Source organism: Streptacidiphilus albus JL83, from assembly GCF_000744705.1.
Classification (GTDB): Bacteria; Actinomycetota; Actinomycetes; order Streptomycetales; family Streptomycetaceae; genus Streptacidiphilus; species Streptacidiphilus albus.
In genome coordinates, this window is the sequence record NZ_JQML01000001.1 from 8573383 (window position 1) to 8628834 (window position 55452).

The 55452-nt window shown below is 74.0% G+C and carries 55 protein-coding genes (2 of these 55 cut by a window edge); 28 read left to right on the top strand and 27 right to left on the bottom strand.

What is annotated here, in order from left to right; translation table 11 throughout:
* A protein-coding gene (locus BS75_RS51730) for a glycoside hydrolase family 6 protein (RefSeq protein ID WP_034091377.1) crosses the window boundary here: on the bottom strand, positions 1–255 show its 5' end (the start). Its footprint begins 1746 nt before the window's first position; the window shows 255 of its 2001 coding nt (coding positions 1–255); it begins with the start codon at positions 253–255; its stop codon lies off the left edge, out of view.
* 272 nt (positions 256–527) lie between these two features.
* Here BS75_RS51730 and BS75_RS49660 point away from each other — a divergent pair, with 272 nt between their 5' ends.
* The 4 genes from BS75_RS49660 to BS75_RS37275 all read left to right on the top strand — a co-directional run bounded on the left by BS75_RS49660 (position 528) and on the right by BS75_RS37275 (position 3890).
* Entirely contained in the window at positions 528–1208 is a 681-nt protein-coding gene (locus BS75_RS49660) for an ArsR/SmtB family transcription factor (RefSeq protein WP_052070185.1), read from the top strand.
* Positions 1201–2172, top strand: a complete 972-nt coding sequence (locus tag BS75_RS37265) for an MBL fold metallo-hydrolase (RefSeq protein WP_063771484.1) — start codon at positions 1201–1203, stop codon at positions 2170–2172. Before BS75_RS49660 ends, BS75_RS37265 begins: the two co-directional genes overlap by 8 nt.
* A gap of 148 nt (positions 2173–2320) precedes the next feature.
* Positions 2321–3310 carry an NAD-dependent epimerase/dehydratase family protein gene (locus BS75_RS37270; RefSeq protein WP_034091378.1) on the top strand — a complete coding sequence of 330 codons (990 nt, stop codon included), beginning with the start codon at positions 2321–2323 and terminating at the stop codon, positions 3308–3310.
* Between the two features lie 76 nt (positions 3311–3386).
* Positions 3387–3890, top strand: a complete 504-nt coding sequence (locus BS75_RS37275) for a YybH family protein (RefSeq protein WP_034091379.1) — start codon at positions 3387–3389, stop codon at positions 3888–3890.
* A 59-nt stretch (positions 3891–3949) separates the two neighbouring features.
* On the opposite strand, the gene BS75_RS37280 is transcribed toward BS75_RS37275, so the two are convergent.
* Positions 3950–4489 (bottom strand): hypothetical protein, encoded by a 540-nt coding sequence (locus tag BS75_RS37280; protein ID WP_034091380.1) that lies wholly within the window; start codon positions 4487–4489, stop codon positions 3950–3952.
* Positions 4490–4715: 226 nt separating this feature from the next.
* Here BS75_RS37280 and BS75_RS37285 point away from each other — a divergent pair, with 226 nt between their 5' ends.
* Entirely contained in the window at positions 4716–5630 is a 915-nt protein-coding gene (locus BS75_RS37285) for an aldo/keto reductase (RefSeq protein WP_034091381.1), read from the top strand.
* A 7-nt stretch (positions 5631–5637) separates the two neighbouring features.
* On the opposite strand, the gene BS75_RS37290 is transcribed toward BS75_RS37285, so the two are convergent.
* Both BS75_RS37290 and BS75_RS37295 read right to left on the bottom strand, forming a co-directional pair.
* Entirely contained in the window at positions 5638–7131 is a 1494-nt protein-coding gene (locus BS75_RS37290; protein ID WP_034091382.1) for an APC family permease, read from the bottom strand.
* Positions 7132–7191: 60 nt separating this feature from the next.
* Complete coding sequence (locus BS75_RS37295; RefSeq protein WP_231608005.1) at positions 7192–8394, bottom strand: amidohydrolase family protein; 1203 nt, start codon at positions 8392–8394, stop codon at positions 7192–7194.
* Positions 8395–8574: 180 nt separating this feature from the next.
* On the opposite strand from BS75_RS37295, the gene BS75_RS37300 reads away from it, so the two are divergent.
* Together BS75_RS37300 and BS75_RS37305 are read left to right on the top strand one after the other, a co-directional pair.
* Positions 8575–9276: a GntR family transcriptional regulator gene (locus BS75_RS37300; protein ID WP_034091384.1), complete on the top strand. Its 702-nt coding sequence runs from the start codon at positions 8575–8577 to the stop codon at positions 9274–9276.
* A 276-nt stretch (positions 9277–9552) separates the two neighbouring features.
* Positions 9553–10419, top strand: coding sequence for an SDR family oxidoreductase (locus BS75_RS37305; RefSeq protein WP_042437847.1), 867 nt, complete (start codon positions 9553–9555; stop codon positions 10417–10419).
* A gap of 69 nt (positions 10420–10488) precedes the next feature.
* On the opposite strand, the gene BS75_RS37310 is transcribed toward BS75_RS37305, so the two are convergent.
* Positions 10489–11643 (bottom strand): FAD-dependent oxidoreductase, encoded by a 1155-nt coding sequence (locus tag BS75_RS37310; RefSeq protein ID WP_034091385.1) that lies wholly within the window; start codon positions 11641–11643, stop codon positions 10489–10491.
* Positions 11644–11759: 116 nt separating this feature from the next.
* Here BS75_RS37310 and BS75_RS37315 point away from each other — a divergent pair, with 116 nt between their 5' ends.
* From BS75_RS37315 to BS75_RS37325, 3 genes are all read left to right on the top strand, one after another.
* Positions 11760–12419 (top strand): class I SAM-dependent DNA methyltransferase, encoded by a 660-nt coding sequence (locus tag BS75_RS37315; protein WP_034091386.1) that lies wholly within the window; start codon positions 11760–11762, stop codon positions 12417–12419.
* 82 nt (positions 12420–12501) lie between these two features.
* A complete protein-coding gene (locus BS75_RS37320) occupies positions 12502–13566 on the top strand; it encodes an MBL fold metallo-hydrolase (protein WP_197091995.1) in 1065 nt (354 codons plus the stop codon).
* 181 nt (positions 13567–13747) lie between these two features.
* Complete coding sequence (locus BS75_RS37325; RefSeq protein ID WP_034091387.1) at positions 13748–15097, top strand: acyltransferase; 1350 nt, start codon at positions 13748–13750, stop codon at positions 15095–15097.
* Between the two features lie 82 nt (positions 15098–15179).
* Here BS75_RS37325 and BS75_RS37330 read toward each other — a convergent pair whose 3' ends face one another.
* The 12 genes from BS75_RS37330 to BS75_RS37385 all read right to left on the bottom strand — a co-directional run bounded on the left by BS75_RS37330 (position 15180) and on the right by BS75_RS37385 (position 26912).
* Complete coding sequence (locus BS75_RS37330; protein WP_034091388.1) at positions 15180–15971, bottom strand: DUF3050 domain-containing protein; 792 nt, start codon at positions 15969–15971, stop codon at positions 15180–15182.
* Between the two features lie 53 nt (positions 15972–16024).
* Entirely contained in the window at positions 16025–17017 is a 993-nt protein-coding gene (locus tag BS75_RS37335; RefSeq protein WP_231608006.1) for an alpha-ketoacid dehydrogenase subunit beta, read from the bottom strand.
* Positions 16990–17982 carry a thiamine pyrophosphate-dependent dehydrogenase E1 component subunit alpha gene (locus BS75_RS37340; protein WP_231608007.1) on the bottom strand — a complete coding sequence of 331 codons (993 nt, stop codon included), beginning with the start codon at positions 17980–17982 and terminating at the stop codon, positions 16990–16992. Before BS75_RS37340 ends, BS75_RS37335 begins: the two co-directional genes overlap by 28 nt.
* A complete protein-coding gene (locus BS75_RS37345; RefSeq protein ID WP_034091389.1) occupies positions 17979–18893 on the bottom strand; it encodes a phytanoyl-CoA dioxygenase family protein in 915 nt (304 codons plus the stop codon). Before BS75_RS37345 ends, BS75_RS37340 begins: the two co-directional genes overlap by 4 nt.
* A gap of 48 nt (positions 18894–18941) precedes the next feature.
* A complete protein-coding gene (gene hppD / locus BS75_RS37350; protein ID WP_034091390.1) occupies positions 18942–19994 on the bottom strand; it encodes a 4-hydroxyphenylpyruvate dioxygenase in 1053 nt (350 codons plus the stop codon).
* On the bottom strand, positions 19991–21289 hold the full coding sequence (locus BS75_RS37355) for a beta-ketoacyl-[acyl-carrier-protein] synthase family protein (protein ID WP_034091391.1): 1299 nt from the start codon (positions 21287–21289) through the stop codon (positions 19991–19993). Before BS75_RS37355 ends, hppD begins: the two co-directional genes overlap by 4 nt.
* On the bottom strand, positions 21286–22947 hold the full coding sequence (locus BS75_RS37360; RefSeq protein WP_034091392.1) for a class I adenylate-forming enzyme family protein: 1662 nt from the start codon (positions 22945–22947) through the stop codon (positions 21286–21288). Before BS75_RS37360 ends, BS75_RS37355 begins: the two co-directional genes overlap by 4 nt.
* A 168-nt stretch (positions 22948–23115) precedes the next feature.
* Positions 23116–23646, bottom strand: coding sequence for a hypothetical protein (locus BS75_RS37365; protein ID WP_034091393.1), 531 nt, complete (start codon positions 23644–23646; stop codon positions 23116–23118).
* A complete protein-coding gene (locus BS75_RS37370; protein ID WP_042437845.1) occupies positions 23643–24755 on the bottom strand; it encodes a beta-ketoacyl-[acyl-carrier-protein] synthase family protein in 1113 nt (370 codons plus the stop codon). The genes BS75_RS37365 and BS75_RS37370 overlap by 4 nt, the downstream gene beginning before the upstream one ends.
* Positions 24752–25030 (bottom strand): acyl carrier protein, encoded by a 279-nt coding sequence (locus BS75_RS37375; protein ID WP_231608008.1) that lies wholly within the window; start codon positions 25028–25030, stop codon positions 24752–24754. The genes BS75_RS37370 and BS75_RS37375 overlap by 4 nt, the downstream gene beginning before the upstream one ends.
* On the bottom strand, positions 25027–25302 hold the full coding sequence (locus BS75_RS37380) for an acyl carrier protein (protein WP_034091395.1): 276 nt from the start codon (positions 25300–25302) through the stop codon (positions 25027–25029). Before BS75_RS37380 ends, BS75_RS37375 begins: the two co-directional genes overlap by 4 nt.
* A 173-nt stretch (positions 25303–25475) precedes the next feature.
* Complete coding sequence (locus tag BS75_RS37385; RefSeq protein WP_408022575.1) at positions 25476–26912, bottom strand: class I adenylate-forming enzyme family protein; 1437 nt, start codon at positions 26910–26912, stop codon at positions 25476–25478.
* A 175-nt stretch (positions 26913–27087) separates the two neighbouring features.
* Between BS75_RS37385 and BS75_RS47315 the strand changes: the two genes are divergently transcribed.
* From BS75_RS47315 to BS75_RS37395, 3 genes are all read left to right on the top strand, one after another.
* Positions 27088–27504 (top strand): alpha-hydroxy-acid oxidizing protein, encoded by a 417-nt coding sequence (locus BS75_RS47315; protein ID WP_081983008.1) that lies wholly within the window; start codon positions 27088–27090, stop codon positions 27502–27504.
* On the top strand, positions 27443–28222 hold the full coding sequence (locus BS75_RS37390) for a class I SAM-dependent methyltransferase (RefSeq protein ID WP_034091397.1): 780 nt from the start codon (positions 27443–27445) through the stop codon (positions 28220–28222). The genes BS75_RS47315 and BS75_RS37390 overlap by 62 nt, the downstream gene beginning before the upstream one ends.
* A gap of 176 nt (positions 28223–28398) precedes the next feature.
* Positions 28399–29766, top strand: coding sequence for an aminotransferase-like domain-containing protein (locus tag BS75_RS37395; protein ID WP_034091398.1), 1368 nt, complete (start codon positions 28399–28401; stop codon positions 29764–29766).
* A gap of 79 nt (positions 29767–29845) precedes the next feature.
* Here BS75_RS37395 and BS75_RS37400 read toward each other — a convergent pair whose 3' ends face one another.
* The 4 genes from BS75_RS37400 to BS75_RS37415 all read right to left on the bottom strand — a co-directional run bounded on the left by BS75_RS37400 (position 29846) and on the right by BS75_RS37415 (position 33332).
* Positions 29846–30610, bottom strand: a complete 765-nt coding sequence (locus BS75_RS37400) for an ABC transporter permease (RefSeq protein ID WP_034091399.1) — start codon at positions 30608–30610, stop codon at positions 29846–29848.
* Between the two features lie 109 nt (positions 30611–30719).
* Positions 30720–31703, bottom strand: a complete 984-nt coding sequence (locus tag BS75_RS37405; RefSeq protein WP_034091400.1) for a daunorubicin resistance protein DrrA family ABC transporter ATP-binding protein — start codon at positions 31701–31703, stop codon at positions 30720–30722.
* Positions 31704–31797: 94 nt separating this feature from the next.
* Complete coding sequence (locus tag BS75_RS37410) at positions 31798–32985, bottom strand: glycosyltransferase (protein WP_034091401.1); 1188 nt, start codon at positions 32983–32985, stop codon at positions 31798–31800.
* Positions 32982–33332, bottom strand: a complete 351-nt coding sequence (locus BS75_RS37415; RefSeq protein ID WP_034091402.1) for a hypothetical protein — start codon at positions 33330–33332, stop codon at positions 32982–32984. The genes BS75_RS37410 and BS75_RS37415 overlap by 4 nt, the downstream gene beginning before the upstream one ends.
* 95 nt (positions 33333–33427) lie before the next feature.
* On the opposite strand from BS75_RS37415, the gene BS75_RS37420 reads away from it, so the two are divergent.
* From BS75_RS37420 to BS75_RS37445, 5 genes are all read left to right on the top strand, one after another.
* On the top strand, positions 33428–34360 hold the full coding sequence (locus BS75_RS37420) for a 3-oxoacyl-[acyl-carrier-protein] synthase III C-terminal domain-containing protein (protein WP_034091403.1): 933 nt from the start codon (positions 33428–33430) through the stop codon (positions 34358–34360).
* Between the two features lie 237 nt (positions 34361–34597).
* Positions 34598–34897: a phosphopantetheine-binding protein gene (locus BS75_RS37425; RefSeq protein ID WP_034091404.1), complete on the top strand. Its 300-nt coding sequence runs from the start codon at positions 34598–34600 to the stop codon at positions 34895–34897.
* A 3-nt stretch (positions 34898–34900) separates the two neighbouring features.
* Positions 34901–35731 carry a hypothetical protein gene (locus BS75_RS37430; protein WP_052070186.1) on the top strand — a complete coding sequence of 277 codons (831 nt, stop codon included), beginning with the start codon at positions 34901–34903 and terminating at the stop codon, positions 35729–35731.
* 229 nt (positions 35732–35960) lie between these two features.
* The gene (locus BS75_RS37440; protein WP_042437841.1) at positions 35961–36875 is read left to right on the top strand and encodes a class-II aminoacyl-tRNA synthetase family protein; all 915 of its coding nucleotides are present in this window, start codon (positions 35961–35963) and stop codon (positions 36873–36875) included.
* Positions 36876–36915: 40 nt separating this feature from the next.
* On the top strand, positions 36916–38688 hold the full coding sequence (locus tag BS75_RS37445; RefSeq protein ID WP_034091406.1) for a condensation domain-containing protein: 1773 nt from the start codon (positions 36916–36918) through the stop codon (positions 38686–38688).
* Here the strand turns inward: BS75_RS37445 and BS75_RS37450 are convergent.
* Together BS75_RS37450 and BS75_RS37455 are read right to left on the bottom strand one after the other, a co-directional pair.
* Positions 38660–39175, bottom strand: coding sequence for a nuclear transport factor 2 family protein (locus tag BS75_RS37450; protein ID WP_034091407.1), 516 nt, complete (start codon positions 39173–39175; stop codon positions 38660–38662). The genes BS75_RS37445 and BS75_RS37450 overlap by 29 nt on opposite strands.
* A 45-nt stretch (positions 39176–39220) precedes the next feature.
* Positions 39221–39913, bottom strand: coding sequence for a class I SAM-dependent methyltransferase (locus tag BS75_RS37455; protein ID WP_034091408.1), 693 nt, complete (start codon positions 39911–39913; stop codon positions 39221–39223).
* 89 nt (positions 39914–40002) lie between these two features.
* Here BS75_RS37455 and BS75_RS37460 point away from each other — a divergent pair, with 89 nt between their 5' ends.
* From BS75_RS37460 to hrpB, 4 genes are all read left to right on the top strand, one after another.
* The gene (locus BS75_RS37460) at positions 40003–40536 is read left to right on the top strand and encodes a hypothetical protein (RefSeq protein ID WP_034091409.1); all 534 of its coding nucleotides are present in this window, start codon (positions 40003–40005) and stop codon (positions 40534–40536) included.
* A gap of 81 nt (positions 40537–40617) precedes the next feature.
* Positions 40618–41655, top strand: coding sequence for an MDR family NADP-dependent oxidoreductase (locus BS75_RS37465; protein WP_034091410.1), 1038 nt, complete (start codon positions 40618–40620; stop codon positions 41653–41655).
* Positions 41656–41671: 16 nt separating this feature from the next.
* Positions 41672–42076 (top strand): MerR family transcriptional regulator, encoded by a 405-nt coding sequence (locus BS75_RS37470; RefSeq protein WP_034091411.1) that lies wholly within the window; start codon positions 41672–41674, stop codon positions 42074–42076.
* Positions 42077–42155: 79 nt separating this feature from the next.
* The gene (gene hrpB / locus BS75_RS37475) at positions 42156–44813 is read left to right on the top strand and encodes an ATP-dependent helicase HrpB (RefSeq protein WP_034091412.1); all 2658 of its coding nucleotides are present in this window, start codon (positions 42156–42158) and stop codon (positions 44811–44813) included.
* Positions 44814–44815: 2 nt separating this feature from the next.
* Here the strand turns inward: hrpB and BS75_RS37480 are convergent, their stop codons facing one another.
* Positions 44816–45466, bottom strand: a complete 651-nt coding sequence (locus BS75_RS37480) for a GNAT family N-acetyltransferase (RefSeq protein WP_034091413.1) — start codon at positions 45464–45466, stop codon at positions 44816–44818.
* A gap of 243 nt (positions 45467–45709) precedes the next feature.
* On the opposite strand from BS75_RS37480, the gene BS75_RS37485 reads away from it, so the two are divergent.
* The 4 genes from BS75_RS37485 to BS75_RS37500 are packed head-to-tail and all read left to right on the top strand — an operon-like array spanning position 45710 to position 49379.
* Positions 45710–46618 carry an ABC transporter ATP-binding protein gene (locus BS75_RS37485; protein ID WP_034091414.1) on the top strand — a complete coding sequence of 303 codons (909 nt, stop codon included), beginning with the start codon at positions 45710–45712 and terminating at the stop codon, positions 46616–46618.
* Positions 46615–47373, top strand: coding sequence for an ABC transporter permease (locus BS75_RS37490; RefSeq protein WP_197091996.1), 759 nt, complete (start codon positions 46615–46617; stop codon positions 47371–47373). Before BS75_RS37485 ends, BS75_RS37490 begins: the two co-directional genes overlap by 4 nt.
* 4 nt (positions 47374–47377) lie before the next feature.
* Complete coding sequence (locus tag BS75_RS37495; RefSeq protein ID WP_081983009.1) at positions 47378–48748, top strand: sensor histidine kinase; 1371 nt, start codon at positions 47378–47380, stop codon at positions 48746–48748.
* Entirely contained in the window at positions 48741–49379 is a 639-nt protein-coding gene (locus BS75_RS37500) for a response regulator (protein ID WP_034091415.1), read from the top strand. Before BS75_RS37495 ends, BS75_RS37500 begins: the two co-directional genes overlap by 8 nt.
* 13 nt (positions 49380–49392) lie before the next feature.
* Here BS75_RS37500 and BS75_RS37505 read toward each other — a convergent pair whose 3' ends face one another.
* On the bottom strand, positions 49393–50253 hold the full coding sequence (locus tag BS75_RS37505; RefSeq protein ID WP_174515051.1) for an ATP-grasp domain-containing protein: 861 nt from the start codon (positions 50251–50253) through the stop codon (positions 49393–49395).
* Between the two features lie 32 nt (positions 50254–50285).
* Positions 50286–51113: a helix-turn-helix domain-containing protein gene (locus tag BS75_RS37510; RefSeq protein ID WP_042437837.1), complete on the bottom strand. Its 828-nt coding sequence runs from the start codon at positions 51111–51113 to the stop codon at positions 50286–50288.
* 164 nt (positions 51114–51277) lie between these two features.
* On the opposite strand from BS75_RS37510, the gene BS75_RS37515 reads away from it, so the two are divergent.
* A complete protein-coding gene (locus BS75_RS37515) occupies positions 51278–52288 on the top strand; it encodes a zinc-dependent alcohol dehydrogenase family protein (protein ID WP_034091416.1) in 1011 nt (336 codons plus the stop codon).
* Between the two features lie 30 nt (positions 52289–52318).
* On the opposite strand, the gene BS75_RS37520 is transcribed toward BS75_RS37515, so the two are convergent.
* Positions 52319–54319 (bottom strand): DUF2264 domain-containing protein, encoded by a 2001-nt coding sequence (locus BS75_RS37520; protein WP_034091417.1) that lies wholly within the window; start codon positions 54317–54319, stop codon positions 52319–52321.
* Between the two features lie 328 nt (positions 54320–54647).
* Between BS75_RS37520 and BS75_RS51735 the strand changes: the two genes are divergently transcribed.
* On the top strand, positions 54648–55452 hold the 5' end (the start) of the coding sequence (locus BS75_RS51735) for a discoidin domain-containing protein (protein WP_197091997.1). The gene runs 1937 nt beyond the window's last position; 805 of the gene's 2742 nt are visible here — the first part of the coding sequence; its start codon is at positions 54648–54650; its stop codon lies off the right edge, out of view.

Below are 55452 nucleotides of genomic sequence, written 5' to 3' on the forward strand. Positions count from 1 at the left end.
CCAGATCGCGGTCTGGTAGCCGGCGACCTTGGCCTCGGCCGCCCCGGTGGTCCCGCCGTCGGCGGTGGCCTGGGCGTCGACCTCGCTGACGTAGTCGGGGTTGAGGTACGGCGTCGAACCGACGTAGGGGTTGGCGACGTGGACGATTGCCGCGTGGGCGGCCGGGGCCCCGAAGGCGACCGGGACGATCACGGCTGCGCCGAGCGCGGCCGCTGCCGCGGCGGTGCGGAGCTGGTGGACTCTCTGACGTAACACCTGGTGGTTCCTCTCGGGTGGGTGGGGTGGTCCGCGCCGTTCCTCCGCCGATTGGGAGCGCTCCCAATTCAGTCACGCCGAATGTCGCCCCGGCCGGGGCCTGGTGGTCGGTGCGGTTGCTGCGCTCCGCTGCCGGTTGGGCGCGGCGTTTGGGAGCGCTCCCGATAGTCATCCGATTCTGTGAACACGTCAATACTCCCGGCGCGGCCGGGGTGGAGAAAAAAGCCAAAGAACTCTTTGATATCTCTGCCGATCGGCGTAGTCTCAGTGTCGTGAAGATCAGTGATCCCCGGGCGATCAAGGCCCTGGCCCACCCGATCCGCCTCGACCTGCTGGAACTGGTGGGCCGCAGCGGACCGGTGACGGCCGCTCAGTGCGGACGCGCCCTCGGCGAGTCCCAGGCGAGTTGCTCGTTCCATCTGCGCCAGCTGGCCAAGTACGGCTTCGTTGCGGACGCCGGCCCCGGCCGGGACCGGCGGGAGCGGCTGTGGCGGATCACCGACATGCGGCTGCAACTGCCCTCCGGGCAGGGACCCGAGGGTGCGGTGGTCCGGCAGCTGAACCGGGTGATGGTGGAGCGGGAGCTCGCCAGGATCCTGGACTCCATCGAGCGGACCCCCGACGAGCCCGCCGACTGGCGCGAGGCCAGTTCGACGCTGTCGGCGACCATCCCGCTGACCGCCCAGGACCTCGCCGAGATCAAGGAGCGCTGGATCGAGGTGCTGGCGCCCTACATCGCCGCCGCCGAGGCGGCGGGCGGGCAACTGGCCCCCGGCCAGCGGCATGTCCGCTTCTTCTCGGTGGCCTCGCCGCTGCCCGAGCTGCGGACGGAGGGTGCGGAGGGTGCGGAGGGGGTCGATGGCGAGGAAAGCAGCAAGGACAGCGGTAAGGACAGTGCGGAATCGGCGCAGGCGAACGACGCCAACGATGGGAACGGTGGATCCGATGTCTGACAGCACCAGCACCAGCACGATCAGCACGACCGACGCGGCGATCGACTTCCTGACGGCGGCCCCGGTGGCCGGCTCGTTGGAGGTGCGGTGGATACACGGGGCGCCCAACCGGCGCGCTGCCACCGATCCGGCCATCCAGGTCCACGCCTACGACGAGCACACCGTCATCCTGCGGCAGAGCAAGGGGGTCAGCAGCGAGGCGCCGTTCATGTTCCTGCTCTTCGGCAACGACCGGGCGCTGCTGCTGGACACCGGGGCGACGGCCGACCCGCAGCGGTTCCCGCTGCGGGAGACCGTCGACGGCCTGATCGGGGACTGGCTGACCCGGCACCCCCGGGAGGGCTACGAGCTGGTCGTCGCCCACACCCACGGCCACAACGACCATGTGGCCGGGGACGCGCAGTTCGCAGACAGGCCGAGCACCACCGTGGTGGCGCGGGAGATCGCGGCGGTCCACGCCTTCTTCGGGCTCGCCGAACGGCCGGAACAGGGCGTCGACTTCGACCTCGGCGGCCGGGTGCTGCGGCTGCTGGCCACCCCCGGGCACCATGCGGCCTCGATCACCGTCTACGACCCGTGGACCGGGATCCTGTTCACCGGTGACACGGTGCTACCGGGCCGGCTCTACGTCCAGGACTTCCCAGCCTTCACTGCGACCATGGAGCGGCTGGTCTCCTTCGCCGGGACGCACCGGGTCACCCATGTGTTCGGCTGCCATGTCGAGATGACCGACCGGCCGGGGGCCGACTTCCCGCTCGGCGCCCCCTACCAGCCCGGCGAGACCGTACCGCAGATGACCGTGGAGCAGTTGGTCGCGGTGCGCGACGCCGCCCTGTCCGTCGCCGACAGGCCGGGGATCCACGGCTTCGACGACTTCATCATCTTCCACGGCATGGGCCTGGGGAACACGGCGAAGCTGATCGGCCGGGGGCTGGCGCACAGGCTCGGACTGATCCGGCTCTGAACCCCTTTGCCCGGAGCGCGCTAAGGAGCGCACTAAGGAGCGGACGAAGGAGTGCGCAGGGCCCTGCCGGTGAGTGCAGGGGCGGCCCGGATTCTGCTGTGAGCAGGCGGCGGCCACAACGTGCGCGTTGTGGGGCAGGATCGGCGACATGAAACTGCTGATCCTCGGAGGAACCGAGTTCGTCGGACGGGCTGTCGCCGTGTGCGCGATGCAACGCGGGTGGGAGGTGACCGTCTTCCATCGAGGTCGCCACGAGGCGCCGCCCGGGGTCGCCGTCCGGCACGGCGACCGGACGGCCGAGGGCGGACTCGCGGCCCTGGCCGAGGGGGAGTGGGACGCCGTCGTCGACACCTGGACCGGCGCGCCGAGCGCGGTCCGGGACGCGGCCCGGACCCTGACCGGCCGGGTGGGCCGGTACGTCTACGTCTCCAGCCGCTCGGTCTACGCCTACCCGGCCCCGGCCGGGCTGCCGGAGGACGGTCCACTGGCGGAGGGGGCGTCCCCGGACGACGGGAGCGCCGAGGACTACCAACTGGCCAAGCTGGGCGGAGAGCTGGCCGCGACTGCGGCCTTCGGCGAGCGGGCGCTGCTGGTGCGCGCCGGGTCGATCCTCGGACCGGAGGAGAACGTCGGCCGGCTGCCCTGGTGGCTGAACCGGATCGCGCGCGGCGGACCGGTACTGGCCCCCGGTCCGCGCACGCTGCCGCTGCAGTACATCGACGCCCGGGACCTGGCGGAGTGGATCCTCGACGCGGTCGTGGCCGGGCTCGGCGGCGCCTACAACCTGGTCGGCCCGGCCGGGCACACCACGATGGGCGAACTGCTGGAGACCTGCGTCCGGGTCACCGGTTCCGAGGCGGAGTTGCGCTGGACCGATCCGGAGACGATCCTCGCGGCCGACATCGAGCCGTGGAGCGACCTGCCGCTGTGGATCCCGCCGGGCGAGCTGTACGACACCATGCACGGCGGTGACGTGACCAAGGCGTTGGCTGCCGGACTGCGTTGCCGTCCGGTGGCCGAGACGGTCGCCGACACCTGGGCCTGGCTCCGGTCGCTGGACGGCGAGCCGCCGCAGCGAACCGACCGGCCCCCGGTCGGCCTTGACCCGGCGGTCGAGGCCAAGGTTCTGAACGGCTGAACCCGGAGGCCCCAACTCGCCTGTGACGGCCGGGAATGACGGGAATGACGGGAAAGGTCCGTTGCTTGGACGGGGCATGAGCGAACACGGCACGATCGAGAAGACGGACATCAGCTTCGGCCCCGCCTCCTGCAACCGGTCGGACGAGACCACCGACCCGTCGGCGCGCGGGGCCGAAGCCGCGTTGGAGACCTTCTACTACGCTCTCAACAACCAGGACCGCGAAGCCCTGCGGGCGGACTGGTCCGCCCACCCGCTGGCGCAGCTGAACAACCCGGTCGGCGGCATCCTGCGCGGTGGGGGCGCGATCGTCGCCCTCTACGAGAAGGTCTTCGCGGGCCGTCCGAACGTCCGGGTGGTCTTCGGCGACGTGGTCGCCTACCCGGGCACGGACCATGCTGTCTTCGCCGGTCGGGAGAGCGGGAGTTGGACCGACGCCGAGGGCAACGCGGTCCCGTTGGAGATCCGCACCAGCCGCTGCTTCCGCTACCAGGACGGCCGTTGGCAGCAGATCCACCACCACGGCAGCATCGACGACCCAGCCGCTCCCGCCGCCTACCAGCACCCGGTCAGAGGCTGAGCCGGATACGGCCGCCCCGCCCCCGAGGCCGACCTGCGGGGACGGGGCGGTTGCCGGGCCTACTGAAGGTGGCCGGGGGGAAGGAGCAACTGGACCCCTCCTGCCGGGGTGTGCTGCGCCTCCTGCATCCGGACGATCAGGTCGCGCTTGGCGGCGAAGCCCGGGTCGAACGTGTGCGGGGCCGGCAGCCGGACGTCGCCGCCGCCCACCTTGTGGAGGACGACCTGCCGGATGCCGGTCCTCCAGCTCCAGCCCGTCGACACGGCCTCGATGTCCGACCAGGTGAGGTAGGAACTCGGGCTCTGTCGGCTCCCGCTGACGGTCACGCCGTTCGCGGACAGGGTCACCGCCTGCCTGCTCGGCGGAACGAGCTGGGTGGCCGCGACCACGCAGGCGCTGCCCAGGAGCATCCACAGACTGTGCTGTTCCGTGGGGTCCGCCGGGGACACGAGGTCGATGGTCAATGCCAGGGACAGCAGCACCGCGTACATCACCAGCACCGGTGACGCGCGTTGCAGCCGGGTCACTCGAAAGCGGATCCGACCGACCCACGCCCCCGATTCGCCGACCTCGATGCCGACACCGTCCGTCCAGCTCATTGCTCTCCCCCGTTCGGACACCCGCTGTGCGGGGCCGGCATGTCCGGCCGCCGAAGGCCTGTCGAGTCGACGACTCGTACCTCGGTCGCTGTATCGCGCTGCTATGATAGACCCGTACAGACAAGCCTTCTCGGCGCGGACTTCGATCCGCCGGGGAGGCTTTTTGCATGTCCGGGGCCCGTCCGCCCCGGCCGAGTCCCCTGGTCCACCCTGTTGGAGGAGACCCATGTCCACGAGTTCCCGGACGAAGGCCGCTGCCGCTGCCGGTACGTGGCGGCTCGGCGACCGCACCGTCAACCGCGTCGGCTTCGGCGCGATGCGGCTGACCGGCACCGCGCCGTTCGACCTCGGCCTGCCGCGTGACCGCGAGCGGTCGATCGGACTGCTGCGGCGGGCGGTCGAGTCGGGGGTGAACCACATCGACACCGCCGCGTTCTACTTCTCGGCGACGCGCTCCGCCAATGAGCTGATCAACCGGGCCCTCGCGCCCTACCCGGAGGACCTGGTCATCGCCACCAAGGTCTGGCCGGGCCGCGACTCCTCGGGGGCGTGGTGGTGGGCCGCACCGGAGCAGCTGCGCGGCCAGGTGGAGGAGAACCTCCGCCAACTGGGCCGTGACCACCTGGACGTGGTCAACCTGCGGGTGCCGCCGTCCCGACGGAGCGGCTCGATCGCCGAGCACTTCGGGGCGCTGGCCGAGCTGCGCGACGCCGGGCTGATCCGCCACCTCGGCATCTCGAACGTCACCTCCGCGCAACTGGACGAGGCCCGGGCCATCGCCCCGGTGGTGTGCGTGCAGAACCCCTATGGGATCGGTGCTCCGGACGAGGACCGGGCGTTGCTGCGGTACTGCGGTGAACTCGGCCTCGCCTTCGTTCCGTTCTTCGCGATCGCCGGTTCCGGCCGCGAGGCGGGTCCGGGGTCCGGCGACAGCGGGGCGGTGGCCGCCGTCGCCGCTGCGCACGGCGTGTCCGTCGCCCAGGTCCGACTGGCCTGGACCCTGCAGCAGGGGCCGCACGTGCTGGCGATCCCCGGCACCGGTGATCCGGAGCACCTCGCGCAGAACCTGGCGGCCGGCTCGCTGCGGCTCCCGGCGGAGGAGACGGCCTGCCTCGACGCACCGGTGCCGGAGGGCCGATGACGGGTGGTCAGTCGCGTTCGGCGTCGGTGTTGGTGAGCTGCTCGTAGCGCTCCGGGTCGGCGCGCCGGATGCGGCGGGCGACCAGCAGGCCGATCACGAAGACCACCGGGAGCGGTAGTAGCAGACCGGTGTCGACGGCGTCGCTCGCACCGGTCAGCAGGCCGAAGCGCAGCGCGGCGTAGACGCTGAAGGCGCCGAGGCCGAGGAAGGACAGCAGCGGCGCCCAGACCACCCGCAGTGCGGACATGCCGCGACGGTCCTTGCGGAAGAAGGCGAAGACCGCCAGCGCGGCCAGCGCCTGCATCAGCATGATGCCCATGACGCCGGTGCCGTTGGGCCAGAGGAAGACCACCAGGTAGGGGTCGGCCTTGGCGAGCGCGCCGACCGCCACCACGGCGAGCGCCAGCAGGCTCTGCACCACCACGGCGGCGCTGGGCGATCCCGTCCTCGGCGAGACGCTCGCCAGCCTGCGCGGCAGCAGTCCCTCCCGGCCGAGGGCGTACATGTAGCGGGCGGCGGCGTTGTGGAAGGCCAGGGTCGCGGCGAAGGCGCTGGTGATGATCAGGACGTGCATGGTGTCGGCCAGCCAGGTGCCGACGAAGCGGTGGGCGGCGTCGAAGACCATGTCGGAGCCGTTCGGTCCGCCGGCGATCCGGACCGACTCGTCGATGCCGAAGCCGCCCATCATCACCCAGACCGCGAAGGCGTAGAAGAGGGCGAGGAAGCCCACGGCGATGAAGGTGGCGCGGGGCACGGTGCGGCGCGGGTCGCGGGCCTCCTCGGCGTAGATCGCGGTGGCCTCGAAGCCGGTGAAGGCGCCGATGGCCAGCAGGAACATCCCGGCCGCGCCACCGCCGCCGAGCGAGGTGGGGTCGAGCGCGGAGACGTCCATCGCGGCGGTTCCGCGATGGCCGAGCACGCCGGCGTCGAGCACCAGCAGCACCAGTACCTCCAGCACCAGGGCTGTCCCGAGGACCTTGGCGCTGAGCGTCACCTTCAGCCAGCCGAGGACGGCGACGCCGGCGATGCACACCAGGGTGCAGCCCCACCAGGGCACGGACACCCCGGTGAGGTCCTCCACCCCGCCGGCGGCGAAGACCCCGAAGCAGGCACAGAGGCCGATCTCGACCAGGTTGTAGGAGAGGACGGCGACATAGGCGGTGCCCACGCCGACGGCGCGGCCGAGGCCCCGGGCGACGTAGGCGTAGAACGCGCCGGCGTTGCGGACGTACAGGCTCATCGCGGTGAATCCGGCGGCGAACAGGGCCAGCAGGGCGCCGGAGACGAGGTAGCCGAGGGGGGTGCCGCGTCCGCCCATGGCGATGGCGGCGGGGGCCACCCCGGCCACGGCGGTGAGCGGCGCGGCGGCGGCGACCACGAAGAAGACCAGGTCGAAGGTGCCGATGGCACCGCCGGTGAGCGCGGTGCCGGAAGGCTCGGCGGCCGTGGGCGCGGGCTCGGAACCGCGCGCGGGCGGGTGGTCGGGGGTGAGGGTGCTCATGGGGGTCCTCTCGGCGGGCGGTGGCAGCGGGGGCGGGGGTGGGTGGTGCTGCGGGGGCGCTCAGGGGTGGTCGGCGGCGTGGACGACGCGTCCGGCGTGCAGCACGAGCAGCCGGGCGGGGTGGGCGGCGACGGCCTCGGGGACGCCGGCGGCGGCGACCGCGACCAGGTCGGCCCGGTCGCCGACGGACAGGCCGTAGCCGGTCAGGCCGAGCGCGCCGGCAGCCGCGCCGGTGGCCAGGTCCAGCGCCGTGTGCAGCTCCTGGTCGGTCATCAGGTCGTCGCGCAGGCCGATCGTCCCGGCGCGTTCGAGCATGTCGCCGTTGCCGTAGGGCCACCAGGCGTCGCGGATGTTGTCGGATCCGGCGAAGACCCGGACGCCGTGCTCGCGCAGTCGCAGTACCGGCGGCATCGGGCCGGCCGGACCGTTGGTCATGATCGAGACACCGGCCCCGGCCAGTGCCTGCGCGGTGCTGCCGAAGCCGTGGTCGTCGAGTTCGCCCAGGCAGTAGGCGTGGCTGACGGTGACCCGGCCGTCCAGCCCGAGGGCGGCGGTGCGGGCGGCCACGGCCCGCAGTTGGGCCGCACCGCTCTCGCCGGGGTCGTGCAGATGGAGGTCGACGCCGACCCCGTGGCGCTCGGCGAGGCCGAAGACCACGTCGAGCTGGCCGTCCGGGTCGCCGTCGAAGCCCTCCGGGTCGAGGCCGCCGATCAGGTCGGCGCCCGCGCGCAGGGCCTGGTCGAGCAGGTCGGGGACGCCGGGCGCGGTGACCACGCCGCCCTGGGGGAAGGCGACCAGCTGGAGGCCGAGCCGGTCGCGGAAGCGCTCGCGGACCTCCAGCAGGGCGTGCAGCCCGTCGAGCCCGACATCCGGGTCGATGTCCACGTGCGAGCGGGCATGGCCGGTGCCCTGGGTGATCAGCAGTTCGGCGAGGGCGGAGGCCCGTTCGACCACCGGCACGCCGATCTCGCGCCGCAGCCGACGCTCGGCGGCGACCCGCTCGCGGATGGTGCTGCCGGGCAGGTGGGGCTGCCAGGGAGCGCCGAGGAAGGTCTTGTCCAGGTGGACGTGGCCGTCCACCAGCGCGGGGAGCAGCAGTGCTCCGCCGAGGTCCACCGCCCGTCCGCCGACGGGGGGAGCGGTGGGGGCGGGGGCGGTGAGGGCGGTGATCCGCCCCTGGCGCAGGTGGACGTCGGCCCTGCGGCCGTCGGGGAGGGTGGCGTCGAGCAGCAGGTCGACGGGGGTGGAGCGGGGGAGTGGCACGGCTGGTCCTCGGGGTGGTGCGGGGTGGGGCATCGTCAGGCTATTTGGTATACCGAATACCAGGCAAGGGTTTCGGGGTCGCGAATTCGGAGTGGTGGAATCCGCCTCGGGCGGGTCTGGGATGATCGGGCAGGACCCGCCCGAGGACGGGTGGCGTGAGCAACGGCGAAGGGGTCGGCAGTGAGCACGAGGAAGCCGGACCCCGGCGCGGGCCCCACCATCGGGGCGGCCGACCGGTCGCTGCGGGACCAGGTCTACGAGGCGATCCGCGCACGGATCATCGACGGCGAGCTGGCACCGGGACGCCGACTGGTCGAGCGTGACCTGGCCGAGGAGTTCGGGGTCTCCCGGGTGCCGGTGCGCGAGGCCATGCAGCGGCTGGAGGTGGAGGGCTTCCTCACCAACCTGCCCCGGCGCGGCGCCATCGTCTCCCGGGTCGACCGGGAGGAGGCCGAGCACTTCTTCGACGTCCGCGAGTACCTGGAGGCGCTGGCCGCCGGGCTGGCGGCCCGTCGCGCCGACCCGGACGGGCTGCGCCGGCTGCGCGAACTGCTGGACGCCGCGCAGCGGGCGGACGCGCAGGGGCGGACCGAGGAGAGCGCGACGCTGAACGCCGACTTCCACCGCGAGATCGTCGCGATGTCGGGCAACCCGCTGCTCCGCGACCTGATGGAGCCGCTGGACGGCCGACTGCACCGGCTGTTCCGGCTCACCTCCGTGCCCGGGGACGCGCCGACCATGTGCGGGGAGCACGAGCAGCTCTTCCGGATGATCAGCGCCGGCGACGAGCAGGGCGCCGCCGAACTGATGCGCCGCCATGTCGCGAGCACCCGTGCGGCGGCGCTGCTGGTGCTCGACTCGCTGCCGTCCGAGGGAGCCTGAGGGATCGCCGGTCGGCCGACCGGCGGAGCTCCGGGGCGCGAGCCGGGCAGCGCCCCGGCGGTACCGGTCGTTGCCGGGCCGAGGACGCCTCGCACCGCGAGGAGCCGGGGCGCAGCATGGTGAGCGGGGCCACCGAGTCCTCCGCCTCGGCCTGCGTCGACGGATGTCACATTCCATCGCCCTGTCCGGTCCTGGTTACGACGGACGGAACCCCGTCGATGTGACAACGAGACATTGCTCCGCCGGGCCCCGGGGCCCGAGCGGTGAGGAGGAACCATGTCAGCGCCCATCGTCCTGGTCACCGGGGGGACCGGCACGCTCGGTCGGCATGTCGTCGAGCGGCTGCACCGGGCCGGCTGCGAGGTGCGGGTGCTCAGCCGCAGTCGGCACGAGGACCGCGAGGGGGTCCGCCACGTCGTCGGCGACCTGGCCACGGGGGAGGGCCTGGTGCCGGCCCTCCAGCGGGTGACCTCGATCGTGCACTGCGCCAGCGGGCAGAAGGGCGACGCCGAGGCCACCCGCGCCCTGGTACGGGCGGCTCAGGCCCAGCCCGTGCCGCCGCACCTGGTCTACATCTCCATCGTCGGGATCGACCGGGTCCCGTTCGGCTACTACCGGTCGAAGCTGGCGGCGGAGCAGATCGTCGCCGAGTCCGGACTGCCGTGGACCACGCTGCGGGCCACCCAGTTCCACGACCTGGTGCTGACGGCGGCGCGGGTACTGGCCAGGCCGCCGGTGGTGCTGGCGCCGGCGGGCGTGCTGGTGCAGCCGGTCGACGCCGACGAGGTGGCGGCCCGGCTGGTGGAACTCGTGCTCGGGGACCCGGCCGGTCGGGTGCCCGACCTGGGCGGTCCGGAGGTGGCCGACGCGGCCGCCCTGCTCCGCGCCTATCTGGTTGCGGTGGGCAGCCGCCGTCCGGTGCTGCCGGTGCGGCTGCCGGGCACCCGCGCGCTCCGGGGCGGCGGTCTCGTCCTCGACGGACGGCCGGAGGCTCCGGCCCCCGACCGTTCGGGCGCGGCGGCGGGTACCCGGTTGACCTGGGCGGAGTTCCTGGCCGAGCGGGTGGGCCGCCCCGCCGACCGTCCCGCCGACGCCGACCGGGCCGCCGACGCAGACCGTCCCGCCGACGCCGACCGGGCCTAGCGGACGCCGGTCGGGCCCAGTGCACGCCGCCCGGGCCGGCTGCGCTGCGGCCCCGGGGCCGCCCTGCTGTCAGATGTCCTGTACCGCCCGGAACTCCGCGAACTGGGCGATCAGCCGCTGGTTGGCTTCGGGGCCGAAGCAGAGCTCCAGATTGGCGGCGGACTCGGCGGCCGAGCTCTCGCTGCGGGGGAAGAGGTCGCGCTCGTAGGCGGCGAGGGCGGCCTCGACGTCGCCGGGGTGGGCGGTGACGGCGGCGGCCAGTTCGGCGGCGTCGAGCATGGCGAGATTCGCGCCCTCACCGGCGAAGGGCGACATCAGGTGGGCGGCGTCGCCGAGCAGGGTCACCCCCGGGACGCGTCCCCAGCGGTGCCCGATCGGCAGGGCATGGATCGGCCGGGCGACCAGCGGGCCGTCGGCGTCCGCGATCAGTGCCCGCAGCCGCTGGTCCCAGCCCTCGAACCGGGCCAGCACCGCCGCCTTGGCGGTGGCGGTGTCGGCGGTGTCCAGCCCGGCCGCCCACTCGGGGGGCGTCCGCAGCGCGGCGTAGCAGTGCACGCTGCCGTCGCCCTCGGCATGGGTGAGGAAACCCTTGTCCTCGGCGAGCGCGAACATCATGCCGCCGCCGACCAGTTCGGCGGTCCCCGGGTGCCGCTCGGCCGCGTCCAGCAGGTCCGACTCGATGAAGGAGAGGCCGGTGTAGCCGGGGACGGCGGTGGAGACCAGCGGCCGGATCCGGGACCAGGCGCCGTCCGCGCCGACCAGCAGGTCGGTGGTGAAGGAACTGCCGTCGGCGAGCGCCACCTCGTGCCGGCCGTCGCCCAGGGAGCGCGCGCCGGTGACCCGGGAGCCCCAGTGGACGGTCCCCGCAGGCAGGGAGTCGAGCAGGATCCGGCGCAGGTCGTTGCGGTCGACCTCGGGCCGGTCCCCCTCCTCGCCCGCCTCGGGCTCCTCCTTCAGCAGGACGGTGCCGTCCCGGTCGACGATGCGCATGGCCTCGCCTCCGGCGTGGATGATCGCGCGGAACTCCTCGTACAGGCCAGCGGCGCGCAGGGCGACCTGGGCCGAGTCCTGGTGGAGGTCGAGCATGCCGCCCTGGTGCCGGGCGGTGGGGGAGGCGTCGAGTTCGAAGACGGCCGTCCCGACTCCGTTGCGGTGCAGCACGGAGGCGAGGGTGAGGCCGCCGAGGCCGCCGCCGATGACGGCGATGGGGTGGTGTTCGGACATGGTCGGTGCTCCTTGGTCCGGAGGTGCGGGGCGATGGATCCATTGTAGCGAACATGTTCGTAAGGACGGTGTTCGTCAGGAACGTGTTCGACGCGCGTCGGTTAGCCTCCTGTCGCATGACCGAGCCTGCCTACCTGAGCACCACCCGCGCGGCCTACGACACCGTCGCCGCCGACTACGCCGACCTGCTCCGGGAACAGCTGGCCGGCGCACCGCTGGACCGGGCGATGCTCGGCTCCTTCGCGGAACTCGTCCAGGCCGGGGACGCCGGGGCGACGGTCGCCGATCTAGGCTGCGGGCCAGGCCGGGTGACGGCGCATCTGGACTCGCTCGGGCTGTCGGCCTTCGGCGTCGACCTCTCGCCGGGCATGGTCGAGGTGGCCCGGCGCACCTATCCGGGCCTCCGCTTCGACGTCGGCGCCCTGGCCGCGCTGGACCTGGCGGACGCCGGGCTCGGCGGGATCGTCGCCTGGTACTCGATCATCCACACCCCGCCGGAGCTGCTGCCGGAGGTCTTCGCGGAGTTCGACCGGGTGCTGGCACCGGGCGGCCACCTGCTGCTGGCCTTCCAGGCCGGTGACGAGATCCGGCACATCGAGGAGGCCTACGGCCACACCGTCTCCTACGACGCCTACCGGCTGCGCCCCGAGCACATCGCCGAACTGCTCGGCCGGGCCGGGTTCACCATGCTGGCCCGACTGGTCCGGGAGCCGCTGGGGCACGAGCGCAACCAGCAGGCCTACTTCCTGCTGCGCAAGCCGGCCGCAGCGGAGTGATCACCGTCACTGTGCTCGACGGGGTCCGCCGGGACTAGGGTGCAGGTGACCGTCGAGTTGCCTGGGCAAGGGATCGTGGACCGTGTCTGACCTGGTGGAAGCCGTTCCGTCGGCACCGGGGACCGGAGTACCGGTCCAGGTCCGGCCCGGCCTGTGGGCGGTGTCGCTGCCGCTGCCCGGCCCGCCGCACCGGGTGACGGTCTACGTGCTGGAGACGGAAGCCGGGCCCTACCTGGTCGACGCCGGCTGGGACACCGACCAGGCCTGGCAGGCCCTGGGCGAGGGGCTGGCCGGCCTCGGCACCCGGGTCGAGGAGATCCAGGGCGTGCTGGTCACCCACGCCCACCTCGACCACTACGGCCTGGCGCCGAGGATCCGCGAGGCCTCGGGGGCCTGGGTCGCCCTGCACCCGCTGGACGCCGAGGAACTACCCGGCTACCGGGTCGATCCGGCCGAGCGGCTGGTCGAACTGCTGCGCGGCGCGGGCGCTCCGGACTCGGCGATCGAGTCGGCCGCCGCCGAGCTGGGTCGCGCGAGCGGCCATCGGCTGGCCGGACCGGACGTGCTGCTGGGGGACGGCCGCCGCCCCGACGTCCCCGGCTGGGACCTGACCACCGTCTGGACTCCCGGGCACACGCCCGGCCACCTCTGCTTCTGGGAGCCCCGGCACCGGCTGCTGCTGGCCGGGGACCATGCACTGCCGCGCACCGCCGTGATCATGCACGAGCCGCGCGGCCCGCAGGACGACCCGCTCGGGGACTACCTGGGCTCGCTCGACCGGCTGGAGCAGCTCCGGCCGGACGAGGTGCTGCCCGCCCACGAGCACCGGTACACCGACCTGTCCGGCAGGCTGGACCGGCTGCGCGGCTACCACGCCGACCGGCTGGCGGCCACGGTCGCGCTGCTCGGCGAGGGCCCGGCCACGGCCTGGGAGCTCGCCGGGCGCCAGCGGGCCCGGGGCAATCTGGACGGGCTGCGCGGCTACCCGCTGCATGCCACGGTCACCCGCACCCTGGCCCAACTCGCGCACCTGCGGACGCGGGGCCTGGCCGAGGAGCGGCCGGGCCCGCCGCCGCACTGGGCCCTCACCGCTGCGGCCCGGATCCGGCCGCAGCCGGGCGAGCGCTGCCCGGCCGTGGGCGGCTGAGCTCCCGGCGGCGGCGCTCCGGACCGATCTTCGGTGATCGCCCGGAGAGTTCCCCGTCCCCCTGGATTGCGGCCCCCCGCTGCCCTATCGTTCATGGTGATCCCCAGTCAGCTGCAGTGCGGAGCAGCCTGGTTGACGAAACGGCGCCGGGCAGCGCCTCCATTGGACGGAGCAGGACGACGTGGGTGCCTGGCCGCAGTTGCGCGAAACCCGGACGGTCGGATCGGAGCGGGCGCCGGGAACGGTGATCCGCTGCGGGGTGGTGGACACGATGCTGGCCGACCTGGCGGTGTCGGTCGTCTACTTCTTCGAGAAGGCGCCGCACCAGGAGGTGCTGGCGCTGGGACTGGCCCGGGCACTGGAGCACGTGCCGGTCTTCGCCGGACGGCTGCGCACCGTCGAGGACCGGCTGGAGATCGTCTGTGACGGCTCCGGGGTCCCGGTGAGCAGCTACGACGTCGACGAGACCCTGGCCGAGGCGATGGCCAGGGTCACCCTGCCCGGGGCCGACCTGGTCGACCACATCGACGCCACCCGGGCCCGGACCGGCGACCTGCCGCTGCTGACCGTGCGGATCAGCCGGCTCGCCGACGGCGGGATGGCCCTGGGCTGCTGCTGGCACCATGCGGTCGGCGACATCCAGAGCTTCATGCTGCTGATGCGGACCTGGTCCGCCGTGGTGGACGGCAGGCCGCTGCCGGAGGTCCTGCTGGTCGAGGACCAGGACGCCAACCTCGACCGGGTGCTGCCCGCCGAGGACTCCGGCCGTCCCGGCTTCCGCCTGGTCGACGCCGAGGAGGCGGCCTTCCTGGCCCGGGAGGTGGAGGTCTCCGGGCGGGCCAACCGCACCGTCCAGGTGTACTTCGGGGACGAGGAGATCCGCCGGATGAAGGAGGACTTCATCGGCGAGGCCGGCCGGAAGCTGTCCACCGGCGATGTGCTCGGCGCACACGTGGTGAGCTGCGTCCGGCGGTTGGACGGCGACGAGGAGACCCGGTGGCTGACCCTGCCGGTCAATGTCCGGCGTCCGCTGGACCTGCCGCCGGGCACGATCGGCAACCTGCTCAGTGAGATCCACCTGCCGGTCCCGGGCGGCAGCGCGCCCTACCGGCTGGCGGTCGACATCCGCGAGGCCATCGAGGACTTCACCGGCACACATCTGAACCTCCGGGCCAACACGGACTTCCTGCGGGGCATCGGGCGGGCGCGGCTCGCCGAGTGCGTTCCGCTGGGGTTCGACCCCGCGCAGCGCCGGTTCACGGTCTCCAGTTGGAGCCGGTTCGGCGCCTACGAGATCAGCTTCCAGGGCCGGCAGCCGGTCTTCTTCAGCCCCGCCGCCAACCTCCAGCTCCCCTGGGTCTCCTGGCTGGTGGAAGGCGTGGCGAACACCGGAGCGCTGTGGACCGCGGTCCTGCCGGCCCGCCTCGCCGCCAAGCTGCGCGGCCAGGAGGGACGGGCGCTGCTGCACCGCTTCCGCGCGCCGGAGGACGTCCTGCCCGCCCTGGCCTCGGCCCAGCGGAAGCTGCTCTGAGCCGCAACCCGGGGAACGCCGGAAGCGGCGGGGTGCGGGCCCTGGGGCCCGCACCCCGCCGCGGCGTCGGCGGCCGCGCGGGTCAGCCGGGGAAGGACGCCTCGATCGCCGTCCACAGGTCCACCCGCGCGCGCAGCGCCGTCCGGACCGTGTCCGCGCAGGCCTCCCACTTGGACTGGTCATCGCCGCAGAGGTCGATCAGCATCTGCATCGCCATCGGTGTGTGCTGCTCGCCGTCCACCTCGATGTGGCGGGCCAGGTAGTCCTTGAAGACCGTCAGCACGCCCTCCGCGTCGTCGATCCGGATGACCTGCGCGAACATGTCGGGTATCAGGTCCTCCCGGCCGAAGGCGAAGGCCGCCGCGCGGCAGTGCACCGGGGCGTTCTGGATGATCTCCCAGGTGGTCGAGGTGAAGTCGACGGCGGCCTGCGGCACCTCGGCCGACTTCAGCGCCTCCGGCACGTCGGTGCCCCGGCGGAGCTCCTCCAGGAAGCCGGTGACCGGTCCGGCGTCCGCGCCGGCCAGCCGCATGCCCTCGACATAGAGCTCGAAGTGGCTGGTGTAGCCGTCGCCGAGCTCGTCGCTCTCCTCCACCAGCACGATGTCGTTGATCAGTCGGCGGCTGGCGGTCGGGCCGGCCGGGACCCAGGGCACCTCGACGCAGGTCAGCTCGCGCTGGAGGCTCTTCAGCAGCGACATGAAGTCCCAGACGGCGAAGACATGGCGGTCGAGGAAGGCACGGACATTGGGCAGGCTGTTCAGCCCGGAGTAGACGGAGTGGTCGACGACCTCGCGGCGCAGCGGCTCGATCGCCTGCTGGAGGTAGGTGAGGCCGGGGTGCGAACGGTCCCAGTGGTAACGGTTCTCGGGCATGCGGGGGCTCCCTCTCGGGTCGGGTGGTGCGGGCGGGGTCGGGGTCGTGGGGTTCAGGGCTGTTTCAGCACGGCGTGCAGGGCACGCCGCAGCTGGTCGCGTCCGGGTTGGAGGGCGCGGTCCAGCTGCGGGGCGAAGGGCAGGACCGCTCCGTCCGGACGGGTGATCCGGCGGGGCGGGGCGATCAGCCGCATCTCCTCGGCGGCGGTGGCGACGATCTCGGCGCCGATGCCGCAGCTGCGGTTGGAGTCGTCGATGACGACCAGCCGACCGGTCCGCTCCAGCGAGGCGGCGAGCGCGGTCCAGTCGAAGGGATGGAGGGTCCGGGGGTCGAAGACCTCGACCGAGACCTCGCCGGCCAGCTCCGCCGCGACCGCCAGGGCGTCCTGGACCAGGTGGCCGACGGCGACCACGGTGACGTCGGTGCCGCTGCGGTGGATCCGGGCCCGCCCCAGCGGGACCGGCGCCAGCTCCCGGCCCACGTCCTCGCGCAGGCCGAGCGCGGCGGCCGGGGCGAAGACCACGGTCGGGTCGGGGTCCCGGATCGCCGACAGCAGCAGGCCGTAGGCGTCCGAGGGAGTGGCCGGTACCACGGTCTTCACCCCGGCGTGGGCGAAGAGGCTGTACGGATGGTCGGAGTGCTGGCCGGCCCAGCCGTCCCGGGAGCCGGAGCCCGGCACCAGGCAGGTGAGCGGCACGCCCGCCGCACCGCCGGTCATCAGCGAGAACTTGTGCGCCTGGTTGACCAGTTGCTCGAAGACCAGGAACAGCAGCGAGGGGATCTGGAACTCGACCACCGGACGGCGGCCGGCCAGGGCCGCGCCGACGGCCATCCCGGTGAAGCCCTGCTCGGAGAGCGGGGCGTCCACCACCCGGCCGGGGCCGAACCGCTGCTGGAGCCCGAGGGTCGGCCCGGCCAGCCCGGCGCCGACGTCCTCGCCCAGTACGAAGACCGCCGGGTCCTCGGTCAGCGCGTCGGCCAGGGCCCGGTTGAGGGCCTTGGTGTAGGAGAGCAGGCTCACCGGGTCGCCCCCGCTCGCGGGCACAGTCCGTCGGCGTAGAGGTGGTCGAGCGCCCCGGCCGGATCGGGGTGCGGATCGGCCAGGGCCCGGCGCTCGGCCTCGGTCAGCTCCGCCTCCACCGCCGCGTCGATCCGCTCGCGCTGCCCCTGGTCGAGCAGCGCCGCTGCGCGCGGCAGCGGGTCCCGGCCGCGCCAGTCCTCGACCTCCTCGGCGGTGCGGTAGTTCAGGCGCATGCGGCGCTCCATGGTGTGGTGTCCCTCGAAGCGGTAGGTCCGGCACTCCAGGAAGGCGGGGCCGCCGCCCGTGCGGGCCCGGTCCACCGCCCGGACGGCGGCCTGCCGGACGGCCTCGGTGTCCATGCCGTCGACCGCCGTGCCCGGGATGCCGAAGGCCGCCGCCCGGCCCAGGGCGCTGCCGGCCACCGCGACCGTGCTCGGCAGGGTGGTCGCATAGCCGTTGTTCTCGCAGACGAAGACGGTCGGCAGCTGCCACATCGCCGCGAGGTTGAGGGACTCCAGCAGCACCCCCTGGTTGAGCGCCCCGTCGCCGAAGAACGACACCACCACTCGCTCCTCGCCCGCCGCCCGGGCGGCCCAGGCCGCGCCGACGGCGATCGGTGCGCCCGCGCCGACGATGCCGTTGGCGCCGAGGATGCCGAGCGAGAGGTCGGCGGCGTGCATCGAGCCGCCCCGGCCGCGGTTCAGTCCGGTCTCCCGGCCCAGGAGTTCGGCCAGCATCCGGTACGGGTCGGCGCCCTTGGCGAGGACGTGGCCGTGGCCCCGGTGGGTGCTGGTGATCCGGTCCTGCGGCAGCAGCGCGGAGCAGACGCCGACGGCGACGGCCTCCTGACCGATGTACGGATGGATGCCGCCGACGATCGCCCCGGACCTGACCAGCGCCAGCGCCCGCTCCTCGAAGGAGCGGATCAGCCGGAGCATCCGATAGCGGTCGGCCGGGGTCTCCAGGTCGGCGGTGTGACGGAGGGTCACACCGACCCCTGCCAGATCGTCGGGCAGATCTCCGGGTCCGCGTAGTCGGGCAGTCCGTCGGCCGCGCGGCGGACCACGACGTCGTGGTTGTAGACGACGGTGCTGCCGTCGGCCCGGGTGTACCGGCGGTAGTGGTTGTCGCCGTCCTGGAGGTGCAGCGAGACCGCGCGGCGCGGGTCGGCGGCCAGATTGGCGCCGCTGCCGTGGTACGTCCGGCAGTGGTGGAAGCTGACGTGGCCGCGCGGGATCACGACCGGGACCTTGCGCACCTCCTGCCCGTTGAAGCGGGCGTTCTCGGTGAGCAGGGCCTCCAGCTCGGAGCGGTCGCGCCGGGCGAAGTGGCGGCTGGAGTCCTCGCCGGTGTCGAGCTCGCGCCAGCGGTGGCTGCCGTCGACCATGGTGATGGTGCCGTTCTCCACCCCGCAGTCCCGGAACGGGACGAAGGCCGTCAGCATCCGTTCCGAGCTGCAGGTCTGCCAGTAGTGCCGGTCGAAGTGCCAGGGCACCTGGTTGCTGGGTTCCTCCGGCACCGGCGGCTTGTAGATCAGCGTGGCCTGGAAGACCCGGATCTGCTCGGCCCCGGCCAGCAGCGCGGCCACCGCGCCGACCAGCGGGTTGCGCAGGATCGCGCCGATGGCGTCGCTCTCGTAGTGGACGTAGTCGTTGTGCCGCTGCACCGGGCCGTGCGCGGGCTCCCAGGCGGCCAGGTTCGGCGGACGGACCGCCAGGGTGCGGTCGCGGTGGCCCTCGTAGTACTTCTCGGTGGCGTCCTGGAGGGTGTCGAGCTCCTCGTCGGAGAACAGCCGGCGGGAGAGGTACCAGCCGTGCTCGCGGTAGCCGGCGACCTCCTCCGGGGTGGGCATCAGGGCACGTTCGGCCTCGGTGAGTGCGAAGACCTGACGGTCGGTCATGGGGGCTCTGCCTCCTCGGGTGCGGATCTGCGGGACGGGTGGCATCCGCTACGCGGGCTGGGGCTGGGCTCGGGGTGCGTCGGCGTGCTGCCGCTCGACGGCCTCGTACAGCGCCTTGATGTTGTTGGTGCCGAAGCTGCCGGCGCCCCGGCGCTCGACCAGCTCCAGGAAGAAGGTGCCCCTGGGGTGGGTCGAGCGGGCGAATATCTGGAACAGCTGGCCCCCGTGGTCCTGGTCGACCAGCAGGTCCAGCTCGCGGAGGGTGGGCAACGGGATGGCGGTCTCCCCCAGGCGGGCGGCCAGCCCGTCGTAGTAGGCGCCGGGGGTGCGGAGGAACCCGACGCCGCGCGCCCTGAGGGTGCGCACCGCCCCGGCGATGTCGGCGGTGCCGAAGGCCAGGTGCTGCACCCCGGGACCGGCGTTGGCGTCGAGGAAGGTGTCGATCTGGCCGGGCTGACGTGCGGTGTCGGGCTCCAGCAGGGTGAAGGTCACCCGGCCGGAGGGGCTCTGCACCACGCTGGAGTCCATCGCCTGGGCGCCGACCTCGATGTAGTCGCCGAAGATCCGTTCGAGGCCCAGTGCCGCCTCGCAGAACTGCACCGCCGGGGCGAGCTCGCCCGAGGGCACGCAGACGGCCACGTGGTCGAGGAGTTCGAGCAGCGGGTCGGCCGGGGCGTCCCCGGCCGGCCCGGCCGCGTCGGGGGTGTCCGTGTCCGGGGTGTCCGTGTCCGGGACCAGGCGCAGCGCGACGTCGCCGAAGCCGGCGATGAGCCCCGGCTCGCCGAGTTCGCGGGCCCCGTGCCGGAGGGCCCGGGCCAGCGAGGCCGCCGGGTCGGTGCAGCCCAGCGCGATCACCGCGACGCCGTCGCCGTGCCGCCGGACGAACTCCGCCACCGGATGGTCCGCGCGCAGGGCCGAGCTGAGCGTGATCCGGATGCCGCCCTGGCGGAGGTGGACGCGATGCACCCCGGGCGGGGCGTCCGGCCCGCCGTCCCGCTCGGCCGGGTCGTGGTCGAAGCCGAGGCCGGTGACGAGTTCGGTGGCGTACGCCTCGGCGTCCGCGCAGTGGAATTCGACATGGGTGATGCCCTGGACGGTCAACGGAGCTCCCCGGACTGGTCGGCTGTTGCTGGGTGCCTGCTGGTGCTGGTGGACGCCGGACCGAAGACCAGGCTGAGGTTGTGGCCGCCGAAGGCGAAGGAGTTGGAGAGCGCGGCCCCCGGCGCGACCGCCCTGGCCGGCCCCCGGACGTGGTCCAGGTCGCAGGCCGGGTCGGGGCTCTCCAGGTTGAGCGTCGGCGGCAGCAGGCCCCGGGACAGCGCCAGGACGGTCACCGCCGCCTCGACCGCCCCGGCCGCGCCCAGCAGATGGCCGGTGGCGCCCTTGGTGGAGCTGACGGCCGGCTGCCCGCCGCCGAAGACCGCGCGCAGCGCCGAGGCCTCGGCGGTGTCGCCCAGCTTGGTGCCGGTGCCGTGGGCGTTGACATAGCCGATCTCGGCCGGGGCCAGCCCGGCCGAGGACAGCGCCGCGCGCATCGCGTCGGCCGCGCCCTCGCCGTCGGGACGGGGCATGGTCGGGTGGTGGGCATCGGTGGAGGCGCCCCAGCCGGTGAGGTCGGCGTAGCCGGCCGCGCCCCTGGCCTCGGCGTGGGCGGCGCATTCGAGCACCAGCACGGCGCTGCCCTCACCCAGGACGAAGCCGTTCCGGCGGCTGTCGAAGGGCCGGCTGGACTGCTCCGGATCGGACCAGCCCTGGGCCAGGGCCCGGGAGTTGGTGAAGGCGGCGGCGATGGTCGGGTGCAGCGAGGACTCGGTGCCGCCGCAGACCACCACGTCGGCCTCGCCGGCCCGGATCAGCCGCAGCCCCTCGGCGACGGCCTGGGCCCCGGCGGCGCAGGCGGTGACGATGGTGGAACTGAAGCCCCGGATACCGTGTTTGATGGCGATCCGGGCGGTCGCCATATTGGAGAGCATGCCGGGCAGGAGGTAGGGACTGACGCCGGGGCGACCGCGTTCCAGCCTTCGGTGCGACTGCTGTTCGAAGGTCTGCAGTCCGCCGCCGCCGGTCGCCAGCACCACGGCGGTGCGGTGCGGGTCGGTGTCCCGGCCGACCACGATCCCGGCGTCGGCGAGGGCGTCGTCCGCGGCCGCGAGGGCGAGCAGGACGAAGCGGTCCACGCAGCGGGTCTCCTTCGGCGGCAGCACCTCGCTGCCGTCGATGGCCGGGGCCACGCCGGCCGCCTCCAGCCAGCCGTGGGCCGGATGGCCCTCGACCGGCGCGGTGATCCCGCAGCGACCGGCGGTCAGCGCGTCGAAGAACTCGCCGGGCTTCCGGCCCAGCGGGGTGACCAGGCCGATCCCGGTCACCACGGCGGCCCGGCCCACGGCGCGGCTCATGAGGCGACCAGAGCGGCGGACGGCACTGCGCCGGAGGGGGACGTGGTCACGGCTTCGAGGTGCTGCTGACGGAGCAGCACCTTGCGGACCTTGCCGGTCGGGCCGAGCGGGATCCGGTCGGCGGGTACCACCAGGACCTGGCGGACGGTGGCGGCGGTGGGCCCGTCGAGGGCCGCCGTCACCTCCTCGGTCCGGTCGGCGTCCGGATCGGCGCCCGGGTGGAGCTGCAGCAGGACGTCGGTGACCACCCGCTCGCCGTCGCGGAAGGCGACCACGGTGCACTCCAGGATGTCGGGGCAGCTGGCCAGCACCCGCTCCTCCGACATCGCGGTGAACAGCCGTCCGCCGTCGCCGAGCCGGACCGAGTCGACGGCCCGGTCGACGTGGTAGTAGTAGCCCTCCGGGTCGCGGAAGACCAGGTCGCCGGTGAGGAAGTAGCCGCGGACCCGGGTCCGGTGGGTGGTGGCCGAGTCGTTCCAGTAGCCCAGGGCCAGGGTGGGGGAGCGGGTGCCGAGCTCGCCCACCTGGCCGTCGCCGAGCGCCTCGCCGTCGGGGCCGAGCACCGCGCAGTCGACGAAGGCGTGCGGTCGGCCGATGCAGCGGCCGTAGCGCTCGGTCCCGGGACCGTGGGTGATGAAGAAGTGCGAATGGCCCATCTCGGTGGAGCCGAGGCCGTCCACGAAGAGCGAGCCGGGGACCCGGGTGCGCCCGGCGCGGGTGACCGTCTCGCGGGAGCCGGCCGCGATCAGCCGGCGGATGTGGGCCTCGTGCGCGCAGTCCCCGGTGTTCCACCAGAGCGCGACGCTGTCGAGCCGGCGGGCGCCCAGATCGTGCCGGGCGAGGTCGGACCAGGTGGCGGCGAAGCCGATGACCCCGCGCGGCTCCCAGCGCTCGATGGCGTCCAGGACCGCGGCCCCCGACTGCTCGGACAGCAGGGCGATCTCCGCCTGGGTGCTGAGGGCGAGGTTGACCGCGATCAGGGTGGCCGCGTGCGGGGCCGGCAGGGCGCTGAGCATCCGCTCGGAGCCCTGCGGACGCGGCAGGGCGAGCCGGTGGCGGATGGCGGCGTAGAGGCTCGCGTGCGAGTGCAGCACGGCTTTGGGCAGGCCGGTGGTGCCGGAGGAGTGGGTGATCGCGACCGGGTCCTCGGACCAGTGCGGGTAGGGCGCCGGGGCGCTGTCCGGGTCGGCGTCCGAGCCGAGCGAGCCGACCGGCGGGAGCAGCGGCGCGCCGGGATCGTGCTCGGCGAGCAGGTCGGCGTGGGCGGGGTCGGTCAGGATGCCCACGGCGTCGAGCCGGCGGATGTAGCGGGCGGCGCGCTCGCCGTCGAGGTTCGGGTTGAGCAGTGCCGGGATCGCGCCGATCCGGGCCAACGCGAGGAAGGAGAGTACGTGATCCGCGGCGCTAGTCGTGTACACTACAATCGGATCACGGGGAGCGACCCCGAGTGCGTGCAGTGCCGCTGCGCGCGCCCGGACGGCGCGGTCCAACTGGCGCAGGGTGAACGGGAACCAGGCGGGGTGACCGTCCACCGGCGTGTCGAAGGTCAGCAGCGGTTCGTCCAGGCCCAGGCCCAGGGCGATCCGGCGGGTGAGCACATTGGCTGCGCCGACCTCCGGGTCGTCTGCCAGCAGGGCACGGATACTACGGATACTCATGGCGGCGGGTCCCTCCCACGGCGGTGTCGGTCACGGTCGGTCGGTCGGAGTGGATCGGTCAGGGTTGGGGAGTGTCCGGGCAGGCCGGAACGATCCCTGGCGTGCCCTGGCATTGCATGGCGGAACATGGCAGAACGGGATGGTGCGGAGGCAGGGCGGCGGCCCGGGTCAGGCCCTGGCGAGGAGGGCGGCCACGGCCCGGTCGGGGCACCGGCGGTCCTCGGTCTGCTCGGCGGAGATCACCAGCACCTGGTCGGCGTCGCCGTCCGCGAGCAGCAGTGCTGCCAGTTCGAGGGCGTCGACCGGGAGTTCGCCGGGGACGGCGGGTGTCGTCGGGGCGACGGCCACCACCGGGCCGGTGAGCTGCCAGCGGGCGGCGAGGTGCCCCAGCACGGCGTTGGGATTGGACTGGAAGAAGAGCAGCGGCGGCACCCGTCCGCCGGAGGCGGCCGCGGTGTCGATGGCACGGGCGGTGGCTCGGTCGCCGCTGCTGCTGGCGAGCAGCAGCGCCGTCCTGGTCGGTGCGGGCGGCACCGGTCGGTCCGGGCCCAGGTGGGTCCGGAGGCAGCGCTCGGCCGCCACTGCCACCAGCGGGCTGAACGACGAGGCGGTGAACCCGGCCAGCGGGGGCAGTTCGGTGTCACCGGGTTCGGGCCAGCCGCCGCGGGCCAGGACGCGGACTGCGGTGGCGGTGGTCATGGGGCGGCCACCAGGAGCGCCGTGTTGGCGCCGCCGAAGGCCGAGTTGAGGCTGAGCGCGTAGCGGGGGTGGGCTTCGCGCGGCCCCTCCAGTACCAGGTCGAGGCCGCAGTCCGGGTCGGGACCGAGCCAGCCGGCGTTGACCGGGAGCAGACCGCTCGACAACGCCGAGATGGTGACCGCGAGTTCGAGCAGCGCCGAGGCTTCGAGCGCATGCCCGTGCACGGACTTGCTGGAGCTGACGGGCAGTCGGCCGGTATGTCGTCCGAAGGCCCGGTGCAGGGCGGCGGCCTCGGCCCGGTCCGCCAGCGGCGAGCCGGTGCCGCCCGCGTTGACGTAGCCGACCTCCTCCGGCGCGACGCCCGCCCGGGCGAGCGCGGATTCGGCGGCCAGGGCCAGGGCCCTGCCGTCGGGTGCCGGACGGCAGACGTGGTGCGCGTCGCCGGACCGGCCCCAGCCGGCGATCCGGGCCAGGACCGGTGCCCCGCGCCGCTCGGCCGCCGCCTCGTCCTCGATGACCACGGCCACGGCCGCGTCCCCGAGCAGGGTGCCGGTGCGTCCGGCGCTGAAGGGTCGTAGGGAACCGTCGCGGGCGAGTGCCCGGCCGGCGTCGAAGGCCGCGAAGACGCCGGGCCCCACCAGGTGCCCGGCGGCGACCAGCACCCGGCTCCGGTGTCCGGCGGAGACCAGGGCCGCGGCGTCGGCCACCGCGGTTCCGGAGGCGACACAGGCGCCGGTGTAGACGCGGGTGACGCCGCCGAGGCCCCGACGGGTGGATGTCGCCTCGCCGACCCGGTCCGCCACCGCCCGGGTGTTGAGGTCGCTGTGCAGGGCGAGCAGCAGCGGGGTGGTGTCGGCGTCCTCCGGATCGGCCTGCCGCCAGGCCTCATCGATGACGTCGAGCACCGCGTCCGCGAGCTGCGGCGGGTCGGGCAGGAGGGCGGCCCGGTGGGTCCGCCGACCGCCGGTGTCGAAGCGGGTCACGGTGTCGAACGCCGGTGTGCCCAGGCCGACCGCTGCCGCCAGCGGGTCGATGCCGTGGCCGCAGGCGCTGCGGACTCCGAGACCGGTCACCACGGGTCGGGCGCGTGGTGGCGCGTGACTGCTCATGACCGCGCGGCTCCAGGGTCGGCGCCGGTGTCGGCCCCGGAGCCGACTGCGGCGAGGCAGGCCTCGCGCAGCAGCTCGACCGCGTCGTCGACGCTGCGGACCGCGTCGAGACGGTCGTCGGACAGCTCTGCCTCCACTCCGTACTGCTGCTCGAATTCGGCTATGAGCCAGGTGAGTTCAAGGGAGCCGAGTTCCTCGGGAACACTCTCGGGGGAGCGGTCGCCGAAGGCGGCGAGCATCCGCAGGACGTCGGCCCGGCCCGGGGGCAGGCTCACGCAGCGCTCCCGGCGGTGGCCGAGGCGGAGGCGATCCGGGCGGCGACGTCCTTGGTGAACTCGTCGAGGGTCATCAGTGCGGTGCCCTCCATGTCGTCGAGGTCGAACTTGACCCCGTACTCGTCCTCGACCTGGACCGAGAGGTCGGCCAGGGCCAGGGATTCCAGGTCGAGCCCGGCGGGCCCGAGGTCGGTGTCGCCGGTGACCTCGGAGACGTCGTAGTTCATCTCGGCCAGCGCGGTGAGGACGAATTCGCGGATCCGGTCCTGCATGGTCAGCTCCTTGTGCGGTGATCGGACGTGCTCGGGCGGGAACGGGGCGCGGGAATCGGGCAGCACCGGCCGCCGGCCGGGCGGCCGGTGCGGTGCGGAGGTGCCGGATTCCGGTGCGGGTGCGGGTGCGGGTGCGGGGCGGTGCGGTGCGGGGGCGGTGCGGTACGGAGGGCTCAGCGAGCGGCCGGCGTGGCTGCGGCCTCGGCGGCGGACCGGAGCCCGCTCGGGTCGCGCAGCAGCTTGCCGGTGGCGGTGCGGGGCAGTGCGGGCAGGAGGACGAGGCGGCGCGGGCGTTTGTACGCCGCCAACTGCCGGGCCAGCTGCTCGTGGATGGCGGCCGGCTCGGCTCCGGGTTCGGCGGCCAGGTAGGCCTCGATGACGCCGCCGGTGAGGACCACCACGGCCTCGTGCACCTCGGGGAGCGCGGCGAGGGTCTGCTCGACCTCGGTCAGGTCGACCTTCAGCCCGCCGACCGAGACCTGTGAGTCGCGGCGGCCGAGCACGGTGAGCAGTCCGGTGCCGGGGTCCAGCGCCGCCGCGTCCCTGGTGTGCAGCCAGCCGTCGGACCAGCGGCCGGAGTCGGCGCCGCCCGGGTAGGGCGAGGCTTCGGTGCGGATGTCCAACTCGCCCTTCTGCAGCCGGAGGTGCATCCCGTTGACCGGTTCCACCCGGGGGTGCCGGCTGCCGCTCAGGTCGGTGGCGATGACGCCGGTCTCGGTCATCCCGTACATGGTGCCCAGGGGAACGCCGTAGCGGGCGGCGAAGGCGGCCGGCAGGGTCGGCCGGACCAGTTCCCCGGCGACGATCATGCGTCGCAACTGCGGCAGCGGCGGCGGCGCCTGGACCCCGGCCAGGAGTTCGGCGTGGAACGGCACCCCGATCAGGGTGGTGGGCCGGTCGTCCGCGGCGACGGCCGCCAGGATGCCCGCAGCGGTCATCCGCTCCGGGACGCTCAGCGGCGCCCGCGAGTACAGGCTGTTCAGCAGCCCGCCGACCAGTCCGAGGACGTGCACGACCGAGGAGAGCAGCACGACCCGCTCGCCCTCGCCGGGGAAGTCCTTGAGCCTTGCGTAGCAGTCGAGTTCGCGGAGCAGGTCGGTGGCGGTGCGGCCGATCACCTTGGACGGGCCGGTGGAGCCCGAGCTCAGCTGGATCAGTGAGTGCGGGGTCCGGGCCGGTAGCCCCTCCGGTCGCGCCAGGGCGACCGGGGTCACCTCGGCGAAGCCGCGGAGCGTCGCCGAGGGGCGGTGCGCCGACTGGACCAGGACCTGTGGCTGCAGCCGGTCGAGCGCGAGTCCCGTCTCGTGGTCCGTCAGCCGGTGGTCCAGGAGCATGACCTGGGACTCCTGCTGCCAGGCGGCGAGCAGCGAGACGACGAAGCCCAGCGAGGGCGGGAGCCGCAGGGCGACGGTCCCACCGGGCGCCAGGCCGGCCGCGGCCAGGCGGCCGCGCTCGTCGGCGACCAGCCGCCGCAGTGCGCTGCGGGCGACGGGCGCCTCGAAGCGCAGACACGCCTCGTCGCCGGGGCCGGCCAGGAGGAACAGCTCCACCCAGCCTTCGGGGGCCAGGGCGGGAAAGGGGGGAGGGGCAGAAAAGCCGTTCAACGCCACTCCACGCATCGAGGAGGGAAATATGGACGTCGGTTCACAAGCAGTGCGGTCAATTCCGAATGCAGAGACTTGCACAGACGAACCGTCAAATCAAGGTCTATACCAATGTGGTCCAGACCTCCTACGCTGACCCGTCGGGACCTGCCCGAGCGCGGCCGTCCGGGAATGGGGACCGATGGCACCGTTCGCACTTCCGGAGTTCGAGCGCTCGGCACGGGCCTGTCCCCCAGAGGTGGCCGCCGCGCTGCCTCCGCACATTCCCGCGCTGCTCGACGGCGGGGTGCGCAGCGGCGCCGACACCGTCCTCGCCCTCGGAGTCCGTGCCGTCCAGGTCGGCCGACCTGCCCTCCGGGACCTCGCCACTGGCGGGGCTGCGGGCGTGACCGCCGTGCTGGAGCTGCTGCGGGCCGCACTCGAAACCGCGATAGCCCTGTTGGGCGCCCCTGGCCGACCGACCAGGACCGCGGCGCGCCGACTCCGGCCGCCGCCACAGCCGTACCACCACCGACACAGAGGACGGAACGCCAGAGATGACCAAGCGGGACGCATTCCCCGGCTGGGACTGGGACGACCCCGACGGCCTCGCCCGTGAACTCGACGCCTTCAGCGAACGAGTGGCCGGCTGCGAGAAGTTGGAAGCGACGGCCGAGAGCGTGCCGTACGACCGGGACGACTTCCTGGCCCTCGGACTCACCGGGATCGAGTTCGCGGCCTTCAGGACCGCCCACCCGGAGGGCCTGGGCACCGACCTGGCGGTGCTCCGCAGCGCCGACGGGACCAATGCCAGCCGACCCGGGACGCTCTACCGGGTCGACGGCGACCGCTGCTTCACCCAGCTCGACATCTCCGAGCCGCTGCCCTTCGCCGACGCCAGCGTCGACTGGGTCTACGCCGAGCACCTGATCGAGCACGTCACCCTGCCGGTCGCGGTCGGCTGGCTGCGCGAGGCCCGGCGGGTGCTGCGCCCCGGCGGCGTGCTCCGGATCACCACCCCCGACCTGGCCCGCTACCTGAACGGCTATGTCACCGAGGACGGCTTCCTGGCCCGGCACCGGCGCCGGCTCGGCATGCTGGGCTTCGGCCCGCCGATGCCCGAGCGCAAGGCCTTCCTGGTCAACCAGATCTTCCGCTACTTCGGGCACCAGTGGATCTACGACCTGGACGAACTGCGGCACGTCCTCGGCCTGGCCGGGTTCGACCTGGCGGCGATCCGCTCCTGCGGCTACCGTCAGGGCGTCCGCCCTGACGTCGCCGACCTGGACACCGCCTTCCGCACCGACGAGACCATCTACGTCGAAGCCGACCGCTGACCCGCCGCCCCCGCGGCACCCGAGCCCAGCTGCGCCCGCCCTCCGACGCGCCCGAACCCAGAACAGGTGGACCAGACAACCATGCCCCTCCACCCTCAGGCCCTCGCCGTGCGGGAGCAGCGCGCACGCACGGGCGCGCCGCCCCTCCACACCCTGACCCCGGCCGAGGCCCGGCGATGACCGGCCCCCGGACCGACGCCCTGCCCGACGCCCCGCCCTCCCCGGCCACCACCGGATCGCCCGCGCCCGTTCCGCTGCTCCTGGGCGATCTGCACGGCTCGCTCTCCGATCCGCTGCTCGACGCGATGACCTTCCTGAACGAGGTCGTCTCACGCTTCCCGGACGCCCTCTCCTTCGCGCCCGGCCGCCCCTACGAGGGCTTCTTCGAGCCCGAGGACATCCACGGCCACCTGGACGCCTATCTGGAGCACCTGCGCGAGCGCGGCCTGACGAGGGAGCAGATCCGCGGCGCGCTGTTCCAGTACGGGCCCACCAAGGGCATCGTCGCCGACCTGGTGGCCCGCACCCTGGCCAATGACGAGGGCCTGGAGGTACCGGCCGAGTCGCTGGTGCTCACGGTCGGGGCCCAGGAGGCCATGCTGCTGGTGCTCCGGGCCCTCTGCGCCACCCCCGAGGACGTCCTGCTGGTCAGCGCGCCCTGCTACGTCGGGGTCACCGGTGCGGCGCGGCTGCTCGACCTGACCGTGGTCCCGGTCCCCGAGGGGCCCCTGGGCGGACCGGAGCCGGAGGCGGTCGCGGCGGCGGCCCGCGCGGTCCGGGCGGGCGGCGGCCGGCCCCGGGCGCTCTACGTGGTCCCGGACTTCGCCAACCCCTCCGGCGCCAGCATGCCGGTCCCGGCCCGCAGCCGGCTGCTGGAGGTCGCGGCCGAGGAGGGGCTGCTGGTGATCGAGGACAACCCCTACGGATTCTTCGCCCGCGAGCCCGGCGAACGGCCCACCCTGAAGCGGCTCGACCGGGACCGGCGGGTGGTCTACCTCGGCTCCTTCGCCAAGACCTGCTTCCCCGGGGCCCGGCTCGGCTACGTGGTCGCCGACCAGGAGGTGCTGGCGGCGGACGGCCGCCGCTCGCTGCTGGCCGACGAACTCGCCAAGCTCAAGAGCATGACGACGGTCAACACCCCGGCGCTCAGCCAGGCCGTGATCGGCGGGATGCTGCTGCGGAACGACTGCCGGCTGCGCCGGGCCAACGCCCGCGCCACGGCCTTCTACGCGGCCAATATGGACACCCTCCTGCAGGCGCTGGAGCGGCACTTCCCCGAGCCGCTGCGGACCCGGCTGGGCATCCGCTGGAACCGGCCGGAGGGCGGCTTCTTCGCCGTCCTGGAGGTGCCCTTCGCCGCCGACACGGCGGCGCTGGAGCGCTGCGCCCGCGATCACGGGGTGCTCTGGACGCCGATGGGCGACTTCTATCCGGACGGCGGCGGAGAGCGCCGACTGCGGCTCTCCTGCTCCTCCTTGACGCCGGTTCAGATAACGGCCGGGATCGCCAGGTTGGCCCGGTTCGTGCTCACCGAGGCGGGCTGAGCGGGCAGGCCCCGGCGACGGGCGAACGCCGGAGGGGCCGTGCAGCCGCTGCACGGCCCCTCCGGCGTTCCCGGGGCCACTACCGCACCCGGGTCGAGAACAGCCGGGCGGACCAGAACACCGCGGCCACGGTCAGCAGCCCCACGATCAGCAGGCTCTGCCACACCGAACTGTCGGCCGGGTGGCCGGAGAACAGTGCCCGCATGCCCTGCACGGCCCAGTAGAAGGGGTTCCACCGGGCCACGCCGCGCAGCCAGGCGGGGGCCAGCGCCAGCGGCAGCAGCACCCCGGAGAGCAGGGCGATCGGCTGGGCCATGGTGTTCACCACCGGGGCCAGCGCGGAGTCGTTGGGGACCATCAGCGCGATGCCGTAGGAGATCGCCGAGGTCATCAGCGCGAGCAGGGCCAGCAGCAGGTAGGCCAGCAGCAGGTCCACCGGCTGCACCCGCAGGCCGAAGGGCAGGGCCAGCAGGGTGATGATGACGGCCTGCACCAGCAGCGCCACCACCTCGCGCAGGGCTCGCCCGAGCAGCAGCGCCAGCCGGCTGACCGGGGTGACCCGGGACCGTTCGACGATGCCCGCCCGCAACTCGCCGAGCAGGCTGAAGCCGGTGAACAGACCGCCGAAGATGACCAGCACGGCCAGCAGTCCCGGCACGTAGATCTGGTAGGTCTCGGCGTAGGTGGTCGCGCCCATCGGGGCGAGCACGGTCTTCAGCAGCGGAGCGAAGAGCAGCAGGTAGAACAGCGGCTGGATCACTCCGACGGCGATCCAGACCGGCGTGCGGGCCATCAGCAGCAGCTGCCGCTGGAAGACGAGCCAGGTGTCGCGGGCAAGCTTCATCGCTATCTCGGCCTCTGCGTTCGATTGCCTCAGGGGTGACAGGGGTGACAGGGGTGACGAGGGCGCCGGGGCGGTTCGGGGCTGCCGGGAGGTCGGGGCTGCCGGGGGCTCAGAGCTGCCGGAGCGAGCGGCCGGTCCTGGCCAGGAAGACGTCGTCCAGGCTGGGGCGCTGCAGCTGGACCGTGCTGGGGACCACTCCCGCCCCCTCCAGGGCGCGGAGCAGGTGCGGGATCGCCGCCGCGCCGTTCTCGACGTACAGCCGCAGCCCGCCGCCCTCCTGCGGCTCCAGCCGGTGCAGGTAAGGCTCCCCGCGCAGGGCCTCGGCGGCGCGGGCCTCCCCGGCGACGGCCTCGGCTCCGGACTCCCGGTCGGTCAGGCCGACCAGGACCACGTCGCCGGAGATCTCCCGCTTCAGCGCCTCGGGGGTGCCCTCGGCGACGATCCCGCCCTGGTCGATGATGGCGACCCGGTCGCACAGGGCGTCGGCCTCGTCCAGGTAGTGCGTGGTGACGAAGACGGTCATGCCCTCGGTCCGGAGCCGGCGGACCTCCTCCCAGACCTGGGTGCGGCTGGGCGGGTCGAGGCCGACCGTGGGCTCGTCCAGGAAGAGCACCCGCGGCGAGTGGATCACTCCGAGGGCGATGTCCACCCGTCGGCGCTGCCCGCCGGAGTAGGTGCTGCAGTGGCGGTCGGCGAAGTCGCCCAGGTCGAAGGACTTGAGCGCACCCTCCGTCTGCTGCTGGGCGTCGGCCTTGCTGCTGCCGTACATCCGGGCCTGGAGCACCAACTCCTCGCGGGCGCTGGCGGCGTCGGTGGTGCCGCCGCCCTGGGCGACGTAGCCGATCCGGCGGCGGACGCCGGCCGGGTCGGCGAACAGGTCGGCGCCGGCGATCCGGGCCGCGCCGCCGTCCGGGCGGATCAGCGTCGCCAGCATCCGCAGGGTGGTGGTCTTCCCGGCGCCGTTGGGGCCGAGGAAGCCGAATATCTCTCCCGCCGGGACGTCCAGGTCGATGCCGCGGACGGCGTCGACGCTGTTGGATCGGCGGTTTTTCCGGGACTGGTAGGACTTACGCAGGCCCTTGGTCTCGATCAACCAGAACTCCCGTGAGGGGATGGGTCGCCGGGGCACCGGGGAAGTCGGGTGCCGGGCGCAACCCTAGGGTCTGCGGCCCCTCGGAAACAATGGCCTAGACCAATGGAATTCCGGCCGCTGACCCCGGCGCCAGCGCCTCCAGTCGGTCGACGGCGGCACCGGCGCCGCCGTTCGCCCGCAGCGAGCCCCCCACCCTGACGGCCGCGGCCCGGAGCCCGGGGTCCTCCAACGCCCGCCGGAGGGCCACTGCCAGGCCGGGTGGACCGACCCGCGGGAAGGGCACCCGCAGGCCCGCACCGGAGGCCGCCAACTGGGCGGCGACGAAGGGCTGGTCGTGCCGGATCGGGGCGGCCACCACCGGGACCCCGTGGCTCAGCGACTCGCCCACGGTGTTCATCCCGCCGTGGCACAGCACCGCGTCCACCTGCCCCCGGCGCAGCAGCTCCAGGATCGGCACCCGCTCCAGCGCGACGGCGTCCGGCGGCAGTCCGGGCAGCAGCTCGGGCGCTGCGGCCACCACCAGTTGCGGCCGGTCGGGACCGGTGCCGCACAACTCGACCGCGCGCAGGGCCCGTCGGTGGAAGTCGGCGCTGACCCCGTCGGCCAGGGTGCCCATGGTCAGCAGGATCCGGCGGCGGCCCGGCTCCAGTCGGTCCCAGGGGAAGCCGGGCACGGCCGGACGGTCCGTCAGCACCGGCCCGACCAGTGCGAAGTGCTCGGGGAACGGATCGGGACCGGTCAGCGCGGGTCCGGTCAGCGCCAGCACCAGCGCCGGGGAGAAGCGGGGGTCGGTGAACCCGGCGGCCGGCAGCCCGGCCCGCTGCCAGAGCCCGCCGAGGTGGTCCAGCATCCAGCGTTCGACCTGCGGCAGCGCCCGGAACGGGCGGCCCAGCTCCATCGCGCCCGGGGCGAGGCTCGCCCAGGCGATCCCGTGCCGGTGGGCGGCGATCGCCCCGGCCGGGGTGTGCTGGTCGACCAGCACCACGTCGGGCCGGAACTCCAGCACGGCCCGGTCCAGCGCCTTCTCGGTGAACCGGGCGTACGGGACGATGAACTTCTCCCACAGCGACCGCAACGCGGCCAGGCCGTGCCCGCCCTGGGGACGCAGCAGCCGGCTGCCGGTGCCCAGCACCTCGGCCTCCGGGCCCAGCAGCGGCCGGAGCACCGCCTCCGAACCGGCCCAGGCGACCCGGTGGCCGCGAGCGGCGAGCTCCCGGCCGATGCCGGCGGCGGGCAGCACGTGTCCGGCCAGCGGCGGGACCACGATCAGGAAGCGGCTCACCGGTCCGCCCCGCCCACGGTCACGGCGGTCGCGGTCGCGGTCGCGGGCCCGGGCCCGGTCGCGCCGGGCGGCAGCAGCTCGCGCTGCAGGTCGGCGACGGTCAGTTCGGCCAGCTGCTCCAGGTCCAGTCGGCCGCGCAGCGCGGCGAGATCGGCCACCGGGCCGTAGCACTCCAGCAACAGACTTCCCAGGGTCGCCAGTTCGCATTCGTCCAGGGCCAGGTCGGCGTCCAGTCGGGCCTGCGGGGTGATCGTTCGGGCCCAGTCCGGTGGTGCCTCGGCCGCGCTGAGCAGCAGCGCGACCAGGTCCGGGCGGACGGGGGCGGGAAGGGATTCGGTTCGGTCCATGGGGAGAGCTCCACCTGCTCGACGGCACGGGGCGGGACCGGCGGCCGGGGCGGGGGATCTTGTGCGGCCTGCCGGTCGCCGGAATACTAGCCCGGGTGACCGCACTGGAGGCAGTGGCTGTCCACCTGCCCCGACACACCGAGCCCATCGAGGCGGTGGGGGCGCGCATCGGACTGACCCCCCGTCAACTCAGACTCTTCCGCCGCTTCCACGGACTGGACCGGGTACGCCTGGATCCGGACGGGACGCTGCTCGACCTGCTCACCGGCGCCGTGGACGCCCTGCCCGAACTGCGCGGACAGGAACACCGGGTCCGCTTCGTGCTGCACGCCCGCAGCATGCCGGTGGCCGTGCCCTATCCGCTGAATCCGCTGCACCGACTGCTCGAAAGCCGTGGCCTGGCCCATGCCAACGCCTTCACGGTGACCCACCACGCCTGCGCCGTCGGCCTGCTGGCGATCGACCTGGCCGGGAGGCTGCTGGCCGGTGATCCCGATCCGCAGGCCCTCGCCCTGGTCCTGGCCGGCGAGAAGACCTTCACCAGGGACGCCCAACTGGTGCCGGAGACCGCCATCTTCGGCGAGGGAGCGGCGGCCTGCCTGGTCCGCGCCGAGGGCCCGCGCGACCGGGTGCTGTCCTACGCGGTCCGGCACCGGCCCGACTTCGACGGGCGGCTGGCCGAGGACCCGGCGCTGCTCACGCGCTACCAGCGCGACTACCCGGAGACCATGGCCGAGGCCATCACGGCCGCGCTCGACCAGGCCGGGACACAGCTCGCGGAGCTCGCCCTGCTGCTGCCGCACAACGTCAACGAGGTCTCCTGGAAGGCGCTCTGCCGCCGTCTCGGGTTCCCGCTCGACAAGCTGGTGCTGGACAACGTGGCCTCGGTCGGGCACAGTTTCGCAGCGGACGCCCTCATCAATCTGCACACGGCCGCCACGCGGGGCCTGCTGCAGTCCGGCGACCGCTACCTGATTGCCGCCTCAGGTATCGGTGCCACCTTCTCGGCCATGGTCGTCGAGCACTGACGCACCGTCGGTCCGCCCGGATCCGACCGGGCCCTCCCGAGGCCGCACCGGGAAACCCCCGGGAATCCTCGTCAGCACCAACGCCCCGACACCCCAGCTCGCCTTCGCGCCGCCACGCCCGCCCGCAGCCGCCTGCGCCGGTGGGCGCCGCCCCGGCGTGCCCCATGCCGTTCGGCGCCGGCCCTCGCAGCCCGCCGGCCCCTCACTCCGCCAGTACGACAGGACGGGAGCACATCCATGGAAGACACCGCAGTCCAGAGCAAGGTCCAGCACGACATCGAATTGCGCGGCAGGGTCTTCGCCGGCATCGGCGAGCTCCTGCCGCGGGTACTGAAGCGCGACCTGCCGGAGGTACCGGAGAACGCCTGCCTCTTCGACGACCTCGGGCTGACCTCGGCCGGGACGCTGGAGCTGATCCTGGAGCTGGAGGAGTCGCTGGACCTCCAGGTCGACGTGGAGGAGATCGGTGAGGACGACCTCCGCTCGGTCGCCAGCCTGGCGGACTTCATCGCCGGGCACGTCATCGTCGAGGACTGACCCGTGCCGTCGGCCCGGCCCGGCGGCTCCGGCCTGCGCATCGCGAACGTCCTGTCCCGGGAGTTCACGGGCCGGTCGGAGACCTCGCTGGATCCGGACCTTCGGGTGTTCGTCACGGACCTGACCCGGCCGTACGGGATCCCGCTGCGCGAGGACCTGCTGCGGCAGGGTGTCGGGCACTCCTACGGGGAGATGGCCGAGGGCCTGCTGCGGGAGGCCCTGGCCCCGGACGAACCGGTGGACCTGCTGGTCCTCGCCTTCTCGGCGCCGGACGTCCGTCCCGGCCGCTCGACCGCCGTCCACCTCAGCAGCTTCTGCCCCGGCTCGCCGCTGGCCTTCGCCATCTGCGACCAGGGCGCGGCCGCGGCCTTCACCGCGCTCCGGATCGCCGCGGACTCCGTCCGCGGCGGTGGCTGCGGGAGGGCGGTGGTCCTGGTGCTGGAGCAGTCCGCGCTGCACTACCACCCGGCGGAACCGGAGCCGCTGCCCGACCGGCACTGCGCGGTCGTCCTGGTCTGCGAGCAGGAGAGGGAGACGGGAGTGACGGTGTCCCAGGTCTCGGGCATCCCCGGTGAGTCGGGGGACGGGATGCTGCGCACCCGGGTGGCCGGGCTCGACCGGCGGACCGCCCTGGTCATCGGCCCGCAGTTCGGGCCTACGCCCCCGGAGGCGGTGCGGGCCCGGGCCGGGCAGCCGATGACCGGGGTCTGGGCGGAGCTGGCTGCCCGGCTCCCCGGATGGCGTGCGGAGCGGCGGCCGGTCCTGGTCGCCGACCTGGACCGGCGACTCGGCCGGATGAGCACCCTGCTCATCCCGGCCCCGGCCGCGCTGTGACCGCCGGTGACACCGTGGACCTTCCCGGGCGCGGACGCCCGGTTCGTGGCCTCGGCGGCCACGGACGATGCCAGGGCCCGTCGCTTCACCCGGCTCCGGCGCCGCCGCGAGGCCTGCGTCGAGGTCTTCGGCGGACGCCCGGCCCAGGGGCTGGGACCGCCGCTGGCCGGTCGCCCGGGACCGGACCGGCCTCCGTACACCGATTCCCGCAACCGAGAACGGAACAGCTATGACGGACTCTCAGCCGACCGCTGATCAGCCCACCGTCCTGCCCCCGGGCGAGGCGGTGCTCATCCCGACCGGGGCGGCCGGGGTGGTCCTGGCCTCCGCGCCGTTCGAGGCGGTGGTCGCCCTGCTGCGGCGCGGCATCACCGCGCTCGCCGCAGAGGAGGACTTCCCCCGACTCGCCATTCCGCCGGTGGTGCCGCGCAGCCTGGTCGAGCGGGCCGGCTATGTGAAGGCATTCCCCCAACTCCTGGGCACAGTACACAGTTTCGCAGGCAGCCCGGCGGACTGGAAGCCGCTCTCGGCGCACGCCGTCGAGGGCGGCGGCTGGCACTCGGAGCAGCGGCTGAGCGATCTGGTGCTGCTTCCGGCCGCCTGCTACCCGGTCTACGCGGGGCTCGCCGGACGGGAGTTGACCGATCCCGTGCGGTTCACGGTGGAGGGCCAGTGCTTCCGGCAGGAGGCCACCAGCGAGACCGGACGGCTGCGCAGCTTCCGGATGGTCGAGCTGGTCACCGCCGGCACCGAGGAGCACTGCCTGCGCTGGCGGGGACGGTGGCTGGAACGGGTCACCGGCTGGCTGGCGGAGATGTCGTTGAAGGTGGAGGTCGAGGTCGCGGACGACCCGTTCTTCGGTCCGTCCCGGCGCCTCTTCCAGGCGGCGCAGCGGGTGCAGGAGTTGAAGTTCGAGATGAAGGTCCCGGTGGCCGACGGACTGGTCCAGGCGATCGCCTCGGCCAATGTCCACAAGGACCACTTCGGCGAGGTCTTCGGATTCACCAGCGGCGGCGCGGTCGGCCACACCGCCTGCACGGCGTTCGGCGTCGAGCGGATCGTACTGGCGCTGGTCCAGGCCCACGGCCCCTGCCCGTCGGCCTGGCCGGAGTCGGTCGTCACGGCCATCACCGAACCGAGCTGACGACATGTCATTGAATGACGTCCCGAGAGGTGCAGGTGAGATGAGTCGGACCACACGGACCACGATCCGCTACAGCGGCGGGACCGACGGCAGCGGACCGCTGACGCTGGGTCAGGACAACATGATCCGTTGTATTCTGCGGGACACCCCCGAGCAGATCAACAAGCAGGCCGTCTGGCCGGTTCCGGACGGCACGAGCCTGCCGGCCGCGCTCGCCGCCCTGCGGGCACTGGCTGAGCGGCACGAGTCGCTGCGCACCGTCTTCCCGGCCGGGCCGGACGGCTTCCCGGCCTGCCAGCTGGTCCGCGCCGAGGGCGAGCTCACCGTCACCCTGGTCGAGGCCGGGCCGCTGGAAGACGCTGAACTCGACCTGCTGGCAGATGAGTTGGCGCGGACGGACAATTCCGTCGGGTTCGACCTGGCGGAGGACTTCCCGCTCCGTTTCACCCTGGTGACCCGCGCGGGCGAGCCGGCCCGGCTGGCCGTGGTGGTCAGCCACGCGGGCGCCGACGGCGCCGCGACCGCGCTGCTGGTCCAGGAGTGGCAGGCGCTGGCGGCCGGCAAGGAGCTGCCGCCCGTGGTCGCGCCGACCCCGCTGGCCGTCGCCGCCTCGGAGCAGTCCGGGCTGGGCCTGCGGCGGGGCAAGGCCTCGCTGCGGCACTGGGAGAAGGTGCTGCGCACCTGCCCGCAGGCGGTCTTCGCCGATTCGCGCATCTCCGGCCCGCCGGACCTGGTCTCGGTGCTGATCCTCCGCTCCCGCGAGGCCGCCCGGCACCTGGAGCTGGCCTCCCGGCGGACCGGGGCCACCCCGTCCACCGTCCTGCTGGCGGCCTTCGCCGCACTGGTGGCCCAGCGCGCCGACCAGCACCGGCTGGTGATCGCGGCGCTGTCGGCCAACCGCCACCGGCCCGCGATGGCCGAGTACGTCGGCACCCTGGCCCAGGACGCCTTCCTCGCGGTGGACACCGACGGCGCCGACCTGGACGAGGTCATCGGGCGCACCAAGGCGGCGTCCCTGGCCGGGTACTGGCACAGCACCTTCGACGCCGCCAAGGTCTGGCGGATGATCGAGGACGTCGCCCATCTGCGCGGCTCCCGCTTCGCCCGGCACGTGGTGGTGAACGACCTCAGCCTGACCATCCCCGAGTCCGTGTCCGAGGCGCGTCCGGCGCCGGTGGGAGACCCGGAGATCAGCTGGTTCCCCGACGAGCGGATCCCGGTCCGGCTGATGCTCAATATCGTGCGGGTCGGTGGCTGCCTCGAACTGGCCCTGCTGACCTGCCCGCAGGTGCTGGACCGGGCGGAGACCGAGCAGTTCGTGCGCGGGCTGCTCGCCGTGGTCGAGGCCGCCGCCGAGGGGCCGGTGCCACTGGCCGGCCTGGGTGCGCTCACCGGGGTGGAACCGGGCGTCCGCATCGGCGACTGGCAGCAGGTGGACGGCTCCTGGATCGATCTGGACGCGGTCCGCACGCTGCTGACGGAGGTCCTCGGCGCGGACGTCGGGGTGCGGGTGGAGCTGGTGGACGGCCGACTCGTCGCCCGACTCCGGGTGGACCCGGCCGGTCCGGCGGCGGGGCTCACCCCGGAGGCGGTCCACCGGCTGGTGGTTCCGGCCCTCGGCGGCCGGGACACCGCGATGGCGCCGCACCACTACATCGTGCACGGGGACACCGTGCCGGGGGACACCGCGCACGGGGACACCGTGCCCGGGGGAGCGGCCGGTTCCACGGCGGATCCGGAGCGGCTGCCGGTGATCGCCGAGGGCAGCGGTCGGGACGCGGCCGTCACCGACTGGGAAGCGCTGCTGAACTGACGTCGCCGGGCGCGGGGAGCCGCTCGGTCTCGCCGCCGAAGGCGAGGAAGAGGACCCGGTGGGCCAGCAGCCAGTCGGCGCCGACCCGGTGGAAGGTGTCCTGGTAGTGGCCCACGTTCACCGGCAGCCGGGGCGGCAGCATGCCCCCGGTCCAGCCGTCGACCCGGTAGGTGGTGAAGTAGGAGGTGGCCCGGGCCAGTGTCGGTGACTCCAGGGTGACCAGGATGTTGCCGGTCATCCGGCGGGAGAGCCGGTCGGCGGGGCGGGAGCCGAAGTAGTCGTGCAACGCCTCGCGCCCCTCGATCCGGCGGTCGCCCTCGGGCCACTCCCAGACCCCGTCGGCCGTGAACAGTTCGGCGACGCTGCTCGGTTCGCCCAGGTCGAGCCGGTGCAGGAAGGTGACGATCAGCCGCTCGCAGTCCCGCTCGGCGAGCAGACGGGCGAGCGGGTCGGCCGGATCAGTGGCCCCGGTGGCATCGGTTGTCATCGCCTCTTCCTACCAGCGGGGGGACGGCTGCCGCCATCGGATTTCTCAGCGCGGGAGCGGGGCGTAGTGGGAGGCCACGGCCGGCTGGCCGGTGTAGTTCGGACCGCTGTCCGGGTCGGCGCCGAGGAAGCGGAAGGGGAGGTCCACCGCCCGTCCGCCGGCCAGGCTGAGCAGATGGCGGTGCGGGTCGTACCCGAACCCGGCCGCCCGCAGCGAGCGCAGTATCGGCCGGGCCCCGGGCGAGCCGTCGGCCAGCCGCAGCGAGGCCGGGTCCAGATGCCCGATCAGCAGGCCGTCCGGCGCCAGCCAGGAGGCGGCCCGGGCCAGCAACCCGAGCTTGTCGCCCAGGTAGTGGAGGCCGTGGACGCAGGTCACCAGGGACTGGACGCGCGGCGGCGACCAGGTCGAGAGGGGGGCCACCACCAGCTCCACCCCGGCCGGGAGCGGCTGCGGCAGCAGCGGTCCGACCAGGTCGACGCCGGTCAGCACGCTGCCCGGAGGCAGCAGCGGGGCGGCCGCGACCAGCGCGCGGCCGCTGCCGCTGCACAGGTCCAGCCAGGCCGGCGGGCCGCCCGCGCGGGCGAGCAGCCAGGTGGCCGGGTCGAGGCCGAGTTCGCGGGCGTAGCTGTTGACGCCGGAGAGCCCGCGTTCGCGGTTCATGGAGTTGTTGGCGACCACCGTGGTGAGCTCCAACTCCTGTTCGGAGAGGAGCGGAACGCCGGTGCGCGCGGGTTGCATGCGGACATTCTGCCGAAACCTGGTTGACGGTGCCTCGGAGGGGTGTTCGACTGTGGCCCCGCCGCCCCGCGCCGACGAGTGGAGGAGCCATGGCCGGAGCCGAGACCCGCCCGCTGCTCCTGCTCGACGTCGACGGGCCGCTGAACCCGTACGCCGCGAAGGCCAGCCGCCGCCCCGAGGGCTACCGCACCTACCGGATGCGCCCGCCCGGCTGGCAGGACCCGAACGCCCGGCCGCTGCGGGTGTGGCTCAACCACGACCACGGCCCCGCGCTGGTGGCCCTGCCGTACGAGCTGGTCTGGTGCACCACCTGGCAGCAGCACGCCAACACCTGGATAGCTCCGCAGCTCGGGCTGCCGGAGCTGCCCTACGTCGCCTTCGACAACTGCGGCGACTACCCCGACGACAACACCCACTGGAAGACCCGCACCGTGGTCGCCCGGGCGGCGGGGCGTGCCTTCGCCTGGGTGGACGACGAGATCACCACCGAGGACGAGGAGTACGTCCGGGCGCACCACGGCGGGCCCGCGCTGCTGCACCGTGTCTCGCCCCGGATCGGCCTGCTCCCCGCCGACTTCGCCCGACTCGCCGACTGGGCGGTCCGGCCGGTGGCCGGGGCTTGACCCTGACGTGCAGGTCAGGGGTTAGCGTCCGGGCACCGCGCGCGGCGAACCGCCGCCGCCCCGCCGTCCAGGAGGCCCGACATGGCCGTTGACCTGCCCACCAGCTCCCGTGAGATCCGGCTCGCCGCCGTGCCCGAGGGGCTGCCCGAGCCGCAGCACTTCCGACTCGTGGAGACCCCGCTGCCGGTCGCCGGTCCCGGGGAGGTGCTGGTGCGCAACCGCTGGTTCCAGGTGGTCGCCGCGCTGCGCACCCTGATCGAGGGCGGGGTGGAGGGAACCCCCTTCACCGCGCTGCGTCCGGGGGACACCCTCTACGGACCGGCCATCGGCGAGGTCGTCGCCGCGCCGGCCGACAGCGGGCTGCGCCCCGGCGAGCTGGTCTCGCACTGGCTGGGCTGGCGCGAGTACGCCGCAGTGCCGCTCGCCTCGGCCGTCCCGCTGGGCGACGTCCTGCCGGATCCGGTCGCGCATCTGGCACAGGGCTGGGTGGCCTATGTCGCGCTCACCCAGGGCCTCCGGGTCAGGCCGGCGGACACGGTGTTCGTCTCCGGCGCGGCCGGGGCGGTCGGCACCATGGCCGGTCAGCTGGCCCGGCTGCTGGGCGCCGGCCGGGTGGTCGGCAGTGCCGGGACCCGGGAGAAGGCCGACCGCCTGGTCGCCGAACTGGGCTACGACGCGGTGGTGGTGCGCGGCGCGGGGCCGATGGCGGAGCAGCTGGCGAAGGCCGCGCCGGAGGGCATCGACGTGATGCTCGACAACGTCGGCGGCGAGCAGTTGCAGGCCGCTGTGGGGCTGGCCCGGCCGCACGCCCGGTTCGTGCTGGTCGGCGCGCTCTCCGGACAGTTGGCGGTGGAGCCCCGGGGCCGCGACGGCGGGATGCTGGCCCCGGTCGAGCTCGACTCCTTCCAGCTGATCATCAAGCGGATCACGCTGAGCAGCGTCAGCGGCCAGGACGTCCCGGAACTGCTGCCGGAGTGGAACGAGCGGTTCGGCGGCTGGCTGCGCTCCGGCGAGATCCGTTTCCCGCAGGTGCGGATTCCGGGCATCGACGGCGCGGCCCGGGCGTTGCACGAGGTGTTGGCCGGAAGCCACTTCGGCACGGTCGTGGTCGAGCTGTAGCACCTGGGGGCGAGCGATGCGGATCGGGGACGCGGCGGCGGCAGCGGGGACGACCCCCCGGGCGCTGCGCTTCTACGAGCAGCGGGGGCTGCTGCCGGCGCCGCCGCGCACGGCCACCGGGCAGCGGGAGTACCGGGAGCAGGACGTCGCCAGGCTGCGGGCGATCCGGGAGCTGCTGTCCATCGGACTGACCGTCGAGGACCTTCGGTCCGTCGCCGACCGGCTCCATCTGGTGGACGGGTACGTGGAGCCGTGCGCCGGCGCCGACCGGTGCGCCTGCTGCGCCTGCGAGCCGGCGGAGCCCGGGGTCAGCGTCGCGGAGCAGCGGATCGCCGTCCTGGACGCGGAGATCGGCCGGCTGACCGGGCTGCGCGAGCAGCTGGTCGCCCGCGTCCGGCAGGGCCACCGCCGGGCGCGGTGAGGGCCGGGTCACTCACCCGGCCCGCCGCCGTCCCGGGCGCCGTTGGCCAGGCGGTCCGCCGATCGGCGAGACTGCCGGGGTGAACCCTGCCTGGCGTGAGCTGCCCGTCCGCGATGCCGTCCCCGAGCTCCAGCGCGCGCTGGCGGAGCAGGGGACGGCCGTGCTCGCGGCGCCGCCCGGGACCGGCAAGACCACGCTGGTGCCGCTCGCGCTGGCCGGGCTGGTGCCGGAGCTGCCGGGGCCGCCGCTGCGGGTGCTGGTCGCCGAACCGCGCCGACTGGCGGTCCGGGCCGCCGCCCGGCGGATGGCCTGGCTGCTGGGGGAGGGCGCGGAGGAGCCGTCCGGCCGGGTCGGGCACACCATGCGCGGCGAGCGGCGGGTGGGGCCGCGGACCGTGGTGGAGGTGGTCACCACCGGTGTGCTGCTGCAGCGGCTCCAGCGCGAACCCGAACTCGACGGCGTGGACGTGGTGGTGCTGGACGAGTGCCACGAGCGCCACCTCGACGCCGACACCGCCCTCGCCTTCCTGCTCGACGTCCGCGCCACGCTCCGCCCCGACCTGCGGCTGGTCTGCGCCTCGGCCACCTCCGACACCGCCGCCTGGGCGCGGCTGCTGGGCGGCGAGGGGGAGCCCGCGCCGGTGGTGGAGGCGCACGGCGTCAGCCACCCGGTCGAACTGGTCTGGTCGCCGCCACCGCGTCCGGTCCGGCCGCCGCAGGGCCTGCGGACCGACCCGGCGCTGCTGGAGCATGTCGCCGACACGGTGCGCCGGGCACTGCGCGAGCACCGGGGCGATGTGCTCTGCTTCCTGCCCGGGACCGGCGAGATCGCCCGGGTCGCCGGGCTGCTGGACGGCACCGGCGGGGACGTCGAGCTGCTGCAGCTGCACGGCCGCGCGGCGGCCGCGGTGCAGGACGCGGTGCTGCGCCCGGGCGGGCGGCGCCGGGTGGTGCTGTCGACCTCGGTCGCCGAGTCCTCGCTGACCGTCCCCGGCGTCCGGGTGGTGGTCGACTGCGGGCTCTCCCGGGAGCCCCGGACCGACCACGCCCGGGGGCTGTCCAGCCTGGTCACCGTCCGGGCCTCGCTGGCGACCGGCCGGCAGCGGGCGGGCCGGGCCGGGCGCGAGGCCCCGGGCACCGTCTACCGCTGCTGGGCCGAGGCCGAGGACGCCCGCGCCAAGCGGCTGCCGACACCCGAGATCCTGCTCGCCGACCTCACCTCCTTCGCGCTCCAGGCCGCCTGCTGGGGCGACCCGGACGCCCACGGGCTCGCGCTGCCCGACGCGCCGCCGGAGGGCGCGATGGCCGCCGCGCGGCAGACCCTGACCGCGCTGGGCGCGGTGGACGCCGACGGCCGGGCGAGCGGACGCGGGCAGCGGATCGCCCGGACCGGGCTGCACCCCCGGCTGGCCCGCGCTCTGCTCGACGCCGCCCCGCAGGTCGGCGACCGGCGTGCGGCGGAGCTGGTCGCGCTGCTCTCGGAGGAGCCGCCGCGCGCCCTCGGCGACGACCTGGCCGCCGTCTGGCGGACGCTCAGGGACGGCCGCGACCCCTCGGCCGGGCGCTGGCGCGAGGAGGTCCGTCGACTGCGGCAGCACCTGGGCGGCGGCGCGGGCGCGGACGCGGGCGCGGACGCGGGCGCGAGTGGCGGCGCGGGCGCGGGCCGGGTCCGGGGCGCCGCCGAGCTGCCCGACGCCTCGGCCGCCGGACTGGTGGTCGCGCTGGCCTTCCCGGAGCGGATCGCCCGCGCCAGGGCGCCCAGGCCGCGCGGCGAGACGCCCGAGCGCGGCGCCCACGGCCTCGCACCTGTCCGCAGCTCCTATGTCATGGCCTCCGGCACCGCCGCCGAGACCACGGCGGGATCGGCGCTGACCGGGGTGGAGTGGCTGGCCGTCGCGGTCGCCGACCGCCCCGCCGGATCGCCCTCGGCCCGGCTCCAGCGGGCCGCCGCCCTCGACGAGGCGCTGGCCAGGGCGGCCGGGGCCGGGCTGCTGACGGTCCGTGAGGAGGTCCGCTGGACCGTGCCGCCGGGCGGCCGCCGGGGTGACGTGGCCGCGCGCCGGGTGGAGTCGCTGGGCGCGATCGAGCTGTCCGCCGTCCCGCTCACCGCCCCCGACCGGGGGCTGCTCCGGGCCGCGCTGCTGGAGGGGCTGGCCCGGGAGGGTGTCGGGGAGCTGCTGACCTGGTCGGCCGGGGCGGCCGGGCTGCGCGAGCGGATGGCGTTCCTGCACCGCTGGATCGGCGAGCCCTGGCCCGACGTCGGCGACGAGGCGCTGCTCGCGGCGGCCGAGGACTGGCTGGAGCCCGAGCTCTCCCGGGCCCGCCGCCGCGCCGACCTGGAGCGGCTGGACACCGCCTCGGCGCTGAACCGACTGCTGCCCTGGGCCGGCGGTGCGGCCGGTCGGCTGGACGAGCTGGCGCCGGAGCGGATCACCGTGCCCTCGGGCTCCCGGGTGCGGGTCGACTACTCGGGCGAGCGGCCGGTGCTGGCGGTCAAGCTGCAGGAGCTGTTCGGCTGGGAGTCCGCCCCGGCGCTGGCCGGCGGGCGCGCGCCGCTGACGGTCCATCTGCTCTCACCGGCCGGGCGTCCGGCCGCCGTCACCGGCGACCTGGCGTCCTTCTGGCGCGAGGGCTACCGGGCCGTCCGGGCCGATCTGCGCGGACGCTATCCGCGCCACCCCTGGCCGGAGGACCCGGCCGCCGCCGAGCCCACCCGGCGGCTCAACCCGCGCCGGTAGCGTCAGGCTGCGGGCTGCGGCTCCCTGACATAGCTGTTGAGCGGGGCCCGGACCTCCCAGCCCAGGGTCAGGTAGAGTGCCCGGCCCTCGAACGAGGCGCCGAGGACGCCGAGTTCGGCGCCCGCGTCGACGGCGGTGTTCGCCAGGGTGCGCATCACCACGCTGCCGAGGCCGCGCCGCCGGTGCTCCGGGTCGGTGCTGATCCGGTCGACCACGGCGCTGCCGCCGGTGACGGCCACCCGGCCCTTGGCGGCGACGCTGCCGTCCTCGGCCAGCACCCGGAGCTGGGTGACGGCGTCGACGTACTCGGACTCCACCCGGTAGCCGTCCGGGACGGCGACGGCGCTGCGCCGTAGCCGAGTGGCCATCAGCTCGCCGTTGTGGCTGCCGTTCCAGCCGCTGCCGAGACCGGCCGCGACCCGCTCCGGCTCGACGAAGGTCTTGATCCAGACCTCCGGGGCGGTCTCGGCGGCGGAGAGCGCGCGCAGCAGTGCCTCGTCCGCCTCGGGCAGGACATGGCGGGCCTGGTGGCCCGGCTCCCCGACCTCGACCCGCAGCCCCCAGGGGGTGGTCACCGGGCCGTCCGTCCCGCGCGAGACGGTCCAGCCGTCGACCCAGGCGTGGACGAGTTCCGGTACGGACGGGATGGGCATGGTTCCCCCAGGAGTAATGGTTGCTCTGTGCTATTGGATATTACCGTGGCCGGGTGCTCCCGGCGAGTTCTTTCGGTCCCGGTCGCGGCGCGCCCCGCCGGTGGATCAACCGATCGGTTGATCCGGGGGTCCACCGACGGTCCGCCAGGTGCAGCGGGTCGGGTGATCCGGCCGACCCCTCCGCGACGGGAGGCTGGGTGCAGCGGCCGGAACGGGCGCTCGGAGCGCGAGGAGCAGTCAGCCATGTCAGTCATCGAGGTCACCGACCTCCGCAAGGCCTACCGGGGCCGGGAGGCGCTGCACGGCGTCTCCTTCACGGTCGAGCAGGGGGAGATCTTCGGCCTGGTCGGACCGAACGGGGCAGGGAAGACCACCACCGTGGAGTGCGTCGAGGGACTGCGCCACCCCGACGGCGGGACGGTCAGGGTGCTCGGCCTGGACCCCCGCCGACAGGGCCTGCAGCTGCGCCGGCGGATCGGCGTCCAGCTCCAGCAGGCGCAGCTGCAGGAGAACCTGAGGGTGAGTGAGGCGCTGGAGCTGTACGCCTCCTTCTACGAGCACCCGCGCGACCCGCGGCAGCTGCTGCGAGCCTGGGGCCTGGAGGAGAAGCGCGACGCCCGCTTCGGCAAGCTCTCCGGCGGCCAGCAGCAGCGGCTGTTCATCGCGCTCGCCCTGGTCGGCGACCCGGAGGTGGTCTTCCTGGACGAACTCACCACCGGCCTGGACCCGCAGGCCCGCCGGGCGGCCTGGGAGCTGGTCCGGCAGCTCCGCGACGAGGGCGTGACCATCGTCCTGGTCTCGCACTTCATGGACGAGGTCGAGGCGCTCTGCGACCGGGCCGCCGTGCTGGACCAGGGCCGGATCGTCGCCTGCGGCACCCCGCAGCAGCTGGTGGCGGCGGTCGGCGCGCAGACCGCCGTCAGCTTCCGGCCGACCGCGTCGGAGGGTCTCGACCTGGAGCAGCTGCGGGCGCTGCCCGGCGTCACCCGGGTCGAGCAGCGGAACGGCACGGTCACGGTGACCGGGACCGGCGGGCTGACCGACACCGTCACCGGCCACCTGGCCAGGAAACAGCAGGTCGTGACCCAGCTGCGGATCCACGAGCAGAACCTCGACGACGCCTACATCGCACTCACCGGAGGCGAGAAGTGACCAGCAGCACCGAGATGCAGGCCCTGCGCAAGCTCACCGCGACCGAGGCCCGGCTGTTCCTGCGGGAGCCCGCCGCCTGGTTCTTCACCCTGGTCTTCCCGACCCTGCTGATGGTGATCCTCGGCTCGATCCCCACCTTCCGCACCCGGCAGGCCGACCTGCACGGGCTCAGCCTGATCCAGTCCTATGCACCGGTCATGGTGGTGTTCACCCTCACCATGCTGGGGATGAACGGCGCCGCCCCGGTGCTGACCTCCTACCGGGAGCGCGGAGTGCTGCGGCGGCTGTCCGCCGCGCCGGTGCCGTCCAGGCTGCTGCTGGGCGCGCTGACGCTGCTCTACCTCGGGGTGGCCGTGGTCTCGCTGCTGCTGGTCGTGGTCGTCGGCCGGCTGGCGTTCCAGGTGCCGCTGCCGAAGCAGCCGCTCGCCCTGGTGCTGGTCTTCCTGCTGGCCGCCGCCTCGCTCTTCGCGGTCGGGCTGTTCGTCGCCGCGCTGGCGCCCGGCGCCAAGTCCGGCAACGCCATCGGGGCCGCGCTGTTCTTCCCGCTGATGTTCTTCGCCGGGCTGTGGGTGCCGCGCGCGCTGATGCCCTCGCTGCTGCGCACCATCAGCGACTTCCTGCCGACCGGGGCCGCGACCCAGGCGGTGCAGGACAGTTGGCAGGGGCATTGGCCGCAGCTGGGTGATCTTGCAACAATGGGGCTCTTCGCCCTCGTCGTCGGATTCGCCGCGGCCAGGCTCTTCCGCTGGGAGTAGCAGTATGTCCGCCGACACGGCCGCCCGTGCCGCAGGTTCCGTCCGAGGGGCCCCCGTCGCCGCCGATGGTGGCCCCTTCGGCGGGCCGGGGGCGGACATCGAGCGGCTCGACCGCTGGGAGCGACTGCTGGCCCGGGTGCTGCTGGCGATCCCGTTCGGGGCGCTGCTGCTGTCCGTCGTCCTCGGCCTCGCGGTGAACGTCGGCAACCGGACCACGGTCATCCGGATCCTGGTGCTGGGCACGGCCGCCGGGGCCTGGCTGCTGGTGCGGATCGTGCTGGACCGCTTCCGGCCGGCCCGGAGCCGGGCCGCGCTCCGGACGGACATCGGGCACTTCGTCGTGCTGTGGGCGCTGATCGTGCTGATGAACCTGGTGAGCCCCTTCTTCGGCTTCTTCGCCTTCGGCGGCTACCTCCAGGCCATCCGCTACCTGCGCGGTTGGGTCCTCGCGGCCGGGGTGGCGGTCACCGCCCTCCCCATCGCCTACTCGCAGACCGGCGGGGTGCCCCCGGCCTCGGTCGAGGCCTGGATCGGCTTCGCGGTGATCCTGGTCTTCGACCTGATGGTGGTCGGCGTGATGGTCACCATGGGGCTGGTGGGCGAGGCCCAGGCCGAGCACTTCCGCCGGGTCTCCGCCGAACTGGCCGGGACCAACGCCCGACTCACCGAGACCCTGCTGGAGAACGCCGGCCTGCACGCCCAACTCGTGCACCAGGCCCACGAGGCCGGGGCGGCCGACGAACGGCAGCGGCTGGCGCGGGAGATCCACGACACCATCGCCCAGGGGCTGACCGGCATCGTCACCCAGCTCCAGGCCGCCGAGCAGGCCGGCCAGGAGCGGCAGCGCCACCTGGACAACGCCGCCCGGCTGGCCAGGGACAGCCTGGTCGAGGCGCGGCGCGCGGTGTCGGCGCTGCGCCCGGTCCAGCTGCAGGACACCGAACTGCCGGAGGCACTCGCCGACGTGGTCGCCGCCTGGCGCGAACTCCAGCGGATCCCGGCCGAGTTGACCGTGACCGGACGGGTGCTGCCGCTGCATCCGGAGGTCGAGGTGGCGCTGCTGCGGGCCGCGCAGGAGTCGCTGGCCAATGTCGCCAAGCACGCCGGGGCCTCCCGGGTCGGGCTCACCCTCTCCTACATGGGCGACGTCGTCACCCTGGACGTCCGAGACGACGGACGGGGCTTCGACCCGGCCGCCCCGGCGCCGACCGGTGCCCCCGGCGGGCCGGGGACGGACGGCGGCTACGGCCTCGGCGTGATGCGGCAGCGGCTGCAACGGCTGGCCGGCAGCCTGGAGATCGAGTCGGAACCAGGGTCCGGCACGGCGGTCTGCGCCTCGGCGCCGGCCATCCCCCGAGAGGAAGCGCATGTCTGACACCACCTCGGCCCCCTTGCGGCTGCTGATCGTCGACGACCACCCGGTGGTCCGCGACGGGCTGCGCGGGGTGTTCTCGACCGAGCCCGGGTTCGAGGTGGTCGGCGAGGCCGGCGACGGCGCGGAGGCGCTGGTGCTGGCCGCCTCGCTGGCCCCGGACGTGGTGCTGATGGACCTGCGGATGCCCCGGATGGACGGCGTCACCGCGATCCGGGCGCTGGCCGAACAGGGCAGCTCGGCCCGGGTGCTGGTGCTGACCACCTATGACACCGACAGCGACGTGCTGCCGGCGATCCGGGCCGGGGCCACCGGCTACCTGCTCAAGGACAGCGCCCGCGAGGACCTGTACCGGGCGGTCCGGGCGGCGGCGCAGGGGCAGACCGCTCTCTCGCCGGCCGTGGCCACCCGGCTGATGGGCCAGGTCCGCGCCCCGGTCGAGGAGCCGGTCAGCCCGCGCGAGCTGGAGGTGCTGGGGCTGGTGGCCTCCGGCTGCACCAACCGGGAGGCGGCGGCCCGGCTGTTCATCAGCGAGGCCACCGTCAAGACCCATCTGCTGCACATCTACGCCAAGCTGGAGGTCAAGGACCGGGCCTCGGCGGTGGCCGCGGCCTACCGCCGGGGGCTGCTCTGACGGATCGTCATCGTCAGTGCTGCAGCAGCGCCGTGAGGGTGCGGGCGTAGCGGGCGGTGGCACCGGGCGCGTAGGGGAGGAAGAGCTCGGGCTCGATCAGCTCCAGCTCCATCACGGCCGGGCCCCGCTCGAACTCGACCAGGTCGACCCGGCCGTAGCTGGTCGCGGCCGGGGCGGTGGCCAGGGCGCGGCGGGCGACGGCCAGTTCGGCCTCGGTGGCGGTGTGCGGCCGGACCGTGCCGCCGTGGTGCTCATGGATCCGGTACTCGCCGGAGGCAGGGACCTTGCGGACCGCGTGGCTGTACTCGCCGTCGAAGAAGACCAGCGACACCTCCCCGGCGGCGAGCACCGACTCGGCGAAGGGCTGCACCAGCGCGTCGCCCTCCGCGACCAGTTCGGCCAGGTGGACCGCCGCCGCGGCGTCGGCGGCGACCGCCCGCAGCGCGCCGCGCGCACCGGCCGAGACGGCCGGCTTCAGCACGACCTCGGCGTCGCCGAAGGGGGCGAGCGCGTCGGCCCGGTCCCGCTCGGAGGCGCCCCGCCCGACCAGCCGGGTCGGCACCACCGGCACGCCCAGCGCGTCCAGTTCGGCGAGGTAGCCCTTGTGGCTGTTCCAGCGGAGCACCTCGGCCGGGTTCTGCAGCCGGGTCAGCCCGTCTACCCGCTCCGCCCAGGTGGTGAACTCCTCGTGCCGGAGCCAGTAGTCCCAGGTGGTGCGTACCACGGCCAGGCCGACGGCCGACCAGTCCAGCGGCTCGTCCCAGGGCTGGATCTCGGCGGTGGCGCCGAGCGCCGCCAACTCCGCGACCAGCAGGCCGTTCTCGGGCACCTCGCGAGGCATGGTGCGTCCGGTGAGCAGCACGATGTCCGCCACTGGGGGCGCCTTCCGATCAGCGCGGCGAACGGTTATTCGAACGACGCTTGGCTGTTCATCATAAGGGAGGGGGTCGACCCGGCCCGGGCGCGGAGGATGGCGGCGGTGCCGGCGTCGGCCGGGAGGAACGCCTCCAGGTGCAGCTCGGCCAGGGTGACGTCGGTGGCGGTGGCGAAGGAGGTGAGGGTGGTGATCAGGGCCAGTGTGCCCGCACCGCAGGAGAGCCGCAGCGGCACGGCGAACCCCAGGTGGTCGGGGCCGGGCGGCTGCTCGGGAAGGTAGCCCGACAGTTCGGCGATGAACAGGTCGAGCCGGGGGTCGGCGCTGCGGCGGGCCTGGGCGCGCATGTTCTCCAGCACGTGCCGTCCCCAGGCGGCCAGGTTGCGGACCCGTCCGGCCATCCCGTCCGGGTGGAGCATCAACCGCAACATGTTGACCGGCGGGCGCAGCAGCTCCGCCGACGCGCCCTCGGTGAGCAGCGACACCGCGCTGTTGGCCGCGACGACCTCGCCGTAGGGGCGCAGGACCAGGGCCGGGTACGGCAGATGGCCGGTCAGGATGGAGTCGAGGGCCTCCCGGACCGGCCCGAGCAGCGGTTCCTCCCAGCGGGACTCCGGGAAGACGGGTGCGTAGCCGGCGCTGTGCAGCAGGGCGTTGCGCTCGCGCAGCGACAGCCCCAGCGACTCGGCCAGCCGGATCACCATCGTCCGGCCCGGGGCCGAGCGCTCCTGCTCCAGGTAGCTCAGGTGCCGCTGCGTCGTCCCGGCCCGCTCGGCCAGCTCCAGCTGGCTCAGCCGCCGGGCGGTGCGTCGGCGCCGGAGCTCGGCGGCGAACCCGCCCGGTCCGCTGATGGTGTCCACCCGTCAGTTCTAGCCGGAGCCGGGGTCCCGGTGCCATTCCTCGCCGGGTATTGCCGGGGCGCCGCGGCGCGCCGGACGATCGCTCCGCCGAACCGGGGCAGGCCCGGTCGGGAACCCCGGAGCCGCAGGCGGAGACCTTGGCGACGGCCAGGAGGGACGACGGGATGAAGAGCTACCACCTCGATCCGGCAGCGGGGGAACGGGCACTGACGGTCCGTGAGCATCCGGATCCGCGGCCGGGCGCGGGACAGGCCGTGGTCCGGGTCCGGGCCAGTTCGCTCAGCTTCCGTGAGCTGATGGTGCTGGACGGCGACTACCCGCTGCCGATCCGGCCGGATGTGGTCCCGGTCTGCGCCGGGGCCGGCGAGGTGGTCGCCGTCGGTGCGGGGGTCGGCCGGGTCGCGGTCGGGGACCGGGTGATGCCCGGGGTGTTCCCGCGCTGGCTCGACGGCCCGTTCGCCTACGAGAGCGCCGACCAACTCGGCAGCTCGCTCGACGGGATGCTGACCGAGCTGGCGCTCCTCGACGCCGAGGGGCTGGTGCCGGTGCCGGAGCACCTCTCCTACGAGGAGGCGGCGGCGCTGCCGCTGACCGCGGTGACCGCGTGGAACGCGCTCACCGGCGGCCGCCCGCCGATGCCGGGGGAGACGGTGCTGACGCTCGGCTCCGGCTCGGTCTCGCTGTTCGCGCTGCAGCTCGCCACCGCGGCCGGGGCACGGGTGATCGCCACCACCAGCGGCCCGGAGAAGGCCCGGAGGCTGCGCGGGCTCGGGGCCGACGCGGTGGTCGACCGCCGGTCCACGCCCGACTGGGAGCAGGAGGTGCGGGCGCTGACCGGCGGACGCGGCGTCGACCGGGTGGTCGAGGTCGCGGGCACCCTGGAGCGGTCGCTGAAGGCGGTGGCGCTCGACGGGGAGGTCGCCTTCGTCGGCCACTGGCTGGCGCGCGAGCAGGCGAGGGCGGTCCCGCTGGACGTGCTGTTCGGCTCGGTGGCCCGGCTGCGCTGTGTCGCGGTCGGCAGCCGGGCCCAGTTCACGGCGATGAACCGGGCGGTGACGGCGCACCGGCTGCGGCCGGTGGTCGACCGGGTGTTCCCCTTCGCGGAGGCACCGGCCGCCTTCCGGCACGTCCGCGCGGGCGGTCACCTGGGGACGACGGTCATCAGCCACGGCTGAGCGGGTCGGCCGCCCGCGCGGCCGGGGCGCTCAGCCGTCCGGTGTCGCCAGCCGGACGGAGTCGTGCTCGCCGTCGGGCCAGTCGACCTCCACCACCGCCGCGTCCGTGCCCGGGACCACCCGGACCCGCAGCTCGCGGGCGCCGCGCTCGGCCTCGGGGTCGGCGGTCAGCAGCACGGCCGCCAGGTAGACCTCGCCGGGGACCACCGGGCCGGCCGTCATCGCCCAGGGGCAGGCCGAGTGCGGGCCGAAGGCGTTGGCGTCGCGGTGCCGGGCCACCCCGAGCGTGGCCAGCCCACGGATCGGGATCACGCTGCTGACCAGGCCGTCCGGCCGGGCGACCCGGGCCTCGCCGCTCCCGACCCGCTCCTCCGGCGGCTCCTGCCCGGCCAGCGACCAGCCGCCGAGCCGCAGCCGCCAGGGGCCCCGGTCCGCGCCCGGCTCCGGGCGGCCGACCAGGACCGCGCGCAGCTCGACGGCGCCGTGCAGGGCGCTGGCCACGGTCAGCAGCGGCCCGTCGGGTATCGGCGGCCGGCTGCCCGCGTGGACCTGGTTGGACAGCCAGTGCGCGCGGTGCCGGGAGATCCCGACCCGGCCCGCGACGCCCAGCCGCTCGACCGGGCGGCGCAGCGAGGCGCGTCCGTCCGCGGTGACCAGGGCGACATGGCCGTCCAACGGGGTGGCCGCGTCCAGGTCGCCCAACTCGGGTCCGGTGCGGGTGGAGTAGCCGAGGCGGGCGTAGAAGGGGTCGTCGGCCCCGGGGCGTCCGGGGTCGGCATGGTCGCCGCCGTGGTTGGCGATCCGGACGATGCCGTCGGCGGCGGTGCCGGACAGCAGCCAGCCGGGTCCGGCCAGGGCGGTCTCGACATCGCCCAGTTCGATGGCCAGCGGCTGCTCGACGGCGGTCCAGGCCGGATGGTCGGCCGGGAGCGCCAGCCCGGCGAAGGCCTTGGCCGCCCAGTAGGGCGAGGCCGGTCCCGAGTAGGGCTGACGGATCGTCGGGAACTCGTGGTACCAGCCGGGGCGCAGAACTGACGCACCGTCCGGTGCGCCCCGCTCGGTGAAGTGCTGCAGCGTGCCGCTGGTCAGCCGCCGGGTGAGGCCGGGGGCGAGCGGGGTGGCGTCGAAGAGCTCGCCGACCCAGAACGGCGCGGCCGAGGCGAAGCGGTAGGTCAGCGAGCGCCCCTGGAACAGCGGCCCGCCGTCGGCGCCGACCAGGTGCTGGGCGTCCTCCAGGTAGCGGCGCAGCCGGGCGCGGTAGCGGTCCAGCAGCCCCGGTTCGGCGTCGGCGCCGCTGATCCGGCAGTACCAGAGCGGGTAGAGGTGCAGCGCCCAGCCGTTGTAGTAGTCGAAGTTGCGCGGCTCGCCGCCGCTGTTCACACCGTCGCTGTACCAGCCGTGGCCGACGTACCAGTCCTCGGTCCGGTCGAGGTTGCGCCGGATCTCGTCCGGCCGCCAGGACGCGCCGACCGAGCGGAGGAAGGCCTGGGTGATGTTCTGGAACCAGATCCAGTTGTTGTCCGGGACGGTCGAGCCGAGGATCGGGGTCATCCAGTCCACGATCTGCTCGCGGACGCGCGGCTCCAGCCGGTCCCAGATCCAGGGGCGGGTCTCGTGGAGGGCGAGGGCGATCGAGGCGCACTCGACCTTGGCCTGGTCGCGCTCGGCCGGGGTGGGCCAGCGCTCGGGGGAGCGCGGGTCGGTCCCGGCGTCCAGGCCGCAGGCGTACCAGTGCGCCAGTCGCTCCAACTCCTCAGCTGCGCAAGGCTTTTCGTCGCCCGGTCTGCCGTCGTCGGGGTGGCCGGCGGAGAGTCGGAAGCCGGCCAGCAGGAAGGTGCGGGCGAAGCCCTCCAGGCCGTCGCTCCACCGGCCGGACCAGCTCGCCGCCCCGGGGAGGTCGATCAGCGCGTGCCCGGGGGAGGCGAAGGGCCGGACGCCGGCCAGCAGTCCGTCGGCCACCGCCTCCCAGTGCGCCCTGGTCCAGCCGGTGTGCGGGGACCGGACCCGGTCCTGGTCGGGCAGATCGCTCATGGTGGTGGTCCTCGCCTCGCCGTGCCCTTCGGTACGGGGGGACACTCTGGCGCACCGGGCGCCCCATTGGATAGCCCCCTCCCGGGACAGCGGTCGACGGGTGTGTCAACTGCTGCCGGTGAAACATCTTTTGACTCAATCCATTGACGCGGGAGGGTCAGAATTGTTAAATCACACCGTGAACTAAGGCTTGATGCAAGGTCAGGTGCAACTCTCCCCTCGTGCCACCCCGCACCCCCTCACGCCTCAGCCGCTGTTCAGAGCGGCTTTCAATCCACCCGGACACCCCAGGCGAGGGGTGTCCGCACCGGAAAGGGTGATGCACGGCATGACCAGAAGACTGTGGTTCCCCACCGCGGGGGTCAGGGCCCCGCGGAACAGACCGCACGGCGGCAACGGCGCACGCCGGGCCGGCTACGCCGCCCTGACGGTGGCGTCGATGCTCGGGATCATGATTGCCCCCGGCACCATGGCGACCGCCTCGGCGGCCGAGACCGCGCTCTCGGAGACCGGTTGGGTGGCGAGCTCGAACACCAGCTCCTCTGCCGCCGACGCTCCGGCCAATGCCATCGACGGGAACCTGACCACCCGCTTCAGTTCCGACGCCTACCAGGCGGCCGGGCAGTACTTCCAGGTCAACCTGGGGTCGAGCCAGACGTTCAACCAGATCGAGATGAACTCGGTCAACTCGGCGGGTGACTACGCGGCCGGTTACAGCGTGGAGGTGTCCACCGACGGGACCGACTTCACCACGGTGTACTCCGGGACCGGTACCTCCTCCCCGGAGACCGCCACCTTCGCCGCGCAGACGGCCCAGTACATCCGGGTGGTGCTGACCGCGGCGAGCACCACCAGCTGGTGGTCGATCGACGAGTTCACCGTCTACAACGGCAGTCCCGCCCCGGCCGAGACCGCGCTCTCGGAGACCGGTTGGGTGGCGAGCTCGAACACCGGCTCCTCGGCCGCCGACGCTCCGGCCAATGCCATCGACGGGAACCTGACCACCCGCTTCAGCTCGGACGCCTACCAGGCGGCAGGGCAGTACTTCCAGGTCAACCTCGGGTCCAGTCAGACGTTCAACCAGATCGAGATGAACTCGGTCAACTCGGCGGGTGACTACGCGGCCGGTTACA

Coding starts and splice junctions, on each gene's coding strand:
- BS75_RS37265 (WP_063771484.1), top strand. CDS start 1,201: ATGTCTGACAGCACCAGCACCAGCACGATCAGCACGACCGACGCGGCG.
- BS75_RS37270 (WP_034091378.1), top strand. CDS start 2,321: ATGAAACTGCTGATCCTCGGAGGAACCGAGTTCGTCGGACGGGCTGTC.
- BS75_RS37275 (WP_034091379.1), top strand. CDS start 3,387: ATGAGCGAACACGGCACGATCGAGAAGACGGACATCAGCTTCGGCCCC.
- BS75_RS37280 (WP_034091380.1), bottom strand. CDS start 4,489: ATGAGCTGGACGGACGGTGTCGGCATCGAGGTCGGCGAATCGGGGGCG.
- BS75_RS37285 (WP_034091381.1), top strand. CDS start 4,716: ATGTCCACGAGTTCCCGGACGAAGGCCGCTGCCGCTGCCGGTACGTGG.
- BS75_RS37290 (WP_034091382.1), bottom strand. CDS start 7,131: ATGAGCACCCTCACCCCCGACCACCCGCCCGCGCGCGGTTCCGAGCCC.
- BS75_RS37305 (WP_042437847.1), top strand. CDS start 9,553: ATGTCAGCGCCCATCGTCCTGGTCACCGGGGGGACCGGCACGCTCGGT.
- BS75_RS37310 (WP_034091385.1), bottom strand. CDS start 11,643: ATGTCCGAACACCACCCCATCGCCGTCATCGGCGGCGGCCTCGGCGGC.
- BS75_RS37315 (WP_034091386.1), top strand. CDS start 11,760: ATGACCGAGCCTGCCTACCTGAGCACCACCCGCGCGGCCTACGACACC.
- BS75_RS37330 (WP_034091388.1), bottom strand. CDS start 15,971: ATGCCCGAGAACCGTTACCACTGGGACCGTTCGCACCCCGGCCTCACC.
- BS75_RS37345 (WP_034091389.1), bottom strand. CDS start 18,893: ATGACCGACCGTCAGGTCTTCGCACTCACCGAGGCCGAACGTGCCCTG.
- BS75_RS37355 (WP_034091391.1), bottom strand. CDS start 21,289: ATGAGCCGCGCCGTGGGCCGGGCCGCCGTGGTGACCGGGATCGGCCTG.
- BS75_RS37360 (WP_034091392.1), bottom strand. CDS start 22,947: ATGAGTATCCGTAGTATCCGTGCCCTGCTGGCAGACGACCCGGAGGTC.
- BS75_RS37365 (WP_034091393.1), bottom strand. CDS start 23,646: ATGACCACCGCCACCGCAGTCCGCGTCCTGGCCCGCGGCGGCTGGCCC.
- BS75_RS37370 (WP_042437845.1), bottom strand. CDS start 24,755: ATGAGCAGTCACGCGCCACCACGCGCCCGACCCGTGGTGACCGGTCTC.
- BS75_RS37380 (WP_034091395.1), bottom strand. CDS start 25,302: ATGCAGGACCGGATCCGCGAATTCGTCCTCACCGCGCTGGCCGAGATG.
- BS75_RS47315 (WP_081983008.1), top strand. CDS start 27,088: ATGGCACCGTTCGCACTTCCGGAGTTCGAGCGCTCGGCACGGGCCTGT.
- BS75_RS37390 (WP_034091397.1), top strand. CDS start 27,443: ATGACCAAGCGGGACGCATTCCCCGGCTGGGACTGGGACGACCCCGAC.
- BS75_RS37395 (WP_034091398.1), top strand. CDS start 28,399: ATGACCGGCCCCCGGACCGACGCCCTGCCCGACGCCCCGCCCTCCCCG.
- BS75_RS37400 (WP_034091399.1), bottom strand. CDS start 30,610: ATGAAGCTTGCCCGCGACACCTGGCTCGTCTTCCAGCGGCAGCTGCTG.
- BS75_RS37415 (WP_034091402.1), bottom strand. CDS start 33,332: ATGGACCGAACCGAATCCCTTCCCGCCCCCGTCCGCCCGGACCTGGTC.
- BS75_RS37425 (WP_034091404.1), top strand. CDS start 34,598: ATGGAAGACACCGCAGTCCAGAGCAAGGTCCAGCACGACATCGAATTG.
- BS75_RS37440 (WP_042437841.1), top strand. CDS start 35,961: ATGACGGACTCTCAGCCGACCGCTGATCAGCCCACCGTCCTGCCCCCG.
- BS75_RS37445 (WP_034091406.1), top strand. CDS start 36,916: ATGAGTCGGACCACACGGACCACGATCCGCTACAGCGGCGGGACCGAC.
- BS75_RS37450 (WP_034091407.1), bottom strand. CDS start 39,175: ATGACAACCGATGCCACCGGGGCCACTGATCCGGCCGACCCGCTCGCC.
- BS75_RS37455 (WP_034091408.1), bottom strand. CDS start 39,913: ATGCAACCCGCGCGCACCGGCGTTCCGCTCCTCTCCGAACAGGAGTTG.
- BS75_RS37460 (WP_034091409.1), top strand. CDS start 40,003: ATGGCCGGAGCCGAGACCCGCCCGCTGCTCCTGCTCGACGTCGACGGG.
- BS75_RS37465 (WP_034091410.1), top strand. CDS start 40,618: ATGGCCGTTGACCTGCCCACCAGCTCCCGTGAGATCCGGCTCGCCGCC.
- BS75_RS37470 (WP_034091411.1), top strand. CDS start 41,672: ATGCGGATCGGGGACGCGGCGGCGGCAGCGGGGACGACCCCCCGGGCG.
- BS75_RS37480 (WP_034091413.1), bottom strand. CDS start 45,466: ATGCCCATCCCGTCCGTACCGGAACTCGTCCACGCCTGGGTCGACGGC.
- BS75_RS37485 (WP_034091414.1), top strand. CDS start 45,710: ATGTCAGTCATCGAGGTCACCGACCTCCGCAAGGCCTACCGGGGCCGG.
- BS75_RS37495 (WP_081983009.1), top strand. CDS start 47,378: ATGTCCGCCGACACGGCCGCCCGTGCCGCAGGTTCCGTCCGAGGGGCC.
- BS75_RS37500 (WP_034091415.1), top strand. CDS start 48,741: ATGTCTGACACCACCTCGGCCCCCTTGCGGCTGCTGATCGTCGACGAC.
- BS75_RS37515 (WP_034091416.1), top strand. CDS start 51,278: ATGAAGAGCTACCACCTCGATCCGGCAGCGGGGGAACGGGCACTGACG.
- BS75_RS37520 (WP_034091417.1), bottom strand. CDS start 54,319: ATGAGCGATCTGCCCGACCAGGACCGGGTCCGGTCCCCGCACACCGGC.